This window comes from Secundilactobacillus hailunensis, assembly GCF_005405185.1.
Lineage (GTDB): Bacteria > Bacillota > Bacilli > Lactobacillales > Lactobacillaceae > Secundilactobacillus > Secundilactobacillus hailunensis.
Genome location: NZ_BJDO01000004.1, coordinates 57,672 through 111,027, shown reverse-complemented (window position 1 = coordinate 111,027; position 53,356 = coordinate 57,672). Strand labels below are relative to the sequence as shown.

The following is a 53,356-nucleotide window of genomic DNA, read 5'->3' as shown; positions in this document are numbered from 1 at the left end:
AAAGTATAACGCCTGGGAGACTAGGTGTCCTTTTTTTGCAAAAAAACAGGCCTAAGTTTCTCAGTGTTGAACTTAATCAACACTAAAAAGCTTAGACCCAAATTTTTGATTAGCTATTTTTTAGTAGCAGGATGATAAATACCTAACCGTTTTGCTTCACGTTCCAGATATTGATGAAGCGTCCGCGGTTTATGATCTAGAAGAGCTTCTAGGGTAAATGAAGAACTATCCCAGCCCCATTTACGCATCGTACGAACTAAACGAATGAAGGCTTCGTAGGAATAACTGTCACCACCGTGGAAATATTGTGGCCAATAATCAGCAAGATGATCTTCGTCGACATACTCGGCCTCAATCTTTTTACCAGTGACATCAGTCATCATATCGGCAACTTCGTAACTGTTTAATTTTTCATTGCAAAGCTGGTAGACACCCTTATCGAAGTATTCTGGACGATCAAGGACTTTCAAGATAACGTCGGCTTCATCGAGAGCATCAAACCAAGACATCCGCTTATCAAGTGGGGTATAGTTCGGGAACTTACCCAACTTGTAGAACTGTTCAAGGAAGACATCGTGGTTATAACCAGATGGCTGCAGAACCGTCCATAACATATGGCTTTCGAACCCACGGTATAACAAGTAATGTTCAACCTTTTTCTTCATCATATGGTGCAATTTAGTATCCAAGTTAGGGAAGAGAACTGAAATATCGATGAATTGCTTAACGCCTTCCTTAATGGCAGCGTCAATAGCAATTTTGCCCATGACATATTCCTGAAATGAGAACAGGGTAGGGATGTAAACAACTTGGTCAACACCCGTCATTGCCTTTTCCATCTGGTCAGCTTTAGTAGCATCAATGACCATTGTCTCTTTGACACCTTGTGACTTATAGTCGGCTACCTTAGGATTGATATCCACTGCACGAATATCAACACCATGCTTTGCCAAATAAGGGACAATTTGGCGGCCAACAGATCCACATGCACTTGTAATTAGTAACATAACAAATTCCTCCTAGAACGAATTAGTTTTCGAGATTATTCAAGATTTTTTTCATGAAGTCAATTCCCGATTTCAACTCAGAATCACTTAAACCGGTTCTAATCTCTGTTTCTAACTGGTCAGCCGAATCAAGAAGAATCGTCTGTTTAGCTAAGGCTTGCGATGTTAGCGCGATTTGTTTGCTACGGGCATCGTCCGGATTGGGCACCCGTTGAATAAAGCCCTTGTTCTCTAGTTGATGCAAAAGGCGTGTGACAGTGGGGCTAGAAAGTCTAAATTGCTTTTCTAGATCCACTTGGCGAACAACTCGGTCCTGATTGACAAACAAGCAGGAGAGTAGGTTAAACTGTGGCTGGGTCAAATGGTATTGTGCCAAGAGGTGATTACTCTTTTTATCAAATTCAATTGTGGCTTCTTTTAAATAGATGCCAATTCGATTCCGTTGATTCAGCAAGTCATTACCCCCCAAAAGCAAATTATAAATCAGAATAGTTAGCTAGCTAGGATTTATTACCTATATCTTAGCATGCTAGGAATATTTTGCAATCGTTTTCAATAGAATAGAGGAAAATTAGCGATAGAGTAGGTTAATTTAGTAAACTTAATAAAATATAGGTTTTATTAAGTTTACATAGAAAAGATGATGAACCCTTCCCCTAGCGTAAATTACAATTGAGGGGGCTAAACGATCATTAATAACAAGTAGATGAAAAGACCTGTAAACCGTATGATGGCAGTCTTTGACGACTATAAAAAGGTCATTATTTAAACTAATATCGCTAGTAAATCAGGTTAACTTAATTAATGATTTAAATCACTTAAAAGCTTGTAAAATCAGCTTTTAGAGACTGTTTTAATCTACAAATGACTAGTTAATAACGTGGTGTTAACTGGTTTAATGGCTGCCGAACTAATCATATTTTAAAAGATCAACGGTATTAGTAGCAGTAGCATAAATATTTTAGCCATCTAGTTATACTAGCAGGAAAATATTTGCTTATAACTTTGAATTTAACTAGTTTTATGATTTTAGTTGCTCAAACCATAAGACCCATATAGACTATAGAAAATGACCATCATGATTAAAATGAATACGGCTACTGCTTAAATCTTCAAATAAGGACAGATCTGATACTATTACCGAAATAGGTTACTATTTGGCGTTCATACGACACACGTTCGTTTATTTTGATGTGTAGTTTCTACGAGTCATGTGTTCAGACACGTTATTTAAATGCTGAGTTCGTTTAGCAAATCCGTGTGTATTCTTTATTTAACTAATTAGCATCAATAGACAAAATAGGGAAGTTACCAAATAGTTAAAATATTGCTACCTCATTGATTATTTGCTCTACTTTACATAATATATATTATTCAAAGTAGTGATAAAGAGCAAATGATTTACTCCTGAATGGCTTTTAAATGTGCTCCTAAACGATTGCAAATTAACCTCGCCATTTTGTTATCACTTTTATGTTCGTACTAAATCATTAACACGTCATCAGCATCGAATATTTTCAAAGAATAACCTAATTGTCATTGTCTTAGAATCAAATAACTTAGATCTGGTCTTAATAAATTACCGATAAAATTCTTCCGTACATCGTATGTCCAAAAACAGCCAAAATAAAAAAGCACCATATTTAGTGCTCTTTAGACTTTTCGGAATTAACTTTTGCAAACCGATTATTAAACCAAATTGCCATGATGCCCGTAATAGCACCAACTACGCAAACCACTAATAATGATACCGTAACTAATCCTGAATACTTTCTCACGGCGTTGATCATCATTGCTATTAGCATGGCGACAGCTAGAATATTAACAAACGTAAGAATGATTTTTTCAGTTCCATTATGCTTTGCTAGATACAGCGAGATTGCATAGACACCAAGGTAACTTAAAACGCTCACTAGGCTCTGATACGATAAATGATGCTGACTGAATGCTGAAATCACCGTAATTAAACATAGACAGATGCCAGTGATCCATGACGTAATAGCCGTTTTTTTATACACAAAAATCAACTCCCTAAATGACCAATAACGGATATACCTATTTATACTCCATTATCAGTGATTTTATGGGATTTGCAACCGTTCTGCTGGCAGTTATGATTCAAATAGCGCTTGATATTGACTATAACCCGCCTGTTCAAGCTGATCTGCTGGGATAAATTTTAACGCTGCGCTGTTGATACAATACCTTAAACCACCAGCTGCTTGTGGACCATCGGTGAACACATGGCCTAAATGCGATTTGGCATCAATTGAACGCACTTCAGTTCTAAACATCCCGTGTGAAGTATCCAAGTGACGTTTAACGGATTTCTTTTCGATTGGTTTGGTAAATGACGGCCAGCCACAGCCAGCATCATATTTATCAAGCGAACTAAAGAGCGGCTCACCACTGACAATATCAACGTAAATCCCCGGTTGATCAAACTGATCATATTTACCGCTGAATGGTGCTTCAGTAGCTGCGTTTTGGGTCACTTCGTACGCTGTTTGAGATAATTGTTCACGTAATTTGTTATCATTCTCTGCCATTGTTAGCAACTCCTTGATTTTTTAGTTTAGTTAGTTTAGATGGATTGTGTACAATCTATTAGCCCATTATACCAACTTGTTGCTTAATCACAACCTTTTTGGATCACTAGTTAACGCAAAAAAGAGCAATCCAATGACTTGGACTGCTCTTTTAACATACGATTCAGTATTTCAATTAACCTTCAAAAGCTTCTTGCAATGGTGGTACCACTTGCTTCTTCCGTGAGACAACACCAGGTAAACTAGCACGGTCGTCTTTCAAAGTCGTATTGAAGGCTTTTTCAACGATGTCCTTTGGTTCACCAAAGACGAATAATTCGGAGTTGCTGTCCAAAACGTTGGTGGCTAAGACTAAGAATAAGTCATAACCGTTCTTAGCAGCTTCGTCGCTCATCGCCTTTTTAATACCGTCTTCACGACTGATAACATCGTTCAAATCTACCGTGTTGATCTGGTCGATACGAATGTTCTTGCCAGCCATGGTAAATGACTTAGCATCGCCTGAGACCAATTCAGCATCAGTCTTAGCTGATAAGTTAGTCCCTGCCTTAAGCATTTCGATCCCGTAAGACTGGTAATCCACATCGGCAATTTGGGCCAATGCTTTAACGGCTTCACGATCTTTGTCAGTAGTCGTTGGTGACTTGAGCAATAAGGTGTCAGAAATAATGGCTGACAGCATCAAACCAGCTAATTGGGTTGGGATATCGATCTTGTTTTCAGCAAACATGTTGGTAATGATGGTGCTGACACAGCCAACTGGTTCAGCACGGTAAAATAATGGTGCAGCGGTATTAAAACCATTGATTCGGTGATGATCGACCACGTGGGTAACCGTTACTTTATCAATGTCGTCTGCAGATTGCTGTGGTTCATTGTGATCAACTAGCATAACCTTATCGACTTCGTTTGAAACCGTCTTGACGACTCGTGGTGCAGCAACGCCAAAATGCTTTAAAACAAAGCTAGTTTCCATATTAGGTTCGCCAAGTGCAACGGCTTCAACGTCATAGCCTAATTTAGATTGTAAATATGCGTATGCCATTGCGGCAACAATGGCATCAGTATCGGGACTTTTGTGTCCAAAAACAAGTTCTTTTGACATAAAATTATCGCTCCTCATATCAATTATGATTTTACATATTAATCATACTATTAATTCTGCTGAATTTCCTGCAAACGGGCCAAATAATCTTTGGTTTTCAGATATTGATCAAATTGCGCTAAGAAATGACCGATACGGGGAATCTTATCCTTCCCAGTTCTGAAGACAAAGGCCAATTCAAAGCGAATATTGGGTTCAAACCGAGCCGTCCAAGTATCAGGCTGTTCACCTTGACCAACTACGAATGAATTTGGTAATGCCGTATAAGCGCCAGTCTGTTCTGAGAACTGCAGTAACTGTCCTGGTGTCGTAAACTGGGCCACACTAGTTGGCAGATCGACCATTGCGTTCTTAAAGGACTCACGCATCACGTGGTTCAAGTAGTAATCAACCGGATACGTAACCCAAGGCTTGTTGGGGGTATCAGCAAACTTGATACGCTTCTTCTTGCTGAGTTTTTCATCATGGTGAATAAAGAGCAGATCATCACTGATAATGCGCTTAGATTCATATGGTTTCCAGTTTTTAATTGATTCATCCGGCAGATACATGATGGCCAGATCAATCTGGTTGTTTTCCAGTTTGTCCCAAATTTCCTTACGGGTCAGCATATGCAGCGTAATCTTAACTTCAGGATTTTCACGGTATGACTGAATCATAAAGTCTTCAAAGACGCTATCTTCAACCGATGCCAGCATCCCAATGTTAATATCACCTTGAGTGGCACTAGTCGACTGCTGAATTTCATCCGATGCTTGATTTAAAACATCGTAGATTCGATGAGTGGCATCAAGCATAGTATACCCAGCATCAGTCAACCGCAGTTTCTTACCTACGGAATAGAATAGCCGTGCCCCGGCTGTCCGTTCCAGCTTCTTGATCTGTTGGGTCAATGCTGGCTGCGTAATTCCCAAGATCTGTGCGGCTTGCGTGTAATTCATAGTTTCCGACAACTGTAAGAAATAAGTCAATGTTTTAGACGAAAAAAGACTCTCTTGTTTGCTTTTCATGTGGGAACCTCCTAGATAGGTTGTCCTAAATGTTTTATTATCAAAACTATAATAACCATCTTTGGCGCAATACGCAATTATTGTAATCTAAAAATAACTAATTACTAATAAAAATTAAGACAAAGTTAAAATAGTCGGCTTATTTCGTAACATTTCCGGAATTCCCTCTGCTTCAGTATCAACCACAAATGACCCGTTTGAATAACGATTATTCATTGGGTGCTCCGCTGGGAGAATATCGTGCAGCCGTCGTCGGTCAGTGATGACCTCTAACGGTGACGATTCATCGTTTAGTTTAATAAAGTCAACCACTTCATGCGGTTTAGACTTAAGCGCATGAAGAATCAAGACTCCCTTTCGTGCCCGACTCGTCACTGATAATTCACTAGCGGGCATCTTCTTAAAGGCCCCGCGTTGCGTAATTAAGGCAAGCGTATCATCATCATTGACCAGCTGCAGATCAACCACCGAATCACCCTCGCCAAGGTTCATTGACTTAACACCAGTCGTTCGTGCCCCATTGACCGACACTTCTGCCAGGTCGTAGCGTAAAGCAAAACCGAATCGAGACATTAGTAAAACGGAGGCTTTAGCCGGTTGTGGCAGATAGGTTACATTGACGACCTTCGCTTGATCAGACTTTAATTTTTCAAAGATCTTAGCACTGGACTTATACGTCCGGCCCGGTAATAGATTCTTAAAGGCCGTGCGTTTGATATAACCATCATCGGTTGCAATCAGGAACTCACCAGGTGCCTGCAGCGTGTTGAACGCATAAGTGGCAATGATTTCCTCATCATCGGCTAGGCCAATGGTTTGCGAAATGTGCTCCCCTGTGTCCTTCCAGCGGGCATCGGTGATCTCGTGAACCGGTCGGTAAATTAAATTCCCCTTATTGGTAAACATAAACAAGTGGTCTAACGTACTGAGCTTTTCAGTAAAGATCGGATAGTCTTCGTCCTTTAAACCATTATCTTCTGGATCGGAGGCTTTGTAAGATCTGACCCCGCTACGTTTCAAATAACCATCGCGGCTAACCAGTACCACAACCTCTTCGTCTGGAACCATGACTTTAGTTGAGATCTTGAGCGGTGTAATTTCTGCTTGAATCTCAGTCCGACGATCATTGCGGTACTGTTTGTTGATCGCACGCAGTTCTTTTCGCAGGACTTTGTTTAACGCTTTAGGATCAGCCAGAATCTCTTTGTAGCCGGTAATGTTTTTCGCTAATTGCGCGGCTTCTTTTTCTAACGCCGTAACGTCAGTATTCGTCAACCGATAGAGCTGTAAAGCCACAATAGCGTCCGCCTGCGTCTCGGAAAAATCGTAGCTGGTAACTAAATTGTCACGGGCATCTTTACGGTTCTTACTTGCCCGAATCGTGGCGATCACTTGATCTAAAATCGACAGGGCTTTGATCAACCCTTCAACGATTTGTTGCCGGTTCAAAGCTTTATCCAAATCAAATTTAGTCCGCCGGGAAATCACGTCTTGCTGATGTTCCAGGTAAGCTGACAGAATCGTCTTTAGACCCACATGTTCTGGCCGCTTATGAGTGATGGCCACCATGTTGAAGTTATAGGTCACCTGCAGGTCGGTATTTTTGAATAAGTAATTCAAAATCCCCTGGGCGTCCACATCACGTTTAAGTTCGATGGCAATAGACAGTCCGTCACGGTCTGATTCATCACGTACTTCGGAAATGCCGTCCACTTTTTTCAGCAACCGTAACTCATCGATGCGCTTCACGAGAACGGCTTTATTGACTTCATAAGGGATCTCGCTGACCCGAATCAACTGCTTATTGCCACGTAATTCTTCAATGCTAGTCTTTGACCGGACGACCACCCGGCCACGACCGGTTTCGTAAGCTTTTTTGATACCATCAATGCCTTGTAGGATCCCTCCGGTTGGGAAATCAGGGCCTTTAACAAACTGCATGAGATGCTCAAGGTCAGTCTTCGGATGGTCCAACAAATAGAGCAAAGCATCAATCACTTCACCTAAGTTATGCGGCGGAATATCCGTGGCATAACCGGCAGAAATCCCTGTCGCACCGTTAACCAGCAAATTGGGAAACTTGGCTGGTAAAACGATTGGCTCGTACTCCGTATCATCGAAGTTCAAGACCATATCAACGGTCTCTTTATCAATGTCACGCAGCATTTCGCCGGCAATTTTACTCAACCGGGCTTCCGTATACCGCATGGCAGCAGGCGGATCGCCGTCCATAGAACCGTTGTTACCGTGCATTTCAATCAGTGGTTCGCGTACTTTCCAGTCCTGACTCATCCGGTTAAGGGCTTCGTAGATAGAACTGTCACCATGGGGGTGAAAGTTACCCATAACGTTCCCGACAGCCTTCGCTGATTTACGAAACGGCTTATCATACGTGTTACCATCCTTATTCATGGCAAATAAGATCCGCCGTTGAACCGGTTTTAAACCGTCACGAATATCGGGAAGTGCCCGTTCTTGAATAATTGATTTTGAATAGCGACCAAACCGGTCACTCATAACTTCTTCTAATGTGAGCTCTTGAATCTTAGTTCCCGCCACTCAAAAGACTCCTTTCATACCTATTTCGTCGTTGATGTCGGCTCGTGATGCGCCTCGTTAGCTAAATTATTATCGAGGATACTGCCATCCTCTTCCATGGTAAAGGCCACGTTTTCTTCGATCCACTTCCGCCGGGGCTCAACTTTATCTCCCATCAGCGTTGTGACTCGCCGTTCAGCTAGTGCTGGATCATCGATTCGGACACGAACCAGCGTCCGGCCTTCCGGATTCATCGTGGTGGCCCAGAGCTGCTCGGCATCCATTTCACCAAGGCCTTTGAACCGCTGCAATTTGTAACCCTTCAAATTCTTCGTCTTGGTAGCTAACTCTTCATCAGTCCAAGCATATTCATCGGTCTGCTTCTTACCGCTCTTTTGAATCATGTACAGCGGTGGCAGTGCGATATAGACGCGACCAGCATTGATCATCGGTCGCATGTATTTGTAGAAGAACGTTAACAGCAAAATTTGAATATGGGCACCATCATCATCGGCATCGGTCATAATAATGATCTTGTCATAATTAGCGTCTTCAATATTAAACTCCGACCCCACACCCGCACCGATCGTGTAGATCATGGCGTTGAGTTCTTCGTTTTTCATGACGTCTTCCAATTTAGCCTTTTCAGTGTTCAAAACCTTCCCACGTAAGGGCAAAATAGCTTGGAATTTACGGTTCCGGCCCTGTTTGGCAGAACCGCCGGCAGAATCACCTTCGACTAAGAAGAGTTCGTTTTTATCGGCATTTTTAGATTGTGCTGGTGTTAATTTACCGGATAATAACCGTTCCTTATGCTTATGCTTCTTGCCAGAACGGGTCTCATCACGGGCTTTACGAGCAGCCTCTCGTGCAGTTCGGGCCCGCAGTGACTTGTGAACCAGCATTTGGGCAAATTCACCATTTTCCATTAAGTAGTAGCCTAGCTGTTCGCTGACGACACTGTCAACGATGGCTCGTGCTTCTGGTGTGCCCAGTTTTTCCTTAGTCTGCCCTTCAAACTGCAAGATTGCTTCAGGGACCCGTAATGAAATGACCGCTGAAAGGCCTTCACGCACATCGGAACCATCTAAGTTCTTATCCTTTTCCTTCAGCAAACCGACCTTGCGGGCATATTCATTGAACGCCTTAGTCCAGGCACTGCGCATTCCAGCTTCGTGAGTCCCGCCATCCGGTGTCCGAACGTTGTTAACAAAGGAAAGCAGGTTCTCTGAGTAGCCGTCATTATATTGCGCGGCTACTTCCACTTCAACGCCCTGTTTGCTGCCATCAAAGTACATGACATCGCCCAAGGTCTCTTTATCTTCGTTCAAGTACGCAACGAACTCTTTAATTCCATCTTCGAAATGGTAGATTTCTTCGCGTTCCTGACCCTTCCGCTTATCAGTGAGGGTAATCTTAACACCCTTCAGTAAAAAGGCCGATTCACGGAGACGTTCAGCTAGCGTATTGAAGTTAAAGACCGTAGTCGTAAAAATGGTACTGTCCGGCTTAAAGTGAATTTTGGTTCCAGTCGGCTTACGGGTCTTACCCTTTTTGATCAGCGTCGTTATCGGATGACCGCCGTCTTTAAACTGCTGTTCATACATCTTGCCGTCACGGACAATGTTAACGGTCAGTTCAGAAGACAATGCGTTAACAACACTGGCACCGACCCCGTGAAGGCCACCAGACGTTTTATAGCCGCCCTGGCCAAACTTACCACCGGCGTGCAGCACCGTTAAGATCACTTCCGGTGTGGGCTTACCAGATGCGTGCATTCCCACTGGCATGCCACGTCCTTGATCAGTGACGGTAATACTGTTATCCGCTTCAATAACCACGTTGATTTCTTTACCAAAACCAGCTAAGGCTTCGTCAACTGCGTTATCAACAATTTCGTAGACTAAATGGTGCAATCCGCGGGTATCAGTCGACCCAATATACATCCCTGGCCGTTTACGAACAGCCTCAAGTCCTTCTAGAACCTGGATCGATGAATCATCATAAGTTGTTTTTTTACTCGGCACCAAAAAGACCCCTTTCAATTTTTATCTTCTAAGATTGACTTTAAAAGCGTGATACCGCTAAAATTATTCTGTTAAGTACTGGGAAACATGCTAAAATATTAGCCGTGACACGTCATTATAACAATGGAGGAATGAAACTTGAAACTCGCACTTTTATTATTAATTGCCTACCTCTTAGGCGCGATTCCAAATGGTGTCTGGATCGGTAAGGGATTCTTTCACACCGACATTAGAACAGCCGGCTCCGGCAACATTGGCACCACGAATACCTTTCGGGTCCTCGGCCCAGCTGCCGGCAGTGCCGTTTTGGTCTTAGATCTCGCCAAGGGCACGGTTGCCACGCTATTACCAGTCTGGTTTCTGCACGTTAGTCCGCATTCACCAATGCTGTTACTGTTCGGCCTGATGGCAATTCTTGGCCACACGGTTTCGATCTTTGATCATTTTAAGGGCGGTAAGGCCGTTGCAACCAGTGCGGGAATGTTACTCGCTTACAACCCGTTGCTCTTTGTGATCGCGGCAACTTGTTTTGTTAGCCTTATCTATTTAACCAGCATGGTTAGCCTGGCGTCAATGATTAGTTTTACGATTATCACAATTTTATGCTTCGTTATTCAAGATTGGTACCTGTCAGCCCTAGCCGTTTGCCTCACGATCTTCGTGTTTTGGCGGCACCGGACGAACATCGTGCGCATCAAGAACGGAACGGAAAGCATGGTCTCGTTTGGTCTAGGCAACAAACACCGGCAGCAACAGCACCAAAAACAAGATTAAGTACCGTTAGCATCATAATTACTAGTTTATAGGCAAAAGTAGAGCTATGTCAAAATCATTTTTTGGCATAGCTCCTTTTTTAGGTTAATTTTAAATTTTAGAAGAAGCGAATCTGAAAACCGGCGTTAAAGGATTTTTTAGGTCCAGCCGACTGAAGATCCATCTTGTCAGTGAATTGACCATCGCTGTCAACGTTGTCAGCAATGCCCCACCATGGTTCCAAACAAGCGAACGGTGCCCGTTTAGGATAGGGTGACCAGATACCCACATAAGGGGCATTTTGAAGGGTCAACGCCACCCCGTGATCGTTTAACTGCGTGCTTAACATTAACGTTGTTTCAACGTGGTCTAAGTCAAGAATCAAAGCGTCACGGTCGAATAGATCGTGGTCAAGGGTCATGGGCGTCGTCAAATTCAACGTTTTTTCGTGCTTGACGTCATTATACGGTCCCACTAACGGAATCTGCGGGTAAGCTTTTTTCGGTGCTACGGTCACGAAGTAATCTGAGAAATCACCCTGACCCGGTTCCAAGGGAACGTTAAAGGCCGGATGACCGCCAATTGAAAATGGTAGCGTGACATCACTGCTGGGGTTAGTCACTGTATAGTGGACCGACAGCGTGTGTGCTTCAAGGGTAAAGGATACCCGGAGATCAAAATCAAAGGGATACTTTTCGCGGGTCTCATCAGTGGCATTCAGCTGGAAAACGGCGTGATCATCTTCGTGCTCAATCACCATAAAGTCCATGTCGCGAGCAAAGCCGTGCTGCGTCATATGATAGGTCTTACCGTTAACGGTGTACTGATCATCCTTTAAACGACCAACGATGGGAAATAAGACCGGTGCGTGACGGCCCCAAAACTTAGGATCCGCCTGCCACATATATTCGATCTTATCGCCCACACTCTGGACGCTGCTCAGTTCAGCACCGTGTTCATTCACCTTAACGCGTAAATCATCATTTTTAAGTTCAATCACGTTTTTTACCCCATTTCTAACCAATCTTCAAGATTAGTATAGACCATTGAGTAACCCCTTTCAACCGATTAACTCAGTTTGTCTGATGCTAATCTCGATTGGCGATGAATTCGCTTGCGCGTAACTATCAACCTGACTACAATTAAACTAAATTGAAAGTTGAACTTTCATGAGAGGCGATAATGATGACTAAATCTGTTTCTAATTTACCAACCACCATGCGTGCTTGGGCTGTTACTGAACCAGGCCCCATTGATGGTGAAAAAAGCCCGCTGGAATTTACCACGAAGCCGGTTCCAACACCACAGCGCGGTGAAGTTTTAGTCCGGGTATTGACTTGCGGTGTCTGCCACACCGATTTACATGTCTCTGAGGGTGACTTGCCGGTCCATCAAGACCATGTGACCCCGGGACACGAAATCGTCGGCGAAGTGGTCGCAATCGGCCCTGACGCCCACCGCTTTGAACTGGGCGATCGGATCGGTGTGCCGTGGCTGCGCTGGACCTGTGGCGTTTGCCAGTACTGCCGTTCAGGGCGTGAAAACCTCTGCCCGAACTCTAAGTACACGGGCTGGGATCACGATGGCGGTTACGCGGAATATACCACAGTGCCAGAAGGATTTGCCTACCGCATTCCAGAACGGTTTGATTCGCAAACCGCTTCACCACTGCTCTGTGCTGGAATCATTGGCTACCGGGCTTTCCGGCGGGCTAACGTACCAGCTGGCGGTCGGTTAGGTTTATACGGTTTTGGCGGTTCAGCACACATCACCGCGCAATTAGCCATTGATCAAGGTATTGAAGTTCACGTTCTGACCCGTGGTAAGGATGCTCGCAAATTTGCGCTGTCACTGGGGGCTAAATCAGCTGCCGGTGCTTATGATCTGCCACCTGTTAAACTGGATTCATCGATCATCTTTGCGCCAGTTGGCGATATTGTCCCCACTGCTTTGGAAGGCTTGGCACCTGGTGGCACGCTAGCTCTGGCTGGTATTCACCTGACCGATATTCCACCGTTGAATTATCAAAATCACATTTTTCACGAAAAGAACCTTACTAGTGTGGAATCCAACACCCGTCATGATGGCGAGGAATTCTTAAAGCTAGCTGATCGGCTGGACATCCATCCAGAAACCACACCATACGCGTTCGATAAAGCGGATGAAGCTTTACGTTACGTCAAAAAAGGCGATATCCGCGGTGCCTGTGTTTTAAAGATTGGTGAAGATTAATCTCCAGTTTCAGTAATCATAAAATTGATTAGTTAACAAAAACGTCTAATTACTATTTTGAAGTAATTAGGCGTTTTTAGTTTAAAGTCACAAGAATTAGAGAATATAACGTGACAGATCTTTGTTCTTAACAATGTTGCCAATTTTATCATTTACGTAGTTTTCGGTAATGGTGATGTCACCCATCTGCATATCTGGCCCTTCGTAGAGCAGGTCTTCTAGTAATTTTTCAAGTACGGTATGCAAACGACGGGCACCAATGTTTTGGTTCTCATGGTTCAACTGGTAAGCCAACTCAGCAATCCGGTTGATAGCTTCAATCGTGAAGGTCACCTTCACGTTATCCGTACCAATCAAAGCAATGTACTGCTTGATCAAGGCGTTATTCGGTTCCGTCAAGATCTTAACAAAGTCTTCTTGGCTCAATTCGTCCAGTTCCACCCGAATTGGGAAGCGGCCTTGCAGTTCAGCAATTAGGTCACTGGGTTTGCTTTCGGCAAAGGCCCCGGAAGCAATGAACAAAATGTGATCCGTATCGATGGCACCGTATTTAGTTTGAACTTGGGTGCCTTCAACGATTGGTAAGATGTCACGTTGGACACCTTCACGGGAAACTTCACCGCTGTTTTGCTTCGATGTTGAGGTAATTTTATCGATTTCATCAATAAAGATGATCCCGGTGTTTTGCGCCCGTTCAATGGCAGCGTGGTTGATATCGGCATCGTTTACTAAAGTTTCAGATTCTTCTTGAATCAAAATTTCACGTGCTTCAGAAACCGGTACCGTGCGCTTGATGCGCTTCTTAGGAATCATTTGGCCTAACGTTGATCCCAGATCAATGCCCATTTGGTTCATCATGGGGTTGCTGCCGGCCATTGACTGCTGCGGATCATCCATTTCAATAGTGACTTCGGAGTTTTCCAATAGCCCGTGAGCTAGCTGATCAGAAACGGACATTCGTTGGTTTTTGACCTCGTCAGTAATTTCTTCTTTGGGCTGTTCAGCGGTAGGCATATCACCCTTTTGCATCTGTGAAAACATGTTCATCAGATTAGAAAAGTCAGCCTGTTGATTTTGCTTAGGTTTCTTCCCTGGAACTAATAATTTAACTAACCGGTTGTTTGCCCGTTTAGTGGCTTCTGCCCGGACGTTTTCGAACTGAGAGTCCTTTTCCATCTTAACGGAAACGTCAACTAGGTTACGAACCATCGATTCAACGTCGCTGCCGACGTAACCGACTTCGGTAAACTTAGTGGCTTCGACTTTGACAAACGGTGCCTTGACAATTTTAGCTAACCGTCGTGCCAGTTCAGTCTTACCAACCCCAGTCGGGCCGATCATCAGCATGTTTTTGGGTGTAATTTCATCTTGCATATCTTGTGAAAGCTGCATCCGGCGGTAACGGTTACGTAACGCAATCGCAATCGACTTTTTAGCAGCGTCCTGGCCGATAATATACTGGTCAAGCAACGAAACGATTTCGCGTGGTGTTTTTGTAATTGGATCCAATCAAATCCCTGCTTTCTGTTGGGTTTATAATTCTTCAGAAATAATGTTGTGGTTGGTAAAGATATCGATATCACCGGCAATACCAATGGCCGTTTCGGCAATTTCTTTAGCACTCATGTCCTTAGCATGGTGGTGTAAAGCAGTTGCGGCCGCTTGGGCAAAATTACCGCCGGAACCGATAGCTAAAATGTCATCATCTGGGGCGATCACTTCACCGGAACCGGAGACTAGCAACATATCCTTATCGTTCATGACAATTAGCAGTGCTTCTAGTTTTTGTAAGTTTTGATCTGAACGCCAGTCTTGAGCCAGTTCCACGGCAGCTCGTTCCAAGTTGCCGCTAAATTCGTTCAAGCGGGCTTCAAATTTTTCTTCAAGTTTAAAGGCGTCTGCTACACTGCCCGCAAAACCAACAACGACTTTATCGTTGTAAATCCGGCGAACTTTATGTGCAGTTCCCTTCATGATGACTTTTTCACCCATCGTAACTTGACCGTCGCCGGCCATGGCATTGTGCCCATTATGACGCACGGCAACGATGGTGGTTGCCTCAAATTTTACTGGCATGTATAAAACCCCTGCTTTCTTTAATCATGAGTAGCACGTGGAAAGAAACGGCGATAATCCCGTTGAAGCTGTGATTTCGTCACGTGAGTATAGATCTGAGTCGTCGACAAACTGCTGTGGCCTAAGAGTTCCTGTACCGTCCGTAAATCAGCGCCATGGTTCAGCAAATGCGTGGCAAACGTGTGCCGCAACATATGCGGATGAATGTCACCGGTCAAAGTACTACGGTCAATCATTTGATTCAGCACGTATTCCACTCCCGTGGGCGTGATGGGATCACCGTAATGATTGATAAAGACGATCTCGTGCTGTTTATGGTACTGGGCCATTAGCGACTCTCTGGTCGACTTTAAATAGGTCAATAGCGCGTTTTTAGCATAGTTGCCAAAGGGCACGTAGCGCTCCTTGTTGCCCTTCCCATGAATCAGCATCAGCTGACCGTCAAAATCAATCGCCGTTAACGTTAACCCGCACAGTTCACTGACCCGAATGCCGGTGGCATACAGGACTTCCAAAATGGCGGAATCCCGCTTGGCTAACGCAGCATCCGGATTTTCCTTAGCTGCTTTGAACAGCGCCGTCATTTCCTTTTCGTAGAAAAATCGCGGCAACGGCTGCGGACGCTTCTTCAACGTGACGTAAGCAAACGGATTGACCTTTACTTGGTCTTCGCGGATCAAGAAATCGTAAAAGGACCGTAAACTGGAAATTTTACGGGCAATCGTTGTCCGGGCCTTGTGTTCATCGTATAGCTGACTGAGATACACTTGGACATCCAGCTTTGACACCGCTAATAGATCAGTAGTGCCACCGGTGTCAGTTAAGAACTTTTGAAAAGCGGCTAGATCCTCACGGTAAGCTTTAACAGTTTCTGGTGAATATTGCCGTTCGCTTTCCAGGTAGGTGATAAACAATTCAACTGGTGTTGCCATGTTAACCACCTCCATGATGATAATTTAACAAAAAACCAACCCCGATGCAATACATTTGGTCAAGGTTGGTCAAACTTAATTTTCTTGTAACTATTTTTGAACGGGTTCTTCGTAGTCGCCGTTTGGACAAATGACTTGAACGCCGCCCTTGATCTTCTTTTCAACTAAGAAGTGACCATCCTTTGGACAATCACGGCCAATTGGCTTATCCCAGGTGACAAAATCACAGTCAGGATAGCGGGAACAGCCGTAAAACAACCGGTTCTTCTTGGATTTTCTTTCGATGACTTGACCCTTATGACACTTCGGGCAAACCACACCGATTTCTTTAACGATCGGTTTAGTATTGCGGCAATCTGGGAACCGGGAACAAGCGTAAAACTTGCCGTAACGGCCCATCTTAATTACCATTGGGGCACCGCAAATGTCACAATCAAAGCCAGCTGGTTCGTCCTTGATCTGAATCTTTTCGATGGTATCTTGAGCGTGGCTCACTTCTTTAGAGAATGGTTTATAGAAGGTATCCACAACTTTGACCCAGTCCTGCTCGCCCTCTTCAATACCATCCAGCTGCTTTTCCAAACCAGCCGTAAAGTTAATGTCAACGATGTCTGGGAAATAGTCTTGAATAATGGTATTGACGATATCGCCCAGTTCAGTCGGTTCAAAACGACGCCCCACTAATTTGACGTAGTACCGACGCTGAATGGTATCCAAGGTTGGTGCATACGTTGATGGCCGGCCCACCCCATTTTCTTCCAGCGCTTTGATTAGGTTGGCTTCAGAGAAACGTGCCGGTGGCTGGGTAAAGTGTTGCGCTGGATCAGTCTTAGATAAGGTCAACAGGTCGCCTTCCTTTAGGTCAGGCAACAGGTTGTCCTTTTCCTTACCGTCCTTATAGACCTTCAAAAAACCTTCAAATTTAAGTTTAGAACCATTAGCTCTAAAGGTAACCCCATTTTGCTCAATGGTGACCGCCATGGTATCCATCATGGCGTTGGTCATTTGACTGGCCATGAACCGGTTCCAGATCAACGAATAGAGTTTGTACTGGTCATTAGTCAGATACTGCTTTAGGTCGGCTGGTGTCCGGTAGACGGATGATGGCCGAATGGCTTCATGGGCGTCTTGGGCGCCTTCTGGTAACTTACCCTTAATTGGTTTAGTGGCTGCGTATTCAGCTCCGTATTTTTCATGAATAAAGGACGATGCTTCGTGCTTCGCAATCACTGAGATTCGGGTAGAGTCGGTCCGCATATAGGTAATTAGCCCTTGAGAACCTTCCTTACCAATGTTGATGCCTTCATACAGTTGCTGAGCAGCCATCATCGTCTTACGAGTCCGGAAGTTCAGCTTTTTATTGGCTTCCTGTTGCATGGCTGAAGTCGTAAATGGTGGTTGCGGTGTCCGTTTGCGTTCCTTACGAGTAACTTTAGTGATATCAAAAGGTTGGTCACGATCTAACTTGGCCAATACTTTTTGAACTTCATCATTATCGGGTAAAGCGTGCTTCTTACCGTCTAAACCATAAAAGTTGGCAGCAAATTTACTGCGCTTTAATTTAAATTCTGATTCAATGGTCCAATACTCTTCGGGTACGAAGACTTTGATCTCGTTTTCGCGGTCAATGATTAGCTTTAAGGCAATCGATTGCACTCGGCCAGCACTGAGTCCCTTTTTAACCTTTTTCCAGAGCAGTGGCGAAATGGAATAACCCACTAGGCGGTCCAAAATTCGGCGAGCTTGCTGGGCATCCACCAGATCCATATCAATGGTTCGAGGCGTTTTGAACGCGTCTTTAACAGCATCCTTGGTAATTTCGTTAAACACGACCCGGTTTTTTTCGTTCGGGTCCAGATTTAACAAATGAGATAAATGCCAAGCAATGGATTCTCCTTCACGGTCCGGGTCAGCTGCCAAATAAACTTGTTTGGCTTTTTTGGCTTCGGAACGTAATTCTTTGATCACATCGCCCTTGCCACGAATCGAAATGTAGTGGGGTTCATAATTATTTTCAACGTCCACACCCATTTTACTCTTGGGCAGGTCGCGGACATGGCCAAGACTAGCCATGACTTTATAGGTCCGGCCAAGGTATTTTTCAATCGTTTTGGCTTTGGCTGGTGATTCTACGATAACCAGCTTTTTACGGTTTTTTCTTCTTTTAGTTTTAGTGGTTTTAGTTTTTTTAGTTGTTGTTGCTGCCATCTAATTACCCCTTCTATCGAGTTGTAAATATTGATTGATGCGAGATTACTAAATCTTTCACATCATATTTCATAAAAATTAGATTGTCAACTGAAAAAGTTCGCAAAAACTACTATATTATATGTCAAATGGATGTCGTTTTACCAAATTATAAACGGTCTCATGCCGGTTATTTAGTCTTCAGCGATGGGTATTCATCCAAAATGTCTTCGGCGCACAGAACCGCTTTAGCACCGGCCTGAATCAACTGATTGCACCCGCAGGAAAGCGGGTCATCGATCCTGCCGGGAATTGCCATCACATCCCGGTTATTTTGCAGTGCCAGATTAGCTGTGATCAGACTGCCGCTTTTTTCTTGGGCCTGCACCACTAAAGTAGCCTGACTTAAGCCAGCAATGATCCGATTCCGTTCCACAAAGTGATATCGCTTACCCACCGCGTCTAACGGGTATTCGGATAACACCAGTTCATGCTGGGCCATGTACTGCTGCAACTTTTGACTACTGGCTGGGTAGCTGAGGTTTAAGCCTGTCGCAATCACGCCGATCGTGTGACCGTGATTGCGCAGAGTAAGCAGATGACTGAGGCTGTCCACACCGGCTGCTAACCCTGAAACCACAACCAACCCATTTTCAGTAAGCTTGGGTAAAATGGTATTCAAAACCGTTTCAGAATAAGCATTGCTTCGCCGGCTACCGACAATACTTAGTAACTGCGGTGCGTTTAATAACTCCAGATTACCTTGATAAAACAAGATGGTCGGTGGCAGCCAGCTCTCCTTTAGCATTAACGGGTATTCAGGATCAAAAAAAGTCAGGTAACGCGACTCATTTTCATGTCGTGTTAATACCTGACTGATCTTATCAGAAATAAACCCCTGTTCAAACTTCGACCGGTGCTGGGGTAAAATTCCGGCAATTTCGCTAATTTTAGCTGGCAGTAAATTTCTCAATTGTCCCGGATGCTCAACTAACCACTGAATAACGCGGTACTCACCTTTGATACCAATGCCGGGGGTTAAGTGCAAACGCAATAAAAATTGATTTAAATCCATGATTAAATCACCTCATAGTCAGTTTTCAGCAAACTACGGTGAGTTAGTTAAAATAGTTTGAAACTGGTGCGAACGTCCGCCGGTGAATTTTTGAAGGTCCCAGATCTTTCAAGCCCTGCAAATGCGCTTTAGTGCCATAACCGGCATTATGAGCAAATTCGTAGTCCGGATATAAAACGTCATAGCTTTGCATGAGGTGATCCCGGAAAACCTTAGCCACAATGCTAGCAGCCCCGATAGAGACACTCTTAGCGTCGCCATGAATCAGCTTTAACTGCGGAATATCACTATCAATCTGCATGGCGTCAATCAGCAGTTGATCCGGCTGCACTCGCAGCTGCGTAACTGCTTGCAGCATGGCTACCCGAGTGGCCTGATAAATGTTGAGCTGATCAATTTGCTGTGCCGATTGCATCCCAATGCCCACCGCAATTGCCTGATCTAATATCCGCGGATATAATTGTTCTCGCTGATGGTCTGAAAGCTGCTTAGAATCATTGACTTCGATCACATCGAAATCATCGGGTAGGATCACTGCACAGGTCACCACCGGTCCTGCCAGCGGGCCACGGCCCACCTCATCAATACCGGCGATTAATCGATGACCTTCCTGCCGGTATTTGCGTTCATAAAAAAAGCGCTGCTCAAAGGCGCGCTTTTCTTCGGCTAGTTTAGCTAGTCTATGATGAGTGGTTTGCATCAATTTTTGAACGCCCGTGCGTGAATCATCTGCGTACTCCTGAAACAAAGGATCTGTTTCCGCCGTAATGCCATGAAATAACTGAGTCAATTCGCGAATTGATAATGGTTTACTCATTATTCTTCCTCCGTACGATCCACCGTATAGCGGCCCAGCTTCCCCTTGCGAATGTCCAAGATCAGCCGGTCACTGGCACGGTCATAATCATCTTTCATCCCGAACTGCTTGGTCAATTTAAGCAGGAGATCAACATCGCTTAAAACCAGATCATCATCAGTTAATTTATAACGTTTACGTAAGGCACCTTCGTAATAGGCGCGAAAGAATTTTAAGGCAAATAAGGCTACATCGTCGCTGGCGAAACGCTGGTCTTTGATCGCACCGGTTAAGGCTAACGCTTGACCAGTTCGTTCGTCCTCAAATTTAGGCCACAGGATTCCTGGAGTATCCAGTAACTGCAATTTAGAAGATGAGCGCAACCATTGCTGACCCTTCGTCACACCAGGCCGGTCGCCAACTTGAGCCGCCCGTTTATTAACTAACCGGTTTAACAGCGTTGATTTACCCACGTTGGGGATACCTACCGTAATGGCACGGATGGGCCGTTCTTTCAGGCCTTTTTGCAATTCATTATCCAATTTGTCCGCTAAAATGGACTGCGTAATACGGGTAATTGTCTTAGTGGTGATATTCGCCTTAGAATCCACCGCAATTGCCGGTAAACCCTGCTTTTTAAACGCCTTGATCCAGTTAGTGGTTTCTTCCGGATCAGCCAGATCACTTTTAGTCATGATCACCAGATGCGGCTTCTCCTTGATCAGCCGTTCAATCTCAGGATTACGTGAAGCTTGCGGGATACGGGCATCAACCAGCTCAAACACAATATCCACCACGTGTAAGTTTTCTTCCAGTTGGCGGATGGCTTTTGCCATATGTCCGGGGAACCATTGAATTGTTGCCATAATGTTTAAATTCCTTTCATATCAGGTGTGTAACACCCTGTTGTTTAGCATTTACTTTTAGAAACACCATTTTTAAATCATATTCCGTTACTCATCATCCAATTTTTTACTAATGAGTTTTGAAAATCAGCACTCTTATTCTACCACAGTTATTTCTTTAAACCTGTTATTGAATCCGTCATATCATAGCCACCCAGAGCGTAAAAATACCCCTAAAGTTGTGCTTAACTTTGGGGGTACACATTAAATTTAGAAAATTTAACAGTTTTATACTGGATAGAAGTTAATGATCATTGCCTTCAAGAGCCCACTACCAGAATTCTGGTAAATATGCTGGTTGGTTGGATCAAAACGCGTGGCGTCATCCTGATTTAAAACCAGTTGCTTACTGCCAGTTGTCAACGTTAACTGACCAGCTAAAACCATCACGTATTCTTCCGAGTCGAGTTTTTGATTGGTTTTAGCATGCCCCACCGAAGTGTAACTGGTACCTTCATCCAATTCGATTTGAAAAAGCTCAAAGTTATGGTGAGGAGAATCGGAATAGTAGCCGTAGATTCGATAATGACCATCTTGCGACTGCTGCTTGTGGATTTCAGCTTTTTTAATCACATTACTGGTTGGATTATTGTCGCCCTCCAAAAGCGTCGTATACGGTATGTTTAATCCAATACAAATTTTCCAAATCGTATTGATTGTGGGACTAGTGCCATTGTTTTCAATCTGTGAAAGCATGCCCTTGCTGACACCGGAAAGCGTTGCAAGTTCAGTTAGGCTTAGTCCTCTTTCGTGGCGGATCCGTTTCAGATTTTTACTCACAATTATGCCGATATTCATTGTAAAACTCCCTAACTATTATTGACATAGAATTAAAAATGCATTAAAGTCTTATTAGTGTTCAATATATTATACATCTGTATAGTATCTTAAACGGTAATGCTGTCAAAAGTCAATTATAACTACTTTATCGTTTAAAAATAACTTAAGAACGGAGGAAATTATTTGTGGATAATGAGTTAACGGTTTCCAGTGCAGCAAAGGAAACCTTACCAACGGTGTTTGGCTACATAGGAATTGGTTTAGCGTATGGGATCGTCGGCAGGGCTTCCGGATTGAGTCCCTTGATGATCACCTTAATGTCATTGATAACGTATGGCGGTGCCTCACAATTCATTATTATTAGCATGCTGGTAACACATAGTCCGATGATTTCGATTATTTTATCAGCCTTTTTGGTAAATTCCCGAATGATCCTGATGAGCACCACCTTAGCCCCCTATTTTCGCAAGGAAAGCCTGTTTAAAAATATCATTTTAGGCGGACTGGTAACGGATGAAAGTTTTGCCCTGGGCATGAATAAAATCAACTATACTGGTCGAAAATTGAATTTTCCGTGGTTCAATACGGTGAATTTGTTTGCCTATATCGTCTGGGCAATTGCTTCATTGGTGGGTGCCTTATTGGGAAACTTTATTAGTAATCCCGATAAGTTCGGCCTGAATTTTGCCTTAGTTGCCATGTTTATTGGCCTGCTTTACCTACAGTTGGTAAGTGATAAATCAATTAAATTTAATTTACAGCTACTCGTGGTCGGCTTTGTGTTAGTCGCAACGTTTATCGGGATCATTTTTATTCCCGCCAATCTATTGACGTTAGTAATCACATTAATTGCTTGTGCATTTGGGGTGGTGATCAAACATGCCTTCTTCTAACTTTATTTTATTGACAATTTTAGGCTCTGGACTAGCTACTTGGTTAGGTAGAATTATGCCTTTTGTAATTTTAAAGAAGTTTAGATTATCTGCAAAGATGGTTGAATTTTTAAGCTTTGTGCCAATTTCCATTATGTCAGTATTATGGTTTGAAAATTTATTTATCCAGCATTTGGGTCACCTACCATCACTAAACGTGCCTAACCTGTTAGCTTCCTTACCGACAGTATTGAGTGCGGTCATTTCCAAAAACTTGCTGGTCACCGTGGTAGTGGGCGTTATCTCATTAGGGTTCTTAAGACTCGTTGTGGGAATGTGAGTAATGACCAACAGTTTCTAACTAAAAAATACTGTTCATACTTTTCACTGGTGTATTTAACTTCAAAACAGCTTCATTCCAATGCTTATCGGAATGGAGCTGTTTTAAAGTTGGCCTAAATTCAATTAACTTGCTTTAACGATCTTACCCGTTGCAATCGGCAAGGTAACGTGTTGATCGTACTTTTCATTCAAATTGCCCCCCGTTGACGCTGGTAACTTAAGTTCGTTTGGAACACCATGAACATAGATCACCCGCTTGTCTAACTCTAAATCGTCTGTGCCAAAGACTGTTTTAAACTGCGCTTTGAGATCTGCCAGTGACACGTCTTTTTCATATTTAAAATGCCCCTGACCATCAGAGACCGGATAGGAATCATTTGGAATATTCATTTCATGCGGTTTGGCATCAAATGGCACCATTGTCGTCCCTGACACAGCCTCAGTTTCAGGTAGGTCGACAACACCATCATGATTAATATCTTGAGCCATAGTAGCAACTTGTGCATCCTTACCATCTGGGAATCCATGAAAGTGTTCCCAATGTTGCATATTCTTTGGTGTATCAAACATTTCGATACTAATATGCAACACATCACCATCATTGATAAATTCCGCAGTTCCATGAGCTTTAGTACCAATTACTGCATCGTTTAACGGTTTAATATCAGCAACATACTTCTCAACCATATTAATTCCCCCATTTGTAATATTCTTGACAGGTTCACTTATTTCAAATTAACAGTAAAGGATTGTGCTCCACCAGAATCAAAGGACTAATCTTTATCAGCATTTGCTACCAAATTGATTATAACATCGTTAAGCTAAATAGTTAGTTTTTGAACACGCACTTTGGTTTAATTATAAATGCATTTTCTTAATAAAAAATGGTCTAACCCCTGTCGAATGCAGGAATCAGACCATTACCGTGAAACTTATTTAAATCTATCTAATTGGTTATAACATTTCACTACAACTCATTTTACCGCTGTTAAGAACACGCCTTTTTCATTCAATGTCAGATATACCGTTTAGCTGCCTGCTAATCTTGCTCCAAATACATTTGCCACGCTGTATCAAACACCGTCATGGACGGTAAGTAGCTGGCATTTTCTTCCAAATATTTTGATAAAGGTTCAAAACGGGTCTCCTGTTTTGGAAACGACTGATCATAAAAGGCATTATTGGCAAACTCAGCCACTGGTTCATAATCTTCAGGATTACGCTGCGTCATCAAAAATTGATAAAAACTTTGTCGCATTGATGATCACCCCTTTATGACTTCGGTTTTGGTACTAGCACCTTAAACTCAAATTGGCCTGCACCGTTCATATCGATCTTTTCGGCGCGATACTGCACGCCATTGGTTCTAAATTTCTGCAGGTTCATTGTAATCGTTTTTTGCTGAACGTCTAATTCGATCCAGCTGGGAACGTTATACTGTGAGCGAATGTAGCCTAAAACCGCACTAATTGGCACGTTTAATTGCCCGACAGCTAATTTTTTAGCGGTTAGCTGGACGTTACCGTTTGCTAAAACCTTAGGGGTTAGTGATAACCCAAAGTTCACTGGCAGTCCCAGTAATTTCGTTTGCCCCGTCAGGACCGCATCGTTGTGGACTGCAAACTGATAGTCAACCTTTTGCTGACTTTCATTTTGAAACTGCCCTAAATAATAAGCAGCCATTGCGTTGAACTGTTTTTTATCCAGCTTAACGTTAAAGCTAGCTGCAGTGGCGGGCGCACTGGTTTGCGTGATACTATTTTTAGGTGCAGAAAACAGCTTAACTGCCGTGGTTCCAGCACCAATTAATAACAGTGCAACCAGCACAATGAACGCCCATTTCCAGGGGTTCCTGCTCTTTTTAGTGACACCATGTTCTTGACGACTTTCTGTGTTCAAAACATCACCTCAAAATCTTTCATTACCGTTTTGGCCATTTAACGTTATTTTGAATCTCATGACTCAACCGAGTTGCCATCACATTATAACCCTTTTTATTGGGGTGAAAATGATCTTCGGTTGATAAATAAACGTTCTTTTCTTTGTTATTTTGAGTTTGAAGCAATTTTTCCACCGTGGCTGGGTTAATAAAGGCCTGATCATTTTGCTGATTTTCAGCCTTCAGTTTAGCCTGTGCGTTAGCTGATCGATACTGACCATACGTCAATGCTGACTTCACATCAACGAAATGGGTCTTGGATTGACTGTCAGCCACTTGGCGGTTAACTTGATTCCACTGATCAACCGCCGTACTGATCATTGTGGCGTTCGTAAAGTAAACGTACACCGGATTATAGATCCCAAATAAATAAACTTGCGCCCGGGGATTAACTTCATGCACGTCAGCCATCAATTGCGTCAGTTTCTGCTGGTACTCATTTTTCAGTGGTAACATTTTTTGCGTCATCTGTGCATCACTGTTTACTAAAATATTTTTCTCTAATCCCTGCAATAGATCGTTACCACCAGCCGTGACTGCGATCACATCTGCACGGCGTAAAGCACGGCGCAGCTTTTTATTCGTCTGCACCCGTCGATCGATCTGATCACTGCGCTGGCCGCCAATTCCAAAGTTAGCGGTCTTAGGCTTAACGTAGTAGTCTTGACGCAGTTGCTGTCTCAAAATCGGTAAGTAACCTTGATGATCATTGTCATAACCAATTCCCTGGGTCAGTGAATCGCCAACACCAACCACCTTGACCGATTTAAGGATGATCGGTCGTTTATTAGACGCACTGTCCGAACTTGGCTGATGCTGAAGCCAAAACCACCCGCCACCAATGATGACCACTATTAGGAGCAAAGCTGAAACCCATTTAAAAAATCGTTGCATATCAAAACTCCCTCATTAAATTAAGCGCGTACGCATTATTCCATAAACTGTTGATTCACCAGCTAAAATGACAAATGAGATGGCCATTGAGGTCATCTCATTCATTCTAAACGGCTAATTGCCGTTAGCGGACTAAATTTTAATTAAATTTCGCTTAATACTGCTAGTCATCAAAATAATAAACCAGCGCAAAGGCTCCTGGACCACCATGAGTCGCAATGATTGGTACCGTTTCGCGGACTAAAATATCGATGTTAGGAAACATGGGCTGGATATGTTTCAAGATATTATCCACCATGTCTTCAGCGTGAACATGTGAAATGCCAATGGCTTTAATATTGGGTGTGTTTTTCATTTGTTCATAGACCTTGTCGTAAAACCGATCAATGGTCTTCATGCCACGGCCCTTGGTCCGGATGTTCAAATTACCCTGACCCACTTGCAGCACGATCTTAATGTTCAGTAATGATGAAATGGCACCAGTCATTTTGTTGATCCGGCCACCCTTAACCAAGTTATTCAGCGTCATTACACCCATGTAGAGCCGGGTGTTGTCGGAAACTTTCTTCACTCGCGCCAAAATTTCATCAACTGAAGCACCCTTTTGGGCTAACTTAGCAGCTTCAATACACTGAAAGGCCAGTGCCCGATCAGTTGTGCCGCTATCAAAGACAGTGACGTCAGTCTTGGAGATCTTCGCTGCTTGTTCGGCGGTATGGATCGTCCCGCTGATAGATTCCATCATGTTGATGCAGATGACTGAACTACCATCGGCGCCTAGTTCATCAAAGACTTTAATGAAATCGCCTAATGGCGGCTGACTGGTCTTCGGGAATGCCTTGGAATGCTCCATTTTATTAATAAATTCATCATTAGTGATGGTATGGCGTTCAACATAAACCACATCATCGATCATGACCGTTAAAGGCACGATTGTAATATTGTACTTTTTTTCCTCTTCATCGGTTAATCCAGCTGAAGAATCAGTTACTATTTTGACAGTTGCCATGATTGATTTATAACCACGCTTTCTTCCCCATTGTAGGTGTTTTCATGCTACAATTATTTGCAGCGCATGAAAACTATTCGATAATAGTATAGCAGATGAACCAATGTGTAACAAGGCGCGAAAACGCTTGTAATCAGCTTATTTCATGACTATTAGCGATTCTTTCAGGCTTAAAATAATCCATTATTTCCGTCAAGGAGGGGTTCCATGATTCAATCGAAACACCTAAAACCTAAATCACAGTCTTCAAAAAGGTATCAGATCGTTAATGAAGTTCTCAACGCCGTTACCCATGGGATTGGTGTTGGTCTAAGCATTGCTGGCTTAGTGCTGCTGATCATTCGTGGGGTCCAAGAAGGCGGTGCCATGCGGATCACCACTTACGCGATCTACGGTGCCATCCTGGTAATCTTTTACTTGGCCTCAACGCTTTTTCACAGTCTGTATTTCACCCGTGCTAGCCATCTATTTCAGATCTTTGACCACTGTGCGATCTATTTACTGATTGCGGGTACCTATACGCCCTATTGCCTAGTAGTGATTAAAGGCACGTTAGGCTGGGTGATCTTCGGTGTGATCTGGGCCATGGCCGTTTTGGGTGTGATTTACAAATGCCTTTGGTTGGGTAAATTTCAGAAACTGTCCACCGTTATTTATGTGATCATGGGCTGGTTCTGTGTGCTGGGATTCAAACAGCTATTCGTCGGCCTAGGCCTTCATGGTTTCATGCTACTCGTTTTAGGTGGCGTTGCCTTTACCGTGGGTGCCGTGATCTATAGCTTTAAGGGGATTAAATTTGGCCACGTGATCTGGCATTTATTTGTCCTTTTAGGCACGATCCTAATGTACTTTTCAGTGCTGCTGTACGCTTAAAAATAACCTATCAAAAGGCGATAAATTCCTATTTTGAGGAGTTTGTCGCCTTTTTCTTTGACTAATTAACTTGTTGATTAACAACTAAACGGACTGAATAGCCGGCATCCTCTAACACTTGTTTAACGCCGTCGCCGGCTGTTTTATCCACGTGCATTTCAATCATGATCGAACCCAGGTTACGGGTAACAATCAACGTTTGAATATTAAAGCCGTTATCTGCCATGAGTTTGCCAATTTCATAAATGACACCCGTGCGGTCATGATCAATCATAACTTGCACCACGGTGGCATCCACAAAGTAATCTGTAATATCCAAGAACCCATCAAGAATATCATTCGTGGTAATGATTCCCACCACTTGGGCCCCATCCACGACCGGTAAAACACCAATATCGTGGTGACGCATCATCGAAATGGCATCCTCTAACTGAGCATCTTGGGAAATCGTTTTGACATCTTTTTCCATAATATCTGCCACGGTCATTTTATTTAAGAGGTAGTTAACTTCATAAATCGATAGACTAGTCGCTTTAGACGGTGACGCTGCGCGAATGATGCCTTCCGTTACGATTCCGACTAATTGGTCGCCATCAATCACTGGTAACCGGTGGATCTGATGGTCCTTCATCATATTAATAGCGATGTTGACCTTCGTTTCTGGTGAAACAGCGATGACCTTCGCTGTCATGTAATCTGCAACACTCATTATCTAACCTCCTAGGTATGCTTTTTGGACATCTTGATTAGCCAGCAGTTCCTGACCAGTGCCCGTCATCTTCACCTTGCCACTGGCCAGAACGTAGCCACGATCAGCAATCGACAATGCTTTTTTCGCGTTTTGTTCGATCAAAAGTACCGTGGTGTCCTGCTCTTTGATAGCCTTAACGATTTCAAAAATTTCGTTAATAAAAATCGGTGCTAACCCCATTGAAGGCTCGTCTAGCAGTAATAACTTGGGCTTAGACATCAGTGCCCGGCCCATGGCTAACATCTGCTGTTCACCACCGGATAACGTTGCCGCATCCTGATTGATCCGTTCCTTCAGTACTGGAAAACGGGCATACACCGTTTCAAAACTGTTAGTGATCTCAGCACGGTTATTTTGTAAAAAAGCGCCCATCTGCAGGTTCTCCCGCACAGACATACCGGCGAAAATATGCCGGCCTTCTGGCACTTGTGAGATCCCGGCTGCCACGATTTTCGGCGCCTTGTATTTTTGGATGGGGTTGTCCTCATAGGTGATCGTGCCGCTGACCGGCTTTAACAGCCCGGAAATCGTTTTTAGGATCGTTGTTTTACCAGCACCGTTAGCGCCGATCAAAGACACAATTTCGCCTTCATTGATGTGAAAACTAACGCCCTTCACTGCGTTGATCACACCGTAGTTCACGGCGAGATCTTTTACTTCAAGCATTGCCATAATTACGCCTCCTCGCCCAAGTAGGCTTTGATAACTGCCTTATTTTGCTGAATTTCCGTTGGAGTCCCTTCCGCTAGTAATGACCCATGATCCAACACGTAGATTCTCGAGGCTAGGTTCATGACCAGTGACATATCATGTTCAATCAGCAGTACGGTAATGTGAAAGTCCCGCTGAACTTGACGAATCAAGCGGGTCAAATCTGCCGTTTCTTCCGGATTCATTCCAGCAGCTGGTTCATCGAGAAACAGCACTTTCGGCTTCATGGCCAAGCCCCGAACGATCTCCAGGCGTCTTTGAATCCCATAGGGTAAGTTCTTGGCTAATTTATCCAAGTCATTCTGAAGCTCAAAGATTTTAAGCAGTTCAATAGCTTCTTTGCGGATCTGGCTCTCTGTTTTATAAAATCTTGGCAGTCGGAAAACCGATTGAAAAAAGTCTTCTTTATAGTGAGCGGTCATGGCAATCAATACATTATCCAAGACACTTAACTCCTTAAATAAACGGATGTTTTGAAACGTTCTGGCCATACCCAAGTTAGCGATTTTATAAGCCTTCATCCCGTTCAACGAAATAGTACCGTCAGTGCCGCGGAAAGTGATCGAACCAGAACTAGGCACGATCACGCCCGTTAACAGGTTAAACAGGGTGGTTTTCCCTGCTCCGTTTGGCCCAATCAGGGCAACCAGTTCGTCATCGTCGAGGTGCATATTAACATCGGAAACAGCCGTTAATCCGCCGAAATTCTTCACTAGATCTTCGACATTTAGTAAACTGGTCATGATTTAGCACCCACTTTCTTATTTTTACGATTAAAGAGTCGTTTAAATGACAGTTCCGTAGCACCCATGATGCCAGATGGCTTGAAGATCATGATCAGGATCAAGACCAAAGCGTAGATCACCATTCGCAGGGCACCGAAGTTTTGCAGTGCTGCGTCCACCACGCCTAGAATTCCAGCGGCGACGAAGCTACCCGTGATACTGCCAACCCCGCCAAGGACTACGATGATCAAAATGGCGATGGATTCCATGATGTTGAAATTACTTGGGGCAATGGTCTGCAGATAGGAGGCCTGCATGGAACCAGCCACGGCAGCCGTTGCCGCACCCAAAACGAACGCTGCCAGTTTCCATTTGAACACGTTGATGCCCATTGATTCAGCCGCAATTTCATCTTCTCTGACTGCTAAGGCAGCCCGGCCACCGCGACTATGAATAAAGTTCACGATAATAATCGTTGTCACACAGACCATGATGTAAACCACTGGCCAAGTGGCGAATTGGGGAATGTTGAACATACCGGATGGCCCGTTGGTAATTTTCAGATTATTGATGATGATCCGAATAATTTCGGCAGCACCCATCGTAGCAATCGCTAGATAATCACCGCGTAACCGCAGTGTGGGAATCCCCACAACTAAAGCTGCGATAATGGCGACGATGACTCCCACGATGATTGAGATATAAAAGGTACCAGCTGTGGGTGTTTTACTGATCATGATGGCTGTTGCATATGCCCCAACCGCCATGAAACCAGCGTGACCCAGTGAAAACTGACCGGCAAAGCCGATCACTAAGTTCAGACCAACCGCTAGAATAATATTGATGCCAATAGTGACCATCATATTTTCCAAAAATGAATTGATGATGCCAACTAAGATCAGCGTGTTCATCAAGTAAAAGCCAGCGACCATCAAAATGAGCCAGCAAAGATTGTATTTCCAATTTGCTTTCAAAATCATCACCTAGACCTTTTCTTTGACGTTTTTACCGAAGATTCCGGATGGCAATACCAGCAGGATAATGATCAAGACCAGATAAACCGCGGCATCCTTGTAGGCTGAAAGGCCAATCGATTGAACAGCTGTTTCCAGCAGACCGATCAAGAAACCACCCAGTGAAGCCCCTGGAACGGAACCGATCCCACCAACTACGGCAGCAACGAAGGCTTTGATACCGGGTGTCATTCCCATCAGTGGATCAATGGAGTTGTAGTACAGACCAATCAAGACACCGGCTGCGCCAGCCATTGATGAGCCTAATGCGAAGGTAAATGAAATCGTTTGGTTAATGTTGATACCAACTAATTCAGCAGCATCGGGATCAACTGAAACTGCCCGCATGGCCCGCCCCATTTTGGTTTTCTTGATGATCAGCTGCAACAGAATCATCAAGAGACAAGCAGTAACGAGAATCAAAATTTGAATATTGGATACCCGAACGCCCCACAGGTTGTAATTGACCTGCTTGATCACTTGAGGAAAGTCTCTGGTGTCAGCACCGTAGAGGTACGACATACCATTTTCCAGAAAATATGAAACGCCAATTGCGGTGATCAAAGCAGTGATCCGTGGTGCGTGGCGCAGTGGCCGGTAAGCGAAGTATTCGATGATCACACCGCTGGCCGCGCAGACGACCATTGCGGATAATAGAGCGAATATAAAATTAAAGTGCCAATAATTAATGGTGTAGTAGCCCCAAAAGGCGCCTAGCATGTAAATGTCACCATGCGCAAAGTTGATCAGTTTGATGATGCCGTAAACCATGGTGTAGCCCAGTGCCAGCAGCGCGTAGATACTGCCCAGCGACAGGCCGTTTATCAGTTGTTGAAAGAGTGTTGTCAAGGTGTCACCCTCCTTTATGTATTTAGCAAACCTACTAGGAAGCTCTCGTCAGCAAACAATTTGGCTTGTTCACGAGAGCCCCCAAGCAGGCAGCTCTTGATCAATTATTTAATTTGTGTCGAACCAACAACTTTACCATTGTTCAAATGTTCAACGGCAATTGGTTTGTTGGCATCATGCTTACCATCAATGCTGATCTTACCGGTAACACCGTTGAAGTCTTTGATGTTTGCGAGGCCCTTGGTAATCTTAACGGAGTTAGCTGACTTCTCATTTTCGATAGCTTGCTTGATCATGTAAGTTGAGTCATAAGCCAGGGCTGAGAAGGTTGGTGCGTCGGTGTGGTAACGCGCTTTGTAGGCGTTCATGAATTTAACTGCCACTGGATTTTGCTTAGCCACCGTTTGGGAGAATGGTGTGGTGTAGTAAATGTTAGAAGCATTCTTGGCACCGGCAATTTGGACCAGCTTAGCGTCTGCCATACCATCAGAACCAACGATTGGGACGTTCAACCCAATTTGTCTGGCTTGCTTGATGATCAGGCCGATTTCAGAGTAGTAACCTGGGGCGTAGATGGCATCAATCTTCTTGTTCTTAAAGTCTGTCAAAATGGCGTTGAAATCTTTGTCACCAGCTGAGAAGTACTGGGTGTCAACCACCTTACCCTTAAATTGCCGTTTGAATGACTTTGAAAGGCCAGTTCCATAATCGGTTGAGTTGTCACCAAGAACAGCAACCCGCTTAGCTTTCAAATTATTGTAAATGAACTTGGCGCCGGTACCGCCTTGGAAGTTGTTTTGGTAACATGCCCGGAAGACGTATGGCTGAACTTTGCCATCCTTTTGCAGAGTGAAGTTGGGATCAGTAGCGGATGGACTCAAGGCTGGAACTTTAGCTTTGGTTTCGTTGGGAATGGCTGCTGTTCCGGCATTGGTCGTGGCGGTCCCGATAATAGCGTTGACCTTATCGTTATTGACCAGTTGAGCGGCCACCGAAGCGGATGTACTGGTAGAAGTCTTATCATCCTTGATGATCAGCTTGATCTTTTTCTTTTTCCCGTTAACGTTTACGCCGCCCTTGCTGTTGATTTCTTTAGTGGCCATCTGAATCCCCTGTTTCATTTGGTTGCCGTAACCGCCAGCAGCACCGGAAAGCTCCATGTTGACCCCGATTTTGACGGTGTTGCCAGTTTGGTCATTACCCTGAGTGGTGGTTTTAGCAGTAGTACATCCTGCAAAAATTGCGGCTGACATTGCGATAGCGGCGAATCCTGTAATGCGTTTGATCGTTGATTTCTTCATAAATTTCTCCTGCTTTCCGAATATGTTTTATTTGATATGTATTGCTATAACTTGCCTGACTAGCTTCCCTCCCCGTGTCAAAGCAATAAAAAAGCCTCATTCAATTTAATGAATGAGGTCTAAAGTCAGAATTTGATCATCAAGCCCTCATCATTAAAATACATAAATAAGGGCTCAACTGAATTTAATTAGTAGGCTAAGCTACTAGCTAATCGTTGCGTCCTTGGATTTTAATAATAAGACTAAACTCTGACTTACAGAGGTTACGTTAAATTGTTGGTTGAATTGTTGAATGGCTGAATTTGTCATGTTGTGTAACCTCCTGTCAGAATTTTTTAACTTGGTGAATGCAATAACTATAATCATATTTTCATAATTCGTCAACTACTATTTTTATATTTTATTATTCTTTTTTCATGTTAAGAGCAGAATATAAGATATAAACGCCGTTATTACGGTATTATCTGACTGGAATATTTTATTTGAAAATAATGGTTATGTGAGAATATATTACAGTGTTTATGAGTAATTGTTAATGTACATAGATGGCTATGGCTAGTGATAATTTTTTCTTACACACCATATTTAAAAAATTCGTCCGTTTCCAGTACACTACGAAAACACAATTTTGTATCTAATACCCCCCATAAGCTCTGAATTTTCAGCTAATCATGGTAAACTAATATCACCAAATAACAAATTGCTGAGGTGTACTTATGCTGAAGAAAATCAAAGATGCGCTCACGATTCCACCATTTTTCATACCATTAGCTCTGTTCAACGTATTTGAAATCTGCTGCTTCTTTATTCCACAAACACATCACCTTCTCCGGGCCATGTTAATAATGGCAGGAGTGATTGCAATTCACTGGTATTATCGGGACTTTCTTGATTTGTAACAGACAACACCACAACAGATCAAATCTACTATCCAAAACACATTCCAAAGCAAAAAAGTCGAATTCCCAAAAAATCGGGAATTTGACTTTTATTTTCATGTTTTTACCAGTCATTAGTTTAACAACTTTAAATCAACGGCGCTGCCAGCGCTCAAAAATCATGCCATATTGATTTTTTTCATCAGGCTGATGAATTATAGACTCGACCAGTTCAAATTGATCATAGTCGATTTTTGGCATATAGGTGTCCGCTTTAAAGGTGTGCTGCACCCGCGTCCGCAATAATGTGTCAACGTAGGGCAGCAAACTTTTAAAGACCTTCGCCCCACCGCTGATAATCACTGTTTCCTCCGGATGCGTCCGTTCATAGGCCACTACCTCTGAAGCACTGTGCAGCACTTCGACACTGCTGGGATAATCAGTAGCAGTCCGGGTCGTCAAAACAATGTTTTTGCGATGCGGTAATGGCTTCTTATAGCTGGCAAACGTCCGACTGCCTGAAATCAGTGTTTTGCCGATCGTATGCTGTTTGAAAAAAGCCATATCAGCCGGTAAATGCCATGGTAATTGCCCTTTATGGCCAATCGCATGCTGGGTATCTTCGGCCCAAATAAATATCATGAGATCACTCCTAAACAGCAACGGGTGCTTTAATGGCTGGTGCCGGATGATAGTTGGTAATCTTGATATCATCCATGTCATAATCGAAAATGCTAGATTTATTCGGATTCAGTTGCAACTGCGGAGTCTCTGCTGGTTTCCGTGAGAGCTGCGTTTTCACTTGTTCAATATGGTTGCTGTAAATGTGGGCGTCACCTAGCGTATGGACAAAATCACCGGGCTTTAACCCCACTTCTTTAGCAATCAAATTCGTCAACAAAGCATAACTGGCAATGTTAAACGGCACACCCAAGAAAATATCAGCTGACCGCTGGTACAATTGGCAGCTTAGCTTACCGTCATTGACATAGAACTGAAACATCGTGTGACAAGGCGGAATGGCCATGCCCGGGATGTCTTCCGGATTCCATGCTGAAACGATCATTCGCCGTGAATCCGGGTGAGTGCGCAGCGTTTCTAAAACGTTGCTGATTTGGTCAATGGTATCGCCCTTGCTGGTCTTCCAAGCGCGCCATTGCGCCCCGTAAACGTTACCCAATGAGCCGTATTTAGCTGCAAAGGTATCATCTTCCACAATTCGTTTGCAGAAAACCTTTTTTTCTTGTTGATAGACTTTATTGAATGCTTCGTCAACTAAACAACGACGGCCAAAATCAGTCATATCTGGGCCATGGTAGTCATTGGATTCAGTAAAGTTTTTAAACGCCCATTCATCCCAGATGTGATTGTGGTGCTTCAACAAATACTGAATGTTGGTGTCGCCATGCAAGAACCACAGCAGTTCACTTTTAATTAAGCCAAAGGGTACCTTTTTAGTCGTGAGTAGTGGGAATCCCTGACTCAGATCAAAGCGCATCTGATAACCAAAGGTGCTAATGGTCCCAGTCCCTGTCCGGTCAGTTTTACGATGACCGTGTTCCAAAACATAGCGTTCCAAGTTTAAATATGCGTCTTCTAGCATTGTGGGCAGTCTCCTATTCCGCGTATTGACTTAAATAATCCCAGCGATCCATTTTTTGATCCAATTGATGATCGGTGGTTTCAAAGTCAGCCTGTAATGTAGCTAATTTATCATAATTATCACCATTTTTGGTCATTTGTGACTGCAAATCAGCCTTTTTCTTTTCTAAGGCATCAATTTCGTCTTCAATGCCGTCCCATTCCAGCTGCTCTTTATAAGTTAACTTAGTTTTAGCTTTTTTAGCTGGTGCTTCTGCTACTGGTGTTGGCTTAGCCGGTTCCTTTTTATGACTGGACTGAGCCTTTTTCTGAGTCGCAAGGTAATCTGTAAATAAACCACTGTACCGTTCAATTTGACCGTTGCCGTCAAAAATCAGCAACTTATCAGCCACCTTGTCGAGGAAGTAGCGGTCATGAGAAACGGTGATTACTGTCCCATTAAAATGCTTGATGTAGTCTTCCAGTACCGTCAGTGTTGAAATATCCAAATCATTAGTCGGTTCGTCCAAGAAGAGTACGTTAGGCTGTTCCATCAAGAGTTTCAATAAGTACAGCCGCCGTTTTTCACCACCGGATAGCTTTCGAATCAGCGTACCGTGCATGAAACTTGGAAACAGGAATTCTTCCAACAGTTCGGAAACGGAGATCGAATGGCCGCTTTTATCAGTGACGTTCGTTCCCACTTCGTTGAGGTAGCTAATGATCCGCTTATCTTCTGGGATTGGTTCCGTCCGTTGCGTGTAGTACGCCATCTTAACCGTTTCACCAATGGTCACAGTACCGGAATCAAGTGGCAGACGTTGTGCCATGACGTTTAACAGTGACGACTTTCCGGCGCCATTTTCACCGGAAATACCGATTCGGTCACCGGCCTGAACTAAGAGGTTAAAGTCTTTTAGCAAGACGTGATTATCTAACTTTAAATTAGCGTCCTTCACGTCAATGACTTGCTTGCCTAATCGAGTTTGACCTAGATCAATCGAAACGTCTTCTTCCGTGGGTGTCGTCCCCACTTGTTCCTTGATTTTATTAAACCGGTTGATCCGAGCTTGCTGCTTGGTTGTTCGAGCATGCGCGCCGGCCTTCATCCAAGCCAGTTCCTGCTTATAAAGTCGTTGCTGCTTATGATCAGCGGTGGCTTCCTGTTCAACTCGAGTGGCTTTTTGGCCAACATAGTCTTGGTAGTTACCATCGTAATTAAATAAGCGCCCAAAGGACAGCTCCCAGATGTGGTTAGCCACTTGGTCCAAGAAATAACGGTCATGGGTAACAACGACCAGCGCACCCTTGTAATTTGCTAAGTAATTCTCCAGCCAGTCAATGGAATCAAAGTCCAAATGGTTAGTTGGTTCGTCCAGTAATAACAGGTCTGGCGATTGAATCAAAACCTGTGCCAACCCGACCCGTTTACGCTGACCACCGGATAAAGTACCCATTTGCTGGGTCAGATCAGTAATGTGCAGCTGCGTCAAAATCGTTTTGACGTCACTTTCCGCAGTCCAGGCATCGGCTTCATTCATTTGTGCTTCAGCATCCATGTACTGCTGCTGTTTCTTCTTGTCTTCAGGATCCGTGCTGTAAGCTGCTAACGTATCTTCGTAGCGGCGAATAATTTTAAAGATCTTCTGCGATCCAGAAAAGACGGCGTCCATAATGGTCTGCTGATCGTTAAATTCGGGATCTTGCATTAAATAAGCAATGGAATACTCGTTTGGCGTAATGATCTCACCGTCGTACTGTGCCATTCCTGCTAAGGTATTCAGCAGACTAGTCTTGCCGCTACCGTTAGTTCCAATCAAACCAATTCGATCATTTTCATTAATAATGAAGTCGACCTTATCAAATAGTGTTTTTTCGCCATAAGTTCGGGTCAATCCTTCTGCTCTTAGTGTTTGCATTTGGTCACGCTTTCTCGTTTAGATAATTAATTGCTGCGGTCAATAAACCTACTTTTTGATTGTTTAATTGACCTTCAACAACTTGCCGTTCTAGATAATTTAACGCCTGGCCTAATTGCGGCCCAGGTTTAATACCCGCTGCCATAAGATCTTGGCCAGTGATGGCTAAAGCTCTTTTAGCATGGATCTGCAAGGCATCGTACTGTGCTAACAGATCTGCTGTTGGATACGTTGAATCTCCGAGCTGTCCAGCCACCTCATTAGCGATAGCAATCAGATCATGCCCTGTTTGATAAAGCGTCCAAGCATCAACCGTCTGGGTAGTAATTGCGTGGACGGCCTTAACTGCCACTTGAACATCATCGATCAACTGATTGGCTGATTTCCAGTCTTTTAGCAGTTGATTGACTTGTTTACTGGATAACTCAAAGGTGACTGCCAATAAAGTCCAAACCGCGGTCTCATTACTTAGACCGCTAGTTAACTGGCTCCGTAGTTGATTGAACTGGTCTTTATACGGCTCAAAGTCCGGACAATATTGGTATAAGCCCGTGTTCATGAACACGTCAAGCCCCTTCGCTGGCCAATTACCTAACAGCATTTTCACAAATTCAACGTGAATCCGTTCCACCGCAATTTTAGTCAGTAGACGGCCGTGGTGTTCAATTCCAGCAATGGTATCAGCATCAATATCAAAGTTGAGCTGACTGGCAAACCGAACCGCACGCATCATACGCAAGGCATCTTCGTTGAACCGCTTTTCGGGATCACCGACCGCGCGAATCCGGTGCTTTTTTAGATCACCTAAACCATCGAAATAGTCAATGATCGTCCCGTCTGTTTTTAATGCCAGCGCGTTGATCGTAAAATCGCGCCGGTTCAAATCTTCTTTCAACGATCTAACAAATTTGACCGAATCTGGCCGCCGGTAATCCTGATACCCGGATTCAGTTCTAAACGTGGTCGTCTCATACCCCGTCCCGTGATCTAAAATCATGACGGTACCATGTTCAATACCGGTATCCACCGTTCGTTTAAATAATGATTTAACCTCTTCCGGATAGGCACTAGTCGCAATGTCCACGTCATGAATCGGCAAATTCAGCAGGGTGTCGCGTACTGAACCACCGACATAGTAGGCTTCATAGCCTGCCGCTTCGATAGTGTCAATGATGGGCTGTGCTTTTACAAATTCTTCCGGTAATGTTTCAATTCTCATTTTGATCGACCCTTTTGTGTGAGTTATACTGCATTTCCAATCTTTAGCCTATTCAATTTTACCAGATATCCCTAAGTATAACCAACTGCACTTCAATTGAATATGCTATGATTATCAAGAGATTGATCTTTGCGGACAAGAGCCAAAGGATAAAAGAATTAGGGGGCTTTAACTTGACCAATAACGTTGAAGAAAAGATGCGTTTTATTGATTTACTGATGATTACTATTGGCTGTGCAGCTTACGCGTTTGCACTTATCAAGTTTAACATTGCTAATCAGTTAGCAGATGGTGGAATTAGTGGTGTGACGCTGATTTTAAAGGGCTTATTTAATTTTAATCCCGCCTATTCTACTATTTTGATCAATATTCCATTGATTTTATTCGGTTACCGGTTTTTAGGACGGCGGGCAATTATTTACACGCTTTACGGGACCGTCATGCTTTCAGTATTTTTATGGATCTGGCAACTGGTTCCCCTGAGCATTGATCTTCACCACGATCTATTCTTAGCTGCAATGGCTGCTGGCATTACCGGTGGCGCAGGCAGCGGTTTACTGTATCGCTATGGCGGAACCACTGGCGGAACCGATATCATCGCCCGTATTTTTGAACGCTTTCGGGGGATCCCAATGGGTCAGACTCTCCTCTGGTTAGATATTTTAGTCCTGGTGGTTTCCCTGGTTTACATCGACGTGCGCCACATGGCCTATACGATTCTTTATTCTTACGTTTTTTCGCGCCTAGTTAACTTCATCCTCAGTGGAACCTACGCTGCTAAGGGCGTGCTGATCATCAGTTCAAAATCACAGGAAATTATTGATCAGGTCATGACCGTCATGGAACGTGGGGTTAGCATTCTCCACGGTGAAGGCGGCTACTCACATAAAGACCGCCCTGTGCTGTACGTCGTTGTCAGCCCAAGCGAATTGCATGATCTGCAGATGATTGTTAGTGAACTTGATAAAACGGCTTTCATGACGATTTTTGACGTCAATGAAGCCATTGGTGAAGGTTTTACTTACGCTCGACCATCACATAATCTGTTCAAACACACTGGTTAGGGGTGTGTTTTTTGTTTTTATTAATTAAGTTAAAGTAACTTTTTATTATTTATTTTTATTAAAAAAGATCGCCATTTTAGCGACCTCTCTCTATTTGCTCTAAAAATCATTTTCCTGTTCATTTTCCAGCATTTCCGCCATTTCCATGTCATCAGGAACAACTTTGACGTAGGCGTTTAAGACTTTCATCATCAGTTCATGCTCACCCATTTCCCGGAAGAAGTAAACCGCGGGCTTCAAGAAGTCAGCCTGATCCATAAAGTACGGTACCGCTGCTTGATAGTAGCGATCTGCCTGCTCATATTTCTCCAATCGAGCATAGGACACCGCTAGATTCCAATACAGCTGCGGATCCAAATTATCCTGCCCCACGTAATCCGCCAAAAAGTCCACCGTTTCTTGAAAACGTTCCTGTTTGACGTAAAGGTTCGATAATTTAATGACAATGTCTAAATCGTCCGGGCTTAAATCATGACCCTTTTTAAGGTAGGTTTCCGTCAGTGATTCATTCTCTAACCTCGCTGCAATATCAGCCGCGTATGACCAGAGCTTCTCATTGTACTGATCGACCCCCAGCCCTTCTTGCAAGGCCTTCAATGCGTCTTCTAGCCGATTTTCAGCAACCAGTGCCTGTCCCAGATAAGGATAAAGGCTGGTGTACTGCGGATCGGACTCCTTGAGTTCTTCAAACAGTGAAATCGCCGGTTTATAGTCCTTTAACTGCAAGTAGGTAAAGGCCGTCTCAAACTTCACATCGGGGGTCATATCGCCCGAATGAATCTGCTTTAAGTAACCAATAGCCTGCTCAAAGCGACCTGCATTAGCGTATGCTACACCCAGTCGCTCTACTAGACTGACCGAACTGAATTCTGGAATCCCCTGCTTGACCAAATCAAGGTACAGCGGAATCGCTTTCTTGAATTCTCGCATGACAAAGTAAAGTTCCGCCAGCGCAAATTGAATGGCTGGTTCATCAGGAGCCAGACTTTGAGCTTCTAACAATTTTTGTTCACTGACTTCAAACAGTTCTTGCGTCTGGTACAGATCAGCCGCCACCATCAGTGAACGGACATAAGCTTCCGAACCTTTATGCACCTCACTTAACAGGTTTAAGGCCTCATCATTTTTATCATCGTCAATTAGTATGTCTGCCAGATTGACCCGAATATCATCTTCATCTGGATAACGATCCAACAGTTTTTCATAAATTCGTTTTGACTGGTTTAAAAACCCGAGTGAATAGAGTTCCTCTGCTAAGCTATAAAGGGTGTCATCATCATCATGACGCAAGGCACTGGCATAGGCTTTTTTAAATTCATCCAGTTGACCACGTTCTAGCTGGTCAAGGGCTTTTTGTGAGTAGCTCATTAAGATCCTCCGTTTCGTTAAATCGTGAACTTATATGTTAGCACTTTAGAAAGCGGTAAACAAGCATTCGCACCGACTGTTAGCTTGCTCACTCACACAAATAAAAAAGGCCAACCCCCTAAGGATTGGCCTCACCGTCAATAATAAATTATTTAACAGCGTCCTTCAAAGCTTTACCAGGTTTGAAAGCTGGTACTTTGCTTGCAGGAATTTGAATTTCTGCACCCGTTTGTGGGTTACGGCCCTTACGAGCTGCACGTTCGCGAACTTCGAAGTTACCAAAGCCGATCAATTGTACCTTTTCGCCCTTAGCCAAAGTTGCTTGAACTGAGTCAAATACTGCATCTACAGCTGCAGTTGCATCCTTCTTAGTTAAGCCGGTTGCAGCAGCAACATCGTTAACAAGTTGTGCTTTATTTGCCATGAATGATTCGCCTCCTTGGATAAAATATGATGAGTACAAGTTCATCTCACCTAGCCGATCAACAAGTCAATCAGGCCACTGAAATAATAACGGCGTTCCGTATCATTTCTGTTTCCAAGATAGCACACAAAGCCTATCATAGCAAGGTTTTTTGCGGTTTACGGACAATAATTATACCAAAAAACTAATTTTCGCCGTATAAATCCGAAAAATGAGCGTAATCCTAGCCCAATCAAGGCTTAGGCTACTTTCGGTGACGTTCGATCAGATGAATTGGCGTCCCGGTAAAATCAAAGTGTTCCCGGATCTGATTTTCCAAATAACGCTCGTATGAAAAATGCATCAGATCTGGATCATTGACAAACAACACGAAAGTTGGTGGCTGAATAGCAACCTGAGTCGCGTAATAGACTCGCAGTCGGCGTCCATTATCATTGGGCGTTGGGTTCATGGCAATCGCATCCATGATCACTTCGTTCAGTGTTGATGACTTAATCCGCTTAGTATGGTTAGTGGCCACCGTCTTGATCATCCCTGGCAGTTCTTTTAACCGTTGATGAGTCTTCGCAGACACGAACACAATTGGTGCATAAGCAAGGTACTGGAACTCTTCTCTTACGTGCACTTCAAAATCGTGCAGCGTCTGGTTATTTTTCTTCAGGGTGTCCCATTTGTTCACCACAATGATGATCCCGCGGCCAGCCTCATGGGCATATCCAGCAACCTTCTTATCTTGCTCACGAATACCCTCTTCGGCATTGAGCACAAACAAAACCACGTCCGAATTATCAATGGCTTTCATGGCGCGCATCGCACTGTACCGTTCCGTGTTTTCATAAACTTTTCCACGTTTACGGATCCCAGCTGTATCAACCATGGTGTATTCAGTTGAATCGGCAACGAACTTGGTATCGATTGCGTCACGGGTAGTCCCTGCTATTTCAGAAACGATCACCCGGTTTTCACCCAGTAAAGCGTTCACTAAGGAAGATTTACCCACATTAGGCCGCCCAATCAGACTAAACCGAATGGAATCATCTTTAACTTCACCAGTTTTATCTGGGAAGGCCTTAATAGCTGCATCCAATAAATCACCAAGACCTAAGCCGTGAACTCCTGAAATCGGATATGGATCGCCGAATCCTAATGAATAAAAGTCGTAGATTTCTTGACGTAATTCCGGATTATCAGCCTTATTAACGGCTAGGACCACTGGCTTATTGGCACGATAAAGAATCTGAGCAACTTTATCATCAGCGTCAGTAACCCCTTCTTTGACTGAAACAACAAACACAATCACATCGGCTTCATCGATTGCCACCTCAGCTTGTTGCGTGATTTGTTTGATAAAGGGTTCATCACCCATGTCGATCCCACCAGTATCGATCAAACTAAAAGTAGTTCCCAGCCATTCAGCGTGCGCGTAGATACGATCACGAGTCACCCCAGGGGTATCTTCAACAATGGAAATTCGATCACCGGCGATCCGGTTGAAAATGGTTGATTTACCCGTATTAGGACGGCCCACGATAGCAATTGTTGGCATACTCATACAACATCCCTCTTTTCTGTTCTTGGATAGTAACGGTCTAATCACAACAAAAATGTCATTTTGAAACTGGCATTCCGTTTCAAAATGACATTTTAATTAATTTAAAGAAAATCTGTGTTTTGAAACATTGTATCGATTACTTGTTATCTGAATCAGCTTTCTTTTGCGCGTTCTTCAATTGATCGCCAACCAAATCACCTAACGTAAAGCCTTCATCGTCATCGTCAGTTGACATCTGAGTAGGTGCGGCTTGTTTTCTTGGTGCACGCTGTTGCTTCTTTGGTTGTTCATGACGTTCTTCACTACCAGCAGGCTTTTCCTTTAAAGCCTTAATTGAAAGTGCCAAACGGTGAGCTTCTGGGTGAACTTCCAAAACCTTGACTTTAACAGTTTCACCAGTTGATAAGACATCATTTGGTGTTGCAATGTGTTCGTGAGCAATTTGTGAAATATGAACCAGACCTTCAACGCCTGGGAATACTTCAACAAAGGCACCGAAGCTCGTCAAACGCTTAACAGTTCCTTCAAGTACGGAACCTTCAGGAGCCTTTTCTTCAATACCGTCCCATGGTTCTGGTAAGGTTTGCTTGATTGAAAGTGAGATCCGGTTACGGTCTGGATCAACTGATAAGACCTTGACCTTAACTTCTTGGCCGACCTTCAAAACATCAGAAGGCTTTTCAACCCGTTCGTAAGCAATTTCAGAAACGTGAACCAACCCGTCAACACCGCCAAGATCAACAAAGGCACCAAAGCTAGTCAAACGAGCAACTTTACCGGTAACTGTCTCGCCGGCCTTAAGGGTACTCATGATTTCTTCACGCTTAGCAGCCTTTTCTTGTTCAACCAAAGCACGGTGTGACAAGATCAAACGGTTTTCACTAGGTTCGATTTCAATAATCTTAAAGGTTAACGTCTGACCCTTAAATTGATTCAGATCTTCAACGAAGTGATCACTGATCATTGAAGCAGGTACGAAGCCACGAACACCTGCATCAACCACTAAGCCACCTTTAACCACTTGGGTAACGGGTGCTTCAATGGTTTCACCGGCTTCGTACTTCTTTTGGATTTCGTCCCAAACTTTACGGGCTTCAAGACGACGAACAGATAATAAGTAACTGCCGCCTTCCTTATCGCTACCAATCTTTGAGATAACAACTAAATCAAGGGTGTCACCAACCTTAACGACATCATTGATATCTGAAACTGGTTTTGTTGAAAGTTCCTTTTGTGGTACAACACCTTCGATACCGGTACCTTCGATACCCACGATGGCTTGTTTGTCATCGTCAATGGCTAATACCTCAGCCTTAACGACATCACCAACTTTCACCGTTTCAATGCTATTTAAAGCATTTAACAAATCATTGTCATCATTACTATTGTTTTCACTCATACGACCTTTTCCTCCTTGCGACAACTCTAACTTATATTTTATCCGAAAATTAACATAAATACCAGTAGCATGACCAAGTTTTATGTAAATTCTTGTTGTTTTTTAGTAATTATGGCACTTATCTGGTCAACCACCTCATCAATTGACAATGAAGTGGTGTCCAAACGAACCGCATCCGCTGCTTGTGTCAGCGGTGAGATTGCCCGCGTGGAATCTTTGTGATCCCGCGTTTGAATCTCATCGCGAAGCACATCCATGGGGGTATGAATCCCCTTTTCAGCATTATCCTTAAACCGCCGCTGGGCCCGTTCTTCAACGCTAGCCACTAAAAAGATCTTAACTTCGGCTTTTGGCAATACCGACGTGCCAATATCGCGACCGTCCATCACGATGCCGCCCGCTTCAGCAATCTTGCGCTGACGTTCCGTTAAATCAGCCCGCACCGTGCCTTGGGCGGCTACTGTGGAAACCTGATTAGTCACGTCCGGCTGACGAATTGCCATGGTAACTTCCTGACCATCAAGAAAAACTAATTGTTCGGGATTTCCCGGTTTAAACGCAATCTCAGTTGTCTTCAGCATTTCTGCTAAAGCCACTGGATCATCTAGCGCCACGTTTTGCTGCATCGCCTTTAGCGTGACTGTGCGGTACATGGCACCAGTATCACAGTAAACGTAACGAAATCGGTGCGCAATTTTTTTGGCGACCGTACTCTTACCAGCAGAGGCTGGTCCATCAATTGCAACTTGCAACTCTTTTTTTGCCATTCTGTCCACCTGTATCAACTTATTTGACGCGTAATCTTTGTCCTGGGCGTAGCGTCTGCCCCGATAAACCACCATTCAATTGTTTCAGCCGCTCAACGGAGATCCCGTTATTCACAGCCACGCGATAGATACCTTGACCCTGGCCAACGGTCGCGTACTTTGAGCCGGAACCTGACGTCGAACTTGCTGCCTGCTGCGAAGTCGTCGACTGGGCAGCGGGTTTAGCGTGCGTAGTCGGCTGCTTAACAGTTGCTGATTCACTTGTCCGTTGGGTCTGTGAAGAAGTCGTCACTGCAGAAGTTGCTTTTGAAGAACTACTCTCACTAGTCTTGGAGCTGGCATTGGCATCAGCGGCAGTAGCCTTTTTTTCAGAAGCCGATGAAGCCGGCTTTTTGGAGACCGATTTAGCAGCTTTTTTACGGTGCGGCTGACTGACTGAACTCGTTTTTTCACTAGCAACGCTCATCGAGTTATCAGGCTTATTCATTGCACTTTGACGTGCCAGGCCGTAAATCAAAGAGCCTACCGCAATCAAAATAATAATGGCCACTAAGATAATCGTGACTAACCGATTATTGTGACTTTGTTTATGACGCTTAGTCCGTGACAAATTGCCTTGGTCATCCCGATCGTCCCCAAACGATTGATCCCAAGGTTTTGTTTCGGATGAGTGATCGTCCTTTTTTGGATCCATCATGTAACCTCCTCAAAAACTTTCATTACGAATTGTACCATAGCTGGCACAAGAGTGGGAATTTTTTTAAACTGCATCCGTTTTACCATCAGCATTAAATAGCTGGGTCAAAATAGCTTGCCAGCTAGCTGGGCCTTCATTTTGGCTCACCGTTACACTGTCGTTTGTCGATATCAGCCCCAACGCAGTAAGATCAATGTCTGGCTGATCGCTGCTACAACAGTCTGCGGGCAATTCATCCGGCTGTGATACCTGGTCAAAATAGTGCTGAACATATTGCCGTTTGCAGGTCGGTGTCCGTAAATACCCCATCATTTTTCTAAACGCCACCATCCGCTGTTCACGGCGACGTTCAAACAGTTCTTGGACTTGGCGTTCTTGATAGTGATGCTGCTTGTAAAACCAAATCAAATTCGCCTTTTCATCACCGGCAATCTGCGGCGCCATTTGCTGAAAATAATAGTGAATTTCATTTTCCTGCGGCACAGTCGCGTCGCTCAAAAACTGCGCGATCTGCTCGTCGCCAGGCTGATAAAGTAAAATGGCGATACTTTGCTTACCATCCCGGCCAGCCCGGCCAATTTCCTGCCAATAAGCTTCCAGGTCACTGGGCACGTGGTAATGGATCACAAACCGCACGTTATTCTTATCAATGCCCATGCCAAACGCACTGGTCGCACAGATCACGTCTAACTGGTCCTGCATAAACTGCTGCTGTACTTTAAAGCGCGTTTCCGGATCAAGGCCCGCATGATAGGCAGCTACTCGGCAATGGGTCTTTAATGCCAGCAGTTCGGCCGTCTCATTGGCCTTCTTTTTACTGGAAAAGTACACTACGCCCGGCTTCTTAAGGGTGGTCACCAGTTCAATCAAGCGGTCATCCTTATCAGTCTGTGTTTCAAACTGCGCCACGTCCAGAAAAATATTCTGCCGGTCGATCGGTAAAACCACTTCAGTAGCATCCGGAAGCTGTAATTTTTGCTTAATATCGGTTTTAACGTGCTGAGTCGCCGTGGCTGTGGTCATCAATGTCAGCGGGTCATTTAACTGATGCCTAATTTGGCCTAATAACAGGTATTCTGGCCGAAAATCTGGTCCCCACGTGGAGATGCAGTGTGCTTCATCCACGACTAGTAACCCTAGCGAGACATTTTGCAGCGCACTGAGTACTGCGTCTTGGCTCAGCATTTCCGGTGACACAAATAGGAACCGGTACGCCGTCAAATGCTGTAAAACCCAGTTCTTTTCTGGATAAGTCATGAGAGAAGTCAAGGCAGCTGCCCGCTTTTCACCCTTTACGTTGAGGGTCGTCACCTGATCTTGCATCAGCGAGATCAAGGGCGACACGATCAGCACTAACTGCTGGGTCGCCGCTCCGTAGAGCTCATAAATGAGGGTCTTTCCCGCACCTGTGGGCAATACGGCTAATGTATTTTGTCCGGCCGTTAAGGCGGTCAGAGCTTCCAGTTGGCCAGCCCGAAAATGACTGAAGCCAAACCGTTTTTGAAGGGTCTGATAGAGTTGTTCAGTACTTATCATCCGTTTGTTTACTCCTTAAGATTTCCAGCAGCCGAAACTGCCAGAATTCCACTGACAGATCCGCTACTTGCGTAAATTGCCACTGATCAAGCGGTGTCTTTGCTAACCGCGCCAGCATCTGTGTCACTAATTGCGCCGGTAAGATCCGCTGAAAATCAAACTGCTCGGGTGGCAGCATAATGGCCGCTTCCAGTAAATGCTCCCGCACCGTACTTAGCTTAAGCTGGCGCTGATGACTGATGACCTCTAATGATTTTCCCGCCATAAAGCTGTTCAGGGTCTGCTGTGCGCTGGTACTGATCAATGACCGGCTCAAACCCGCCAATAACGATCTTAGGCTGGCAGTTTCAGTATGAGCAATCACTTTAGCCAACTGACAGATCAAATCGGTGATCATCACCCTCACCTCTGATTCAGTCAGCTCAAAATCATGGGCTACCTGCACTAGCGTTTCACCAGGACGCTGATGGCCGACTAATAGCCGACTCATCAACAATGCCTGATCATTGGGCAACTGTGACAAAAAAGTTTGCCAAAAGTCCTGAAACGCTTTTCGGAGGTCGTCTGAATAAAACTGGTGAAACCAGCGTTTAACAAACTGCTTGACCTGCCAGCTCACCTGCAACGGATAATAGTGCTTATTCTGGTAAGCTTGCTCCGAAACCACCTGCGTCGCCAGCAGCAGCCGCTGCCAAAGGGCCTCAACATCCACGATCAATCGGAGGTTCAAGTATTTGGGTTGGTAGTGCTTGTTAAGCAGTCGCTGCTGCTCAATCGCACCCAGTTCGGTTAACTGAGCGTTGGTCTCTTCAACGGTCACTAAGCCCTTATTTTTGAGCTCTAAAGCCGTCTGATCCATCACGTTTCGGGTCAGTCTTTTCTCGTAACCCAACCAGGACAATTGGTGATAGCGCATACCCCAGTAAAGCGTGGAAACCGTTCGTTTGCCCACCAAGATATTTTCAATCACCCGCAGCCGTCTTGGGGCTGTCGGTGATAAAAAAGTAATGAGCTGTGCTGTATCCATCGTCGATATCCCCCCTGTTTTTGTTAGCTGCATTCATTCTCCCACACCGCAATTTAGCTGTCTAGTAGCAACCAACGGCAGATAAAAAGGATGGCGCAATTGCCATCCCTATCGTTACCTATTCATATCATACAGTAATTAATTTTTATTAGAGCAGATCCGATTGCTGGCGCAAAAAGGTCTTCATGCGATCCGCTATTAAAACGAACACCGCACCAACTAACACACCCTTGATCAAGTTGAACGGAATCACGCCAAATAGTAACATTTTCGACAGCGGAATCGTGATCTTCATGTGCAGAACTGCCATGTAAACTGGGATCAGTATCGTTGAGTTCAGTATCGCCATGATGACTGAAAGACTGACCGTCCCAGCAATGGCCGCTAAAATTAAACGGGTCACCGTCTTATACTTACGTACGTACTTTAACACCCAATAAATCGGCAGCATGAAGCTCACTGAGGCGATGAACCCTGAACCAACGCCAATAAAGTTGGCCACGTCAACACCAGTCATGATCCAGTACAGCAGTCCTTTGATGGCTGCAATGATGACCCCACCCAGCGGACCAAACATGATCATCCCCAGTAAAATCGGAATGTCTGAAAAATCGACCTTCATATAGGAGACGAACGGTAATATGGGAAATGAAATAAAGTAGAGCAAAAACGAGATACCAGCAAACAACGACATGATAACGACCTGGCGAATGCTAAATGGTTGACTATGTTCCATTAGATATACCCTCCAAAACTTGGCCATCTTCAAAAATGAAAACGCAAACAAAAAGCCGAATCAATCTCCTTCAGAGGAAAATTAATTCGGCTTGACACTAATTTGTGTTAACCCAATCTTCTTTATACCAGACTTTACTGTCGGTATCGGAATTACACCGAATCAACTACTCGAGGAGTAGGTCGCGGACTGTTACCGCCGGTCGGGAATTACACCCTGCCCTGAAGATGAACCACTTATTTAATTATTTAGCCCAATTGTACGGGGAAAACTTCAAAAAAGCAAGTTAATTGTCCAGTTTGGCCACTCGCTTTAACTCCTTAACTTCTTCGGGGTTCAGTTCCCGAAAATCACCGGGCTGAACACCCTTTAACGTTAAGAACGCATAGGTTTCCCGTTTCAGCTTCATTACGGGGTGACCCACTGCCTGCAGCATCTTCTTGATCTGGTGGTTTTTACCTTCATGGATCGTGATGGAGACAATTGCCGTCTTACGGCCTTCGTCGCTAGACATCAACCGAGTCCTTGCTGGTGACGTCTGCTTACCATCGATGCTGACACCTTTGCGCAGACGCTTTAATTCATCGTTAGTTGGAATACCCTGCACCTTAGCAACGTACGATTTATCAACTTCGTACTTGGGATGAGTCAGTTGGTTCGCTAAGGCCCCATCGTTAGTCAGCAGTAATAAACCGGTAGTGTCATAGTCCAGCCGGCCCACGGGATAGACTCGTTCTTTGATCTCATCATCCAGTAGATCGATCACCGTCTTGCGGTGCTTATCATCCGAGACAGTTGAAACCACCTGCCGTGGCTTATTCATCAAAATGTAAACTGGCATTTCAGTCTGAATGGGCATTTCATCTACTAGAATATGATCGTGCTTGCTGACTTTGGTGCCCAATTCAGTCACCGTTTTGCCGTTCACCTTAACGTGACCAGCAGTAATCATCTTTTCGGCACTCCGTCGTGAAGCAACCCCCGCGTGGGCCATAACTTTTTGCAATCGTTCCATGTACTATTTATCCTCCGCATTTATCTGTTGGTTAAACCGTTTTAAAAATAAATCGCTATTCTGTTCTGCATCACTCGGCGTTTGCGCATCTGGCAGCGGCGGTAGATCCGCCAACTGTTTGAGCCCAAAGTAATCCATAAAGTAGTCTGTGGTCTGATACAGCTTTGGCCGTCCCGGTCCCTTTTTACGACCGGACTCGGCAATCAGCTGCCGCAGCAGTAACTTATTCAAAGTGCCAGAACTCTGGACGCCCCGAATCTCATCGATTTCAATTCGGGTAATGGGCTGATTATACGCAATAATCGCCAAAACTTCCAGTGACGCTTGAGACAGGCCCGTAGAACTGGGTGCCTCAAAGTACTGATTGACGGTATTTGCCAGACTTTCTTTCGTGGCCAAGCGAACCGTTTCGTTACTTTTTAAAATCACCAGTGCTGAATCTGGATCACTGGCATATTTTTGATTCAATTTGACTAACGACTGATTGACTGCCGGCACCATTGAATCGGTCAACGTTGCCAGTTCCGTCACCGTCAGTCCAGATTCGCCACTGACAAACAGCAGCGCCTCTAATTGCTGTATCCTACTCATTTTTCTTCTCCCAATTTGGCCGGTTTAACGGTGATCGGCATGACCCGGTTGGGCTGATCAACGGCCACTTCATGCTGCTTAGTCATTTCCAGCAACGCCAGAAAAGTCGTCACCAGTTCTTCCTTATTGGGCCGTTGATCAAACAAGTCGCCAAAGGCCACCGCCACTCGCGTTTGACTGAGCTTAAACCGCAGCGTGTGAATCTGGCCTTTAACGGTGTACTGTTCACTGCGGACCAGCCGCATTGGCAATTCTGGCTGTCGTTTGCGCTGCGTCAAACCGATCAGACTCCGTCGCAAATCAACGGTGGTTAAGCCCGGTGCCAACTTGCCTAATTTCACACCAGCCGGCACCGCCATTTCTGGCCGGCTATAAAATTTTTGCCGTGCCAGCGCCTGCTGTTTAAACCAGCCGGCAGCTTGTTGATAACGCTGATACTGCACCAGCCGAGTCACCAGGTCATCTTGCATCTCAGCTAAACTCGGTTCATCATCGTCATCTTCTTCAGCAGGTGTTTCTTCCACTGGCAGCAACAGTTTGGCCTTCATCTTCATGAGTGTGGCGGCCATAACAAAGTAATCGCCAGCCACGTCCAACTGATGGTCCTGCATCTGCCGCAGAGCCGTCATATACTGATCAGTAATAGTCACGATGGGAATGTCATAAATATCGATGGATGAAGATTTGATCAAGTGTAAGAGCAGATCCAACGGTCCCTCAAAGTTCTGCACGTGAATCAAAACTGGTGCTTCACTCATGACTAGCCTCCCACTTAGCAACGATACTCGTCGTCTCTAGAGTTCCCATAATGCGCTGCTTGGGATACATATCCTGTAATTCAGTTAAGATCGTGTTGGTCTGATTATGATTCCGGACTGCTGGCATCAAGGCGATTAAGCGCACAATGACAAACTTTGGCCGTAATTCAACACCCACGACCCCGGAAAAGTCCTGATTTAGATCTTTCCATAATAATAGCTGCCGTGAATCGCTATCTTGATACCACTGCAGTTCAGCCTGCAGACGATCGATCTTTTTTAACGCGGGCGCAAGCGAGAGCAAGCCCATTGCCACTTTCTCATAATCAGTTCGGTATTTCAGTAACAAATTGATTCCTCCCAAAACGTTACGCCCTTGGATGAGCTTTACGATAAACTTCGGTTAAGTGCTTCTTAGAAATATGCGTATAGATCTGCGTTGTCGAAATATCCGAATGGCCGAGTAACTCCTGAACGATCCGCAGATCCGCACCATTTTCCAGAATGTGGGTGGCAAATGAATGCCGCAGCGTATGCGGCGTCACATGCTTACGAATTCCAGCCACACTGACGTAGTGCTGAATCTTTTGCCAGATACTTTGCCGGCTCAACCCGCTGCCATGGGCGTTTAAGAAAAGGTAAGGCGACGTGCGCTGCTTCAGCAGTACTGGTCGGCTTTGATTTAAGTACCGATTGATCCAGTCAATAGCAACGTCACCAATCGGGATGATCCGCTCCTTGTTGCCCTTACCCAGTGTCTGAATCAGCCCCATTTCCAGGTGCAACTCGCCCATCTTGAGATGGACCAGTTCACTGACCCGCAGTCCCGTAGCGTACATCACTTCTAAAATTGCCCGGTCGCGAATACCATACTTGTTGCTGGTATCCGGTGCCGCTAACAGCGCTTCAACCTCAGCCACCGTCAAGACTTGCGGCAACGGCCGACCCTTTTTCGGCGCTTTGACCTCCGCCATTGGGTCAACCGTCAGCTGATCATTTTCAACGAGGTACTGAAAGAAGTGCCGCAAAGTCGACACCATTCGCGTGACGCTGTTGCGCGCTTTACCAGAAGTTTGCTGCTGCTTTAAAAAGTTCAGGATCGTTAATTGATCCACTTTTGCCAGATCAGTAATATGCTGCTGGTCTAAGAACTGCCGAAACTCTTTTAGGTCCAGCCGATACGAACTGATCGTATTAGCGGCTAGTCCCCGTTCGATTCGGAGATCATGCAGAAAGTCCTCAATCTGCTCGTCCGTTTTCATTTTGATCACGTCCCGCTTCAGTCAACCATAAATAGCCATCGTGTTCTTCAGCAAACCGCTGTTTCATGAGATGACCCACGGCCCGCTTAAATTGGCCCTTGCTGATACCAAAGTAATCTTTGATGTCTTCAGGAGCACTCTTGTCTGTAAAGGCTACTTTACCTTCTGGCGCATGCTGCAAGGTTGCTAGTAACATTAAAGCATCGTCCGGAATGGCTTCATAAGCCCGTGGCCGTAACGAGATTTTTAGCGTGCCATCGGGAAATTGGCTAATGACCCGGGCATTTAATTGCTGGCCTAAGCGGGGTTCCT

53 protein-coding genes and 1 riboswitch (1 of these 54 running past the window's edge) are annotated in these 53,356 nt (G+C 44.4%); of the genes, 6 read left to right on the top strand and 47 right to left on the bottom strand.

Translation table 11 applies throughout. The features are described 5' to 3' along the window. Window positions 1-113: 113 nt before the first annotated feature. From FFM73_RS02250 to parE, 8 genes are all read right to left on the bottom strand, one after another. A complete protein-coding gene (locus tag FFM73_RS02250) occupies window positions 114-1,007 on the bottom strand; it encodes an NmrA family NAD(P)-binding protein (protein ID WP_137630163.1) in 894 nt (297 codons plus the stop codon). A gap of 22 nt (window positions 1,008-1,029) precedes the next feature. Continuing rightward, on the bottom strand, window positions 1,030-1,461 hold the full coding sequence (locus FFM73_RS02245; protein ID WP_171001163.1) for a MarR family winged helix-turn-helix transcriptional regulator: 432 nt from the start codon (window positions 1,459-1,461) through the stop codon (window positions 1,030-1,032). A gap of 1,189 nt (window positions 1,462-2,650) precedes the next feature. Beyond that, window positions 2,651-3,025, bottom strand: a complete 375-nt coding sequence (locus FFM73_RS02240) for a hypothetical protein (RefSeq protein ID WP_137630161.1) — start codon at window positions 3,023-3,025, stop codon at window positions 2,651-2,653. A 93-nt stretch (window positions 3,026-3,118) separates the two neighbouring features. After that, on the bottom strand, window positions 3,119-3,556 hold the full coding sequence (msrB, locus tag FFM73_RS02235; protein ID WP_137630160.1) for a peptide-methionine (R)-S-oxide reductase MsrB: 438 nt from the start codon (window positions 3,554-3,556) through the stop codon (window positions 3,119-3,121). Window positions 3,557-3,731: 175 nt separating this feature from the next. Next, window positions 3,732-4,661 carry a manganese-dependent inorganic pyrophosphatase gene (locus FFM73_RS02230; RefSeq protein WP_137630159.1) on the bottom strand — a complete coding sequence of 310 codons (930 nt, stop codon included), beginning with the start codon at window positions 4,659-4,661 and terminating at the stop codon, window positions 3,732-3,734. A 50-nt stretch (window positions 4,662-4,711) separates the two neighbouring features. Continuing rightward, a complete protein-coding gene (locus tag FFM73_RS02225; protein ID WP_137630158.1) occupies window positions 4,712-5,671 on the bottom strand; it encodes a LysR family transcriptional regulator in 960 nt (319 codons plus the stop codon). 114 nt (window positions 5,672-5,785) lie between these two features. Continuing rightward, window positions 5,786-8,230, bottom strand: a complete 2,445-nt coding sequence (gene parC / locus FFM73_RS02220; protein ID WP_137630157.1) for a DNA topoisomerase IV subunit A — start codon at window positions 8,228-8,230, stop codon at window positions 5,786-5,788. A gap of 20 nt (window positions 8,231-8,250) precedes the next feature. Further along, a complete protein-coding gene (parE, locus tag FFM73_RS02215; protein ID WP_137630156.1) occupies window positions 8,251-10,236 on the bottom strand; it encodes a DNA topoisomerase IV subunit B in 1,986 nt (661 codons plus the stop codon). A 138-nt stretch (window positions 10,237-10,374) separates the two neighbouring features. On the opposite strand from parE, the gene plsY reads away from it, so the two are divergent. Further along, on the top strand, window positions 10,375-11,010 hold the full coding sequence (gene plsY / locus FFM73_RS02210) for a glycerol-3-phosphate 1-O-acyltransferase PlsY (protein ID WP_137630155.1): 636 nt from the start codon (window positions 10,375-10,377) through the stop codon (window positions 11,008-11,010). Between the two features lie 97 nt (window positions 11,011-11,107). Here the strand turns inward: plsY and FFM73_RS02205 are convergent, their stop codons facing one another. After that, a complete protein-coding gene (locus FFM73_RS02205) occupies window positions 11,108-11,989 on the bottom strand; it encodes an aldose 1-epimerase family protein (RefSeq protein ID WP_137630154.1) in 882 nt (293 codons plus the stop codon). Between the two features lie 185 nt (window positions 11,990-12,174). On the opposite strand from FFM73_RS02205, the gene FFM73_RS02200 reads away from it, so the two are divergent. Continuing rightward, complete coding sequence (locus FFM73_RS02200; RefSeq protein WP_137630153.1) at window positions 12,175-13,221, top strand: zinc-dependent alcohol dehydrogenase family protein; 1,047 nt, start codon at window positions 12,175-12,177, stop codon at window positions 13,219-13,221. 96 nt (window positions 13,222-13,317) lie between these two features. On the opposite strand, the gene hslU is transcribed toward FFM73_RS02200, so the two are convergent. From hslU to FFM73_RS02160, 8 genes are all read right to left on the bottom strand, one after another. Continuing rightward, window positions 13,318-14,730, bottom strand: a complete 1,413-nt coding sequence (gene hslU / locus FFM73_RS02195) for an ATP-dependent protease ATPase subunit HslU (protein ID WP_137630152.1) — start codon at window positions 14,728-14,730, stop codon at window positions 13,318-13,320. Between the two features lie 24 nt (window positions 14,731-14,754). Continuing rightward, entirely contained in the window at window positions 14,755-15,297 is a 543-nt protein-coding gene (gene hslV / locus FFM73_RS02190) for an ATP-dependent protease subunit HslV (protein ID WP_054655198.1), read from the bottom strand. Between the two features lie 20 nt (window positions 15,298-15,317). Continuing rightward, window positions 15,318-16,229, bottom strand: coding sequence for a tyrosine recombinase XerC (gene xerC, locus FFM73_RS02185; RefSeq protein ID WP_137630151.1), 912 nt, complete (start codon window positions 16,227-16,229; stop codon window positions 15,318-15,320). A 90-nt stretch (window positions 16,230-16,319) separates the two neighbouring features. Then, a complete protein-coding gene (gene topA, locus FFM73_RS02180) occupies window positions 16,320-18,437 on the bottom strand; it encodes a type I DNA topoisomerase (RefSeq protein WP_137630150.1) in 2,118 nt (705 codons plus the stop codon). A gap of 169 nt (window positions 18,438-18,606) precedes the next feature. Beyond that, on the bottom strand, window positions 18,607-19,491 hold the full coding sequence (gene dprA, locus FFM73_RS02175) for a DNA-processing protein DprA (RefSeq protein WP_137630149.1): 885 nt from the start codon (window positions 19,489-19,491) through the stop codon (window positions 18,607-18,609). A gap of 43 nt (window positions 19,492-19,534) precedes the next feature. Further along, window positions 19,535-20,308, bottom strand: a complete 774-nt coding sequence (rnhB, locus tag FFM73_RS02170) for a ribonuclease HII (RefSeq protein WP_137630148.1) — start codon at window positions 20,306-20,308, stop codon at window positions 19,535-19,537. Beyond that, window positions 20,308-21,153 carry a ribosome biogenesis GTPase YlqF gene (ylqF, locus tag FFM73_RS02165; protein ID WP_089137098.1) on the bottom strand — a complete coding sequence of 282 codons (846 nt, stop codon included), beginning with the start codon at window positions 21,151-21,153 and terminating at the stop codon, window positions 20,308-20,310. The genes rnhB and ylqF overlap by 1 nt, the downstream gene beginning before the upstream one ends. Window positions 21,154-21,420: 267 nt before the next feature. Further along, a complete protein-coding gene (locus tag FFM73_RS02160; RefSeq protein WP_137630147.1) occupies window positions 21,421-21,990 on the bottom strand; it encodes a helix-turn-helix domain-containing protein in 570 nt (189 codons plus the stop codon). 167 nt (window positions 21,991-22,157) lie between these two features. Between FFM73_RS02160 and FFM73_RS02155 the strand changes: the two genes are divergently transcribed. Together FFM73_RS02155 and FFM73_RS02150 are read left to right on the top strand one after the other, a co-directional pair. Further along, window positions 22,158-22,865, top strand: a complete 708-nt coding sequence (locus tag FFM73_RS02155) for an AzlC family ABC transporter permease (protein WP_137630146.1) — start codon at window positions 22,158-22,160, stop codon at window positions 22,863-22,865. Next, window positions 22,852-23,184, top strand: coding sequence for an AzlD domain-containing protein (locus FFM73_RS02150; protein WP_137630145.1), 333 nt, complete (start codon window positions 22,852-22,854; stop codon window positions 23,182-23,184). The genes FFM73_RS02155 and FFM73_RS02150 overlap by 14 nt, the downstream gene beginning before the upstream one ends. Before the next feature lie 125 nt (window positions 23,185-23,309). Here the strand turns inward: FFM73_RS02150 and FFM73_RS02145 are convergent, their stop codons facing one another. The 5 genes from FFM73_RS02145 to fakB all read right to left on the bottom strand — a co-directional run bounded on the left by FFM73_RS02145 (window position 23,310) and on the right by fakB (window position 27,028). Further along, window positions 23,310-23,873, bottom strand: coding sequence for a hypothetical protein (locus FFM73_RS02145; protein WP_137630144.1), 564 nt, complete (start codon window positions 23,871-23,873; stop codon window positions 23,310-23,312). A 352-nt stretch (window positions 23,874-24,225) separates the two neighbouring features. Beyond that, on the bottom strand, window positions 24,226-24,444 hold the full coding sequence (locus FFM73_RS02140) for a YozE family protein (RefSeq protein ID WP_137630143.1): 219 nt from the start codon (window positions 24,442-24,444) through the stop codon (window positions 24,226-24,228). Between the two features lie 14 nt (window positions 24,445-24,458). Further along, complete coding sequence (locus FFM73_RS02135; RefSeq protein WP_137630142.1) at window positions 24,459-25,085, bottom strand: YpmS family protein; 627 nt, start codon at window positions 25,083-25,085, stop codon at window positions 24,459-24,461. Window positions 25,086-25,107: 22 nt separating this feature from the next. After that, window positions 25,108-26,019, bottom strand: coding sequence for a GDSL-type esterase/lipase family protein (locus tag FFM73_RS02130; protein ID WP_137630141.1), 912 nt, complete (start codon window positions 26,017-26,019; stop codon window positions 25,108-25,110). Between the two features lie 163 nt (window positions 26,020-26,182). Continuing rightward, window positions 26,183-27,028 (bottom strand): DegV family protein, encoded by an 846-nt coding sequence (gene fakB, locus FFM73_RS02125; RefSeq protein ID WP_137630140.1) that lies wholly within the window; start codon window positions 27,026-27,028, stop codon window positions 26,183-26,185. A gap of 207 nt (window positions 27,029-27,235) precedes the next feature. On the opposite strand from fakB, the gene trhA reads away from it, so the two are divergent. Beyond that, window positions 27,236-27,901 carry a PAQR family membrane homeostasis protein TrhA gene (gene trhA, locus FFM73_RS02120; RefSeq protein WP_137630139.1) on the top strand — a complete coding sequence of 222 codons (666 nt, stop codon included), beginning with the start codon at window positions 27,236-27,238 and terminating at the stop codon, window positions 27,899-27,901. 61 nt (window positions 27,902-27,962) lie between these two features. Here the strand turns inward: trhA and FFM73_RS02115 are convergent, their stop codons facing one another. From FFM73_RS02115 to FFM73_RS02070, 10 genes are all read right to left on the bottom strand, one after another. Then, on the bottom strand, window positions 27,963-28,610 hold the full coding sequence (locus FFM73_RS02115; protein ID WP_137630138.1) for a CBS domain-containing protein: 648 nt from the start codon (window positions 28,608-28,610) through the stop codon (window positions 27,963-27,965). Window positions 28,611-28,613: 3 nt separating this feature from the next. Continuing rightward, window positions 28,614-29,324 carry an ABC transporter ATP-binding protein gene (locus FFM73_RS02110; RefSeq protein WP_137630137.1) on the bottom strand — a complete coding sequence of 237 codons (711 nt, stop codon included), beginning with the start codon at window positions 29,322-29,324 and terminating at the stop codon, window positions 28,614-28,616. 2 nt (window positions 29,325-29,326) lie between these two features. Next, complete coding sequence (locus tag FFM73_RS02105; protein WP_137630136.1) at window positions 29,327-30,106, bottom strand: ABC transporter ATP-binding protein; 780 nt, start codon at window positions 30,104-30,106, stop codon at window positions 29,327-29,329. Then, window positions 30,103-31,062: a branched-chain amino acid ABC transporter permease gene (locus tag FFM73_RS02100; RefSeq protein ID WP_137630166.1), complete on the bottom strand. Its 960-nt coding sequence runs from the start codon at window positions 31,060-31,062 to the stop codon at window positions 30,103-30,105. Before FFM73_RS02100 ends, FFM73_RS02105 begins: the two co-directional genes overlap by 4 nt. Window positions 31,063-31,071: 9 nt before the next feature. Then, window positions 31,072-31,950, bottom strand: a complete 879-nt coding sequence (locus tag FFM73_RS02095) for a branched-chain amino acid ABC transporter permease (protein WP_137630135.1) — start codon at window positions 31,948-31,950, stop codon at window positions 31,072-31,074. A gap of 104 nt (window positions 31,951-32,054) precedes the next feature. Beyond that, window positions 32,055-33,251 (bottom strand): ABC transporter substrate-binding protein, encoded by a 1,197-nt coding sequence (locus tag FFM73_RS02090; protein ID WP_137630134.1) that lies wholly within the window; start codon window positions 33,249-33,251, stop codon window positions 32,055-32,057. Window positions 33,252-34,282: 1,031 nt separating this feature from the next. Continuing rightward, on the bottom strand, window positions 34,283-34,771 hold the full coding sequence (locus FFM73_RS02085) for a dihydrofolate reductase (protein WP_235874427.1): 489 nt from the start codon (window positions 34,769-34,771) through the stop codon (window positions 34,283-34,285). A gap of 10 nt (window positions 34,772-34,781) precedes the next feature. Then, window positions 34,782-35,732, bottom strand: a complete 951-nt coding sequence (locus tag FFM73_RS02080; protein WP_137630133.1) for a thymidylate synthase — start codon at window positions 35,730-35,732, stop codon at window positions 34,782-34,784. Between the two features lie 13 nt (window positions 35,733-35,745). Then, window positions 35,746-37,629 (bottom strand): ABC-F family ATP-binding cassette domain-containing protein, encoded by a 1,884-nt coding sequence (locus FFM73_RS02075; protein ID WP_137630132.1) that lies wholly within the window; start codon window positions 37,627-37,629, stop codon window positions 35,746-35,748. 4 nt (window positions 37,630-37,633) lie between these two features. Continuing rightward, window positions 37,634-38,848 carry a CCA tRNA nucleotidyltransferase gene (locus tag FFM73_RS02070; protein ID WP_137630131.1) on the bottom strand — a complete coding sequence of 405 codons (1,215 nt, stop codon included), beginning with the start codon at window positions 38,846-38,848 and terminating at the stop codon, window positions 37,634-37,636. 173 nt (window positions 38,849-39,021) lie between these two features. On the opposite strand from FFM73_RS02070, the gene FFM73_RS02065 reads away from it, so the two are divergent. Next, window positions 39,022-39,912 carry a YitT family protein gene (locus tag FFM73_RS02065; protein WP_373278622.1) on the top strand — a complete coding sequence of 297 codons (891 nt, stop codon included), beginning with the start codon at window positions 39,022-39,024 and terminating at the stop codon, window positions 39,910-39,912. 99 nt (window positions 39,913-40,011) lie between these two features. Here the strand turns inward: FFM73_RS02065 and FFM73_RS02060 are convergent, their stop codons facing one another. The 15 genes from FFM73_RS02060 to FFM73_RS01990 form a co-directional block, all read right to left on the bottom strand. Beyond that, window positions 40,012-41,280, bottom strand: coding sequence for a tetratricopeptide repeat protein (locus FFM73_RS02060; protein ID WP_137630129.1), 1,269 nt, complete (start codon window positions 41,278-41,280; stop codon window positions 40,012-40,014). A 148-nt stretch (window positions 41,281-41,428) separates the two neighbouring features. Continuing rightward, window positions 41,429-41,704, bottom strand: a complete 276-nt coding sequence (hbs, locus tag FFM73_RS02055; protein ID WP_054655222.1) for a non-specific DNA-binding protein Hbs — start codon at window positions 41,702-41,704, stop codon at window positions 41,429-41,431. A gap of 244 nt (window positions 41,705-41,948) precedes the next feature. After that, entirely contained in the window at window positions 41,949-43,256 is a 1,308-nt protein-coding gene (gene der, locus FFM73_RS02050; protein ID WP_137630128.1) for a ribosome biogenesis GTPase Der, read from the bottom strand. 136 nt (window positions 43,257-43,392) lie between these two features. Beyond that, window positions 43,393-44,655 carry a 30S ribosomal protein S1 gene (rpsA, locus tag FFM73_RS02045; RefSeq protein WP_137630127.1) on the bottom strand — a complete coding sequence of 421 codons (1,263 nt, stop codon included), beginning with the start codon at window positions 44,653-44,655 and terminating at the stop codon, window positions 43,393-43,395. An 80-nt stretch (window positions 44,656-44,735) separates the two neighbouring features. Beyond that, window positions 44,736-45,422: a (d)CMP kinase gene (gene cmk / locus FFM73_RS02040; RefSeq protein ID WP_137630126.1), complete on the bottom strand. Its 687-nt coding sequence runs from the start codon at window positions 45,420-45,422 to the stop codon at window positions 44,736-44,738. A gap of 19 nt (window positions 45,423-45,441) precedes the next feature. Continuing rightward, window positions 45,442-46,116: an SAG1386/EF1546 family surface-associated protein gene (locus FFM73_RS02035; RefSeq protein ID WP_137630125.1), complete on the bottom strand. Its 675-nt coding sequence runs from the start codon at window positions 46,114-46,116 to the stop codon at window positions 45,442-45,444. Window positions 46,117-46,182: 66 nt separating this feature from the next. Further along, window positions 46,183-47,655, bottom strand: a complete 1,473-nt coding sequence (locus tag FFM73_RS02030) for a RecQ family ATP-dependent DNA helicase (protein WP_137630124.1) — start codon at window positions 47,653-47,655, stop codon at window positions 46,183-46,185. Next, window positions 47,642-48,682 (bottom strand): helix-turn-helix domain-containing protein, encoded by a 1,041-nt coding sequence (locus tag FFM73_RS02025; RefSeq protein WP_171001160.1) that lies wholly within the window; start codon window positions 48,680-48,682, stop codon window positions 47,642-47,644. The genes FFM73_RS02030 and FFM73_RS02025 overlap by 14 nt, the downstream gene beginning before the upstream one ends. A 148-nt stretch (window positions 48,683-48,830) precedes the next feature. Beyond that, entirely contained in the window at window positions 48,831-49,418 is a 588-nt protein-coding gene (locus tag FFM73_RS02020) for an ECF transporter S component (protein WP_171001159.1), read from the bottom strand. A 111-nt stretch (window positions 49,419-49,529) separates the two neighbouring features. After that, window positions 49,530-49,651: riboswitch (FMN riboswitch) on the bottom strand. Window positions 49,652-49,704: 53 nt separating this feature from the next. Further along, window positions 49,705-50,433, bottom strand: a complete 729-nt coding sequence (locus tag FFM73_RS02015) for a pseudouridine synthase (protein ID WP_137630121.1) — start codon at window positions 50,431-50,433, stop codon at window positions 49,705-49,707. 3 nt (window positions 50,434-50,436) lie between these two features. Continuing rightward, window positions 50,437-51,024, bottom strand: a complete 588-nt coding sequence (gene scpB / locus FFM73_RS02010) for an SMC-Scp complex subunit ScpB (RefSeq protein WP_137630120.1) — start codon at window positions 51,022-51,024, stop codon at window positions 50,437-50,439. After that, on the bottom strand, window positions 51,021-51,782 hold the full coding sequence (locus FFM73_RS02005) for a segregation and condensation protein A (protein WP_137630119.1): 762 nt from the start codon (window positions 51,780-51,782) through the stop codon (window positions 51,021-51,023). The genes scpB and FFM73_RS02005 overlap by 4 nt, the downstream gene beginning before the upstream one ends. Next, a complete protein-coding gene (locus tag FFM73_RS02000) occupies window positions 51,775-52,131 on the bottom strand; it encodes an N-acetyltransferase (RefSeq protein WP_137630118.1) in 357 nt (118 codons plus the stop codon). Before FFM73_RS02000 ends, FFM73_RS02005 begins: the two co-directional genes overlap by 8 nt. Window positions 52,132-52,150: 19 nt before the next feature. Beyond that, window positions 52,151-53,044, bottom strand: coding sequence for a site-specific tyrosine recombinase XerD (xerD, locus tag FFM73_RS01995; RefSeq protein ID WP_137630117.1), 894 nt, complete (start codon window positions 53,042-53,044; stop codon window positions 52,151-52,153). Continuing rightward, on the bottom strand, window positions 53,022-53,356 hold the 3' portion of the coding sequence (locus FFM73_RS01990) for a CvfB family protein (RefSeq protein WP_137630116.1). Its footprint extends 574 nt past the window's final position; only the last 335 of its 909 coding nucleotides appear in the window; its start codon lies beyond the right edge, outside the window; it ends in the stop codon at window positions 53,022-53,024. Before FFM73_RS01990 ends, xerD begins: the two co-directional genes overlap by 23 nt.

Coding starts and splice junctions, on each gene's coding strand:
- der (WP_137630128.1), bottom strand. CDS start 43,256: ATGAGTATGCCAACAATTGCTATCGTGGGCCGTCCTAATACGGGTAAA.
- FFM73_RS02035 (WP_137630125.1), bottom strand. CDS start 46,116: ATGGATCCAAAAAAGGACGATCACTCATCCGAAACAAAACCTTGGGAT.
- xerD (WP_137630117.1), bottom strand. CDS start 53,044: ATGAAAACGGACGAGCAGATTGAGGACTTTCTGCATGATCTCCGAATC.
- FFM73_RS02250 (WP_137630163.1), bottom strand. CDS start 1,007: ATGTTACTAATTACAAGTGCATGTGGATCTGTTGGCCGCCAAATTGTC.
- FFM73_RS02105 (WP_137630136.1), bottom strand. CDS start 30,106: ATGACCAGTTTACTAAATGTCGAAGATCTAGTGAAGAATTTCGGCGGA.
- FFM73_RS02225 (WP_137630158.1), bottom strand. CDS start 5,671: ATGAAAAGCAAACAAGAGAGTCTTTTTTCGTCTAAAACATTGACTTAT.
- FFM73_RS02005 (WP_137630119.1), bottom strand. CDS start 51,782: ATGAGTGAAGCACCAGTTTTGATTCACGTGCAGAACTTTGAGGGACCG.
- FFM73_RS02075 (WP_137630132.1), bottom strand. CDS start 37,629: ATGCAAACACTAAGAGCAGAAGGATTGACCCGAACTTATGGCGAAAAA.
- rpsA (WP_137630127.1), bottom strand. CDS start 44,655: ATGAGTGAAAACAATAGTAATGATGACAATGATTTGTTAAATGCTTTA.
- FFM73_RS02070 (WP_137630131.1), bottom strand. CDS start 38,848: ATGAGAATTGAAACATTACCGGAAGAATTTGTAAAAGCACAGCCCATC.
- FFM73_RS02230 (WP_137630159.1), bottom strand. CDS start 4,661: ATGTCAAAAGAACTTGTTTTTGGACACAAAAGTCCCGATACTGATGCC.
- ylqF (WP_089137098.1), bottom strand. CDS start 21,153: ATGGCAACAATTCAATGGTTCCCCGGACATATGGCAAAAGCCATCCGC.
- FFM73_RS02130 (WP_137630141.1), bottom strand. CDS start 26,019: ATGCAACGATTTTTTAAATGGGTTTCAGCTTTGCTCCTAATAGTGGTC.
- topA (WP_137630150.1), bottom strand. CDS start 18,437: ATGGCAGCAACAACAACTAAAAAAACTAAAACCACTAAAACTAAAAGA.
- FFM73_RS02015 (WP_137630121.1), bottom strand. CDS start 50,433: ATGGAACGATTGCAAAAAGTTATGGCCCACGCGGGGGTTGCTTCACGA.
- FFM73_RS02020 (WP_171001159.1), bottom strand. CDS start 49,418: ATGGAACATAGTCAACCATTTAGCATTCGCCAGGTCGTTATCATGTCG.
- trhA (WP_137630139.1), top strand. CDS start 27,236: ATGATTCAATCGAAACACCTAAAACCTAAATCACAGTCTTCAAAAAGG.
- FFM73_RS02080 (WP_137630133.1), bottom strand. CDS start 35,732: ATGCTAGAAGACGCATATTTAAACTTGGAACGCTATGTTTTGGAACAC.
- cmk (WP_137630126.1), bottom strand. CDS start 45,422: ATGGCAAAAAAAGAGTTGCAAGTTGCAATTGATGGACCAGCCTCTGCT.
- FFM73_RS02110 (WP_137630137.1), bottom strand. CDS start 29,324: ATGGCAATGCTTGAAGTAAAAGATCTCGCCGTGAACTACGGTGTGATC.
- FFM73_RS02085 (WP_235874427.1), bottom strand. CDS start 34,771: ATGATATTTATTTGGGCCGAAGATACCCAGCATGCGATTGGCCATAAA.
- dprA (WP_137630149.1), bottom strand. CDS start 19,491: ATGGATTTAAATCAATTTTTATTGCGTTTGCACTTAACCCCCGGCATT.
- FFM73_RS02160 (WP_137630147.1), bottom strand. CDS start 21,990: ATGAATATCGGCATAATTGTGAGTAAAAATCTGAAACGGATCCGCCAC.
- msrB (WP_137630160.1), bottom strand. CDS start 3,556: ATGGCAGAGAATGATAACAAATTACGTGAACAATTATCTCAAACAGCG.
- FFM73_RS02150 (WP_137630145.1), top strand. CDS start 22,852: ATGCCTTCTTCTAACTTTATTTTATTGACAATTTTAGGCTCTGGACTA.
- hbs (WP_054655222.1), bottom strand. CDS start 41,704: ATGGCAAATAAAGCACAACTTGTTAACGATGTTGCTGCTGCAACCGGC.
- FFM73_RS02060 (WP_137630129.1), bottom strand. CDS start 41,280: ATGAGCTACTCACAAAAAGCCCTTGACCAGCTAGAACGTGGTCAACTG.
- fakB (WP_137630140.1), bottom strand. CDS start 27,028: ATGGCAACTGTCAAAATAGTAACTGATTCTTCAGCTGGATTAACCGAT.
- hslV (WP_054655198.1), bottom strand. CDS start 15,297: ATGCCAGTAAAATTTGAGGCAACCACCATCGTTGCCGTGCGTCATAAT.
- rnhB (WP_137630148.1), bottom strand. CDS start 20,308: ATGAGTAAACCATTATCAATTCGCGAATTGACTCAGTTATTTCATGGC.
- FFM73_RS02115 (WP_137630138.1), bottom strand. CDS start 28,610: ATGAGTGTTGCAGATTACATGACAGCGAAGGTCATCGCTGTTTCACCA.
- FFM73_RS02140 (WP_137630143.1), bottom strand. CDS start 24,444: ATGCGACAAAGTTTTTATCAATTTTTGATGACGCAGCGTAATCCTGAA.
- FFM73_RS02090 (WP_137630134.1), bottom strand. CDS start 33,251: ATGAAGAAATCAACGATCAAACGCATTACAGGATTCGCCGCTATCGCA.
- FFM73_RS02030 (WP_137630124.1), bottom strand. CDS start 47,655: ATGATAAGTACTGAACAACTCTATCAGACCCTTCAAAAACGGTTTGGC.
- FFM73_RS02145 (WP_137630144.1), bottom strand. CDS start 23,873: ATGGTTGAGAAGTATGTTGCTGATATTAAACCGTTAAACGATGCAGTA.
- xerC (WP_137630151.1), bottom strand. CDS start 16,229: ATGGCAACACCAGTTGAATTGTTTATCACCTACCTGGAAAGCGAACGG.
- FFM73_RS02200 (WP_137630153.1), top strand. CDS start 12,175: ATGACTAAATCTGTTTCTAATTTACCAACCACCATGCGTGCTTGGGCT.
- FFM73_RS02025 (WP_171001160.1), bottom strand. CDS start 48,682: ATGGATACAGCACAGCTCATTACTTTTTTATCACCGACAGCCCCAAGA.
- scpB (WP_137630120.1), bottom strand. CDS start 51,024: ATGAGTAGGATACAGCAATTAGAGGCGCTGCTGTTTGTCAGTGGCGAA.